Source organism: Paenibacillus chibensis (assembly GCF_004001045.1).
In the GTDB taxonomy this organism is placed as follows: Bacteria; Bacillota; Bacilli; order Paenibacillales; family Paenibacillaceae; genus Paenibacillus_AQ; species Paenibacillus_AQ chibensis.
On record NZ_BIMK01000008.1, the window covers coordinates 1 to 47,508 of the forward strand.

The following is a 47,508-nucleotide window of genomic DNA, read 5'->3' on the forward strand; positions in this document are numbered from 1 at the left end:
AAGTGGAGGCTCCGACACTTATACTTTCTGATCTATTAAAAAAACAGGCTCCCTTACCGGGCAGCCTGCTTCCTGTTATTTTTTGCACGCTATCTGCTAACGCATCGGATAAGGCGCTCCTTTTCCTTTCTGGTAACCGTTCCAAAGCGGAAAAGGAATTTTGCCTGAACGCTCCAATCGAGTAGCCTCCTTAACGGAGTCAAGGGGGACCAGCGGCAAGTTCTGTAAAGCAAAAGCGTGGGAGGATTGACGCATAAGATGACGGCTCCTTCGGGTACAGGCTGATGTCTATACGATCAGCATGCCCGTTCTCCCGATTTTCTATGCCGTCGTTTTGCTGTCGATGATCAGCGTGACCGGTCCCCAGTTGGTAAAGGTGACGTCCATCATTTCGCCAAACCGTCCGGTCGCCACCTCCAGGCCTTTGGCAGCCAGCTCGCTGTTGAAGCGTTCATAGAGCGCCAGCGCCATATCCGGCTTAGCCGCGGCCATAAAATTGGGACGTTTGCCCTTGCGGCAATCGCCGTACAAAGTAAACTGCGATACGGATAGCACGCCGCCGCCCACATCCGTGACGCTGAAATTCATTTTGCCTTCCGCATCTTCGAAAATGCGCAGGCCGGCCACCTTATCGGCCAAATACTGTGCATCCTTTTCCGTATCCTCATGGGTTACGCCAACAAGCACCATCAATCCTTGACTGATTTGGCCTGTAACTTCCCCGCTAACGGTCACTTTTGCTTCCTTGCAGCGTTGAACGACAACTCGCATGATGCTCTATGGACTCCTTTGTCATGAAAACTCGGCGATTACTGAATAATCCGGTGTACGGTATACACGTCCTTCACGCGTTTGATCCGTTCTACTACCGAATGCAGATGATCGGTATTGCGGATCAGAATCGTCATATGAATCAGCGCCATTTTATTTTTATCCGACCGCCCGGTAACAGCGGAAATATTCGTTTTGGTCTCGGAAACCGCTTGAAGCACCTCATTGAGCAGGCCATTGCGGTCATGCCCCGTGATCTCGATATCGACGCTGTAATTCGCTTCGATTTCGGTCTCCCATTCCACTTCGATCACGCGCGCCGCTTCCTCGCCGTCTCCCGAAGCCGGGATATTCGGACAGTCGGCCCGATGGACGGAGACGCCGCGTCCGCGGGTAACATAGCCGACGATATCATCGCCCGGCACGGGATTGCAGCAGCGTGCGAAGCGGACAAGCAGGTTGTCGATGCCTTTGACGCGAACGCCGTTGGTCGGACGCTTTCTGTCGGTTGCGACCTTGATTTCCTTTTTCTCCGAAGTCAGCTCGAGCAGGCTTGCTTCTTCCTGCTCCTTCCGGAGACGCTCGGTCAGACGGGTACAGATCTGTGCCGCCGTAATGCCGCCGAAGCCAATGCCTGAAAGCATGTCGTCCACGTCGTTAAACGCAAATTTCTTCGCGACCTCCAGCAGCTTGTCGTCCGTCGTCCACTCCGATGGATCCAGCCCCCGGCTTTTCAGCTCGCGCTCGATCATATCGCGGCCCTTTTCCACGTTTTCTTCGCGCTTTTCCTTCTTGAACCACTGCTTGATTTTGCTTCTTGCATGAGAAGACTGCGCGATTTTGAGCCAGTCTCCGCTTGGTCCGTACGAGTGCTTCGAGGTCAGGATCTCGACGATATCGCCGGTTTTCAGGCGATGATCCAGCGGTACGATCCGCCCGTTCACCTTGGCCCCGATCGTGCGATTCCCGACCTCGGTATGAATGCGGTAAGCAAAATCAAGCGGCACGGATCCGGAAGGAAGCTCGATAACCTCACCTTTCGGCGTAAACACAAATACAAGATCAGAGAAAAAGTCCATCTTCAGGGATTCCACAAACTCTGACGCATCCTTCGCTTCATGCTGAAGCTCCAGAATTTCGCGGAAGAAGGTCATTTTATTCTCGAAATTGCCTCCCGGGCTCGTGCCTTCCTTGTACGCCCAGTGTGCGGCGATACCGTATTCCGCCGTACGGTGCATTTCCGTGGTGCGGATCTGCACTTCGGTCGGTTCCCCGTTTGGTCCCACGACGGTCGTATGCAGGGACTGGTACATGTTCGCCTTCGGCATGGCAATATAGTCTTTAAAACGGCCGGGCATCGGCTTCCAAAGCGTATGGATAATGCCCAGCGTGGCATAGCAGTCCTTGATATTGTCCACAATAATGCGAATGGCAATCAAATCATAAATCTCGTTGAACTGCTTGTTCTTCGTCGTCATTTTATTAAAGACGCTGTATATATGCTTCGGTCTGCCGGACAGATCGCCCTCGATCCCCATCTCATCCAGCTTCTCGCGAATGCGGGATATGACGGTGTCGACGAACTGTTCGCGTTCCGCGCGTTTTTTATGAATCAAATTGGCGATCCGGTAATACTGCTGCGGATTCAAGTAACGAAGCGACAAATCCTCCATTTCGCTCTTGATGGCCGAAATACCGAGACGGTCCGCGATCGGGCAAAAAATTTCAAGTGTTTCATAGGCAATTCGCCGCTGGCTTTCCTCCGACTGATATTTCAGCGTTCGCATATTATGGAGCCTGTCGGCCAGCTTGATGACAATAACCCGGATGTCCTGCGCCATCGCGATGAACATTTTTCGGTAGTTTTCGTTCTGCTGCTCTTCCTTGGAACGGAATTGGATACGCTCCAGTTTGGTGAGCCCGTCAACCAGCAGCGCGCAGGCATTGCCGAACTTATCGCGGATTTCCTCCAGCGATACGGTCGTGTCTTCAACGACGTCATGCAGCAGCGCGGCCACGATGGAGGTCGTATCCATCATGAGGTTCACGACAATATCTGCAACCGCAAGCGGATGCAGAATATAAGGCTCGCCGGATTTGCGAACCTGGCCGTGATGGGCTTGATCCGCGAAATGATAGGCTTCCCGGATGCGTTCCAAATCTGGCCCTTTTATATAGGCTCCAGCCTTTTCAAGTAATCGCTCTATGCCCATTCTAGTCGTTTCCGTTTCCCTTCTATATGAAATAGAACCCGCTGACATTCATCTTTAGCAGGTTCCCTGGTCAAACAAGATTTTATATAATTATGACGCTTGAATGGCTCTACGTCAATATTTCTTGCCAGGAACAGGAAGGGCGGACGGCAACAAACTTCACTTTTTAGCAAATCCCGAACATTTATTAAAAAAATGATTGAAAAATGTCGGTTTCTTGGCTAATCTAGATTGAATGCAATTAACGATACGAAAAATATTCGATTTGGGAGTGAGCTCATTGCAACGCGAAATTCAAGTCAATGAAAGGCTGCCTTTAGGTCCGGGATTCCTGCTCAGCCTTCAGCATCTGTTCGCCATGTTTGGCAGCACGGTACTCGTGCCTAATCTGTTCGGCGTGGACCCCGGCATGATTTTGCTTATGAACGGAATCGGAACGCTGCTGTACATTTTGATTTGCCGCGGCAAAATCCCCGCCTACCTCGGTTCAAGCTTCGCCTTTATTTCTCCGGTACTGTCTGTACTCGCTGGAAGCACCGACAACTACCCGCTTGCTCTTGGAGCCTTCATCGTCACCGGTGTCATCTTCGTCGCTGTCGGACTGATCGTTCAATATGCCGGAACCAAATGGATCGACGTCGTTTTCCCGCCCGCAGCCATGGGTGCCATTGTCGCTACCATCGGACTTGAACTTGTACCTGTCGCAGCCGGGATGGCCGGCATTATTCCGAAAGCAGGCGCTGGAGAGGACTGGTTCAATTCGAATGCGGTCATTCTTTCCATGACAACGCTGGGCGTAACCGTCATCGGAGCGGTGCTGTTCCGCGGTTTCCCCAAAATCATTCACATTCTGATCGGTATCGTGACCGGATATGTCCTGGCTTACTTTATGCCGGGCATGATCGATAAAGGTGCCATTGCCGGTGCCCATTTGCTCACGGTACCTACGATTACGACACCTAAATTCGAGCTTTCGGCTATCCTTACGATCATTCCCGTATCCCTCGTCGTCATCGTCGAGCATATCGGACATCTGCTCGTCACGAGCAACATTGTCGGCAAGGATCTCTCCAAAGATCCCGGCCTGAATCGCTCCCTGCTGGGCAACGGCATATCTACCATTATTTCCGGATTCGTGGGATCTACCCCGAATACGACCTATGGCGAAAATATCGGAGTCATGGCGCTTACCAAGGTCTACTCGGTGTTCGTCATCGGCGGAGCCGCCGTGATCGCCATCGTGCTTTCCTTCTCCGGCACCTTCTCTTCCGTGATCGCCCACATTCCGGAGCCGGTCATGGGCGGCGTATCGCTGCTGCTGTTCGGTGTCATCGCCGCATCGGGCTTACGGATTTTCGTAGAGCAGAAGGTCGACTTCTCCAAACCGACCAACATGATCCTGGCCACGATCATCCTTGTCGTAGGCATCAGCGGCGCCCAGCTGAAATTCGGCAACGTAGAATTGAAGGGCATGGCGCTCGCCACGATCGTCGGGATCGTTCTCAGCCTGTTCTTCAAGCTGATCGAGGTTCTCGGACTGTCCAACGATAAAGACGATGAGCTCGTCGAAAAGATTCCTGACTAATATCCAAAAGGCAAAGAGCCGGACAAGCTCCTGAGATGGAGCTTCCGGCTCTTTGCCTTTTCAATGTATCAGAAAATAGCTACGACGGCCCGCCCGGATGATAGCGCACACGAAGACCCACTTCAAAGGTCCGGTTCCAAGGCATATAGCAATCGATGACCTCGACCCGCCCCCAGCCTCCGTTGATCCGTTTCTCCAGCTCGGCTCCGAGGCGCTCCTGTACGAGCCTGGAAACCTCTCCGCGCTGCCCGTCGAGCTCGAACTTGCTGAGCCCCATCGCTTCGACCTCTCCCTGATTCAGTGCCATCCTGACGACCGAGCAATAGCACAGATCCTCCGCGTAACGCAGCGATAAGAAATCCAGGTGCTGCGGCGTTCGGCCATATTGGAGATACAGCATGGATTGGGATATGACCGTTCCCAGCGTATTCGAGCTGGTGTTCCAGCCGGCATACCCGGCAAGCTCAAACAGCATGCCTTTCTGCTTCAACAGCTTCAACAGCTTGTGATCCGCGCCGTTCGCATATCCGACATCCGCAACCGCAACCGGTTTTCCTTTATGGCGGAGCATGTAATCCCCGTATTCCACCAGCTCGATAATGTTGCGGTACACATCGTAGCTGAAGAAGGGATGCTGCTGCGAATCGGCTTCCATCATCGTTTCTCCCGGCGTGTTGACCAGCAGGATCAGATCCGCTTCCTCCGCCGATGAGGCCACAAGCCCGCCTGCAGCCAAAATTTGATACTTCAGGCTTTCATAGAAAAAACGATCCTCGTATAACGGCGTCACGAACGGACCCTGTACCGCAGCCATCCGCGGATAGACGAGCGGCGTCTTGCGCATGCCTTCATTGACCATTCTCGCGAGCAGGGTGCACCCTACTTCATCTGCCCCCGGATACATGTAGGTTCGCAGCTCCAGATCCCGATCGGAGATCATCGCCCGCACCTTCTCCTGATCTTTGGCCGTATGTCCGAACGGCGCCGAGTCATCCTGCGGGAAGATCATAAAATCGATCAAGCCCTCCGCGATCAGCTCAAGCACGTCATGAATGACGGCGATATTGACGGACCTGCGGCGCATATAATCATCGATGATTTCCTCCGGCAGACGGCGCCCGATATCCGCGAGCTCCTCCAATTCGTCCATGGAGGCAATCCCCAGCTCCGCACGGTGGCTGATGTAGCCTTGGAGGAAAATCTCGCGCCCCCAGTCTCCGTAATAGTCCGGCTCCTCGTCAGCGATCGAATACTGCGGACAGCGCATCAGGAGCTGAAACGCGAAAATCCGGAGCTTCGGGTTGATTTGCTTCAGCCGCCGAAGCTTCTGCAAACGTTCCGCCACCTGCGGATGCTCCATCGCATGGAGTCTTGAAGGAATAATGCCGCCGTACAGCAGCGTATCGAGGGCTACAATGGCTCCGTCCGCATCCCCGCACTCTTGTTCCAGCCAGCTCCAGAGTCTGTCCGTATCCCCCGGTTTCTTTTTGAGTCCCATCATATCCTGGGGCGGACGTGCCAGCTGGATCCCGGTTCCCTGTGCAAGCAGATACGGGAATTCATAATTGCACGGCCGCTCATCCAGCGGAATAAAAGCGATTTTGCTCAGCTTTTCCATCCTTGTCGGCTCCCTTGTCAACATAAAGTGAGTTGCAGCTCCTTGTTCGTTTATGTGCTCCGCTCATCCTTTAACGGCACCCGCAATGCCTTCCATATAGTAGCGCTGCGTGAACAGGAACACGATAATGATCGGCAGCACGGAGATCATCGTTCCCGCGGCAATCCAGCCGAAATTATAGGAGAACTGCCCGTTAAGGAAAGTCAGCGCCGCGGCGAGCGGATATTTCTGCGGATCATCGAGCACGACGATCGGCCACAGGAAATTGTTCCAGAACGCCATCATTTCCAGGAGCGAAATGACCGCAATCGCAGGCTTCACGAGCGGCAGCACAAGCTGCCACCAGATCCGGAACTCGGAGGCGCCGTCCATTTTTCCCGAATCCCGAACATCCGGCGGAATGCCGAGGAAGGTCTGGCGCATGAGAAAAATGTTAAAGACCGATACGGATGAAGGCAGAACCACAGCCAGAAACGATCCTCCCAGATGCAGCCACTGAATGGTCAGGTAATGGACGATCATCGCCGTAGAGGACGGGATGATCATCGTCGCGATCAGGATCGTAAACACGAGATTCCGGCCCTTAAAACGGAACGTAGCGAGCGGATATGCTGTCAACGATGCCAGGAGCACGTTAAATATAACGCCCATGACCGTGATGACCACCGTATTGTAAATATATTTCGGGAAGTTCATGAACTGCCATACCTTCACGTAATTATCAAAATCGATAAACGTCGGCAGGATGGCCGGCGGATTGGCGAAGACGTTTTTGCCCGGCATGAGCGATACGCTGAGCAGCCACAAGAACGGTCCCATCATGAACACGGCCAGCGCCAGCAGCAGAATATAGACGATGGTCAACCGGATTCCGGCAAGCCATGCCCTTGAATGATTGGTTGCTGTTATCAATACGGATTGACACCGCCTTTCTGGTTGAACCGGAATACAAGCACGCTGAGCGCGCCGATCAGAATGCTGACGATCAGCCCGAGCGCGGAGGCATAGCCGAAGTTAAACTGCTCCAGCCCCTTTTGAAAAATGTACACGCTCGAGGTCAGCGTCGAGGTTCCCGGGCCGCCCTTGGTCAAAATGTATACTTCATCGAAGACCCGGATTGCGCCCATCAGCGAGATCAGCGTACAGAACAGGATATGCGGCCGCAGCAGGGGCACGGTGATGCTCCAGATGACCCGCCAGCGGCTCGCGCCGTCAACTCTGGCGGCTTCGAACAGATCCGATGGAATTCCCTGCAGACCGGCCAGATACAGCATCATGTAATAACCGAGGCCCTTCCACATCGTAATGAACATCAGCACGAAAAGGGCCGTGCTGCTCGTGGACAGCCAGGCGACCTGGTCACTGATTAATCCGAGCTGAAGCAGCAAGTAATTGACAACCCCATTGCTGCTGAGCAGCCAGCTCCAGATCAGGGCAACGGCTACCATGGACGTCACGACGGGGATATAATACGCCGTTCTGAATATTTTCACCCCGGGAATTTTGCCGTTGACCAGAATCGCCATCAGGATCGAAATGATTTGTATGATCGGCACGATGATGACATAAAGCAGCGAATTCCATAAAGATATCAAAAAGTTCTTATCATGAAATGCCTTCACGAAGTTATCAAAGCCAATGTAATGCGTTTCGGAAATGACGGAATAATCGGTAAAGGATAGCGGAATCCCGTAAATGATCGGCCAAAACACGAACACGGCAATGAGAATCAGACCCGGCGCCATAAACGCCCAAGCAGTATAGGATTCCGACCACGCCCATCTCTTCATGGTGCACTCTCACCGTCCCCTTGTCTTAAATCTGACGGCTCACAAGCCGGCACGTTACTTTTTCAGCACCTGGTTCACTTCCTGCTCCATGGCGTCCAGCGTAGACTGAATATCGGCGTCGTTCAGCATGATCTTCTGCAGGCCTCTGGCAATCGCGGAATTAATATCCGATGCGTTCGGCACGCCGACCATATAATCGACCGCTTTATCCAGGCTGTTGGCGGAAGCGATCTTCGCTTGGGATTCCAGGGTATTGTCCGAATCCGTAAAGAACGGGTCCTTGATAGACTCTTTCGTTGACGGGAGCGTATTCGCCGCCTTGGAGAAAGCCGTCTGGTTGGCCACATTCGTAATGAACGCCGCGAATTCCACCGCTTCCTTTTGATGCTTCGATTTGGCAGGAACGACCACGTCCATACTGTTGGACAAGCGCACATCGGCTTTACCCGTTGGCATCGGAACGGCGATCGTGTTCTTGTACACGTCCGGAGCTGAAGTTTTCAGGAAGTTGATGAACGTCGGGCCGGCGATTTCAAACGCGGTCTGCTCGCTGGAGTAGTACTGAATCTGTTTGGTAAAAGGCACGTCTTCTTTCATGATGACGCCGTCTTCGATTTTCTTTTTTGTATTTTCCAGCATCGTTTTCGTTTCCGGCGTATTGAAGACCGCCGCGGACTTGTCATCATTCAGAATTTTGATTCCCTCTTTCGGGAACAGGTTCGCGACCCACTGCGTGGAATATCCCGTTTTGCCCGTTTTCTCCTTCACCTGTTTGGCCCATGCGACCAGCTCATCCTGCGTTTTGGGCGGATTAGCCGGATCCAGTCCGGCTTCCTTGACGATTTTCGTGTTCATGAACAGCACTTCTGTGCCTGTGTACCACGGCAGGGCATAGGCTTTTCCGTCAATGACCGTAGAATTGAATATGCCGTCAAAATAAGATTGCTTCTGCTCGTCTGTCAGGAATTCGTTCAGATCCACAACCGCTCCCTTGGAACCCATCTGGCTGGCGAATTCCGTGTTCAGGTTGACCACGTCCGGACTGCTGCCGCTGGCGATGCTCGTGAGAAGCTTGTTGGTCACGGCGTCATAAGGATAGTCCTTCCAATCAATGGTCACGCCCTCATGAGACTTCTGATAATCGGCGATCAGATTGTTGAAATAATCCGTAAAGGTGGGCTGAAGCGAAATCGTCCAGAACTCCAGCTTGACCGGGCCGCTTTTGCCGCTTCCCTCCTTACCGCCTCCGCAAGCGCTTAACATGAAGGACAGCATCATAACCGATAATAAAGCGAATACCATTCCCTTTTTGCTCTTTTTCATAATCTCGGCTCCCTTGGCATGATAATGAAAAGATTTTATCCAATTCAAGCAATCATAAAAACGGATAAATCCGCTAATAAACCGCTTACAAGGGAAATTATAGCAAAGTTTCCGGAAATAAAAAAGATATTTTTCTATATTTTTGTATATCGTGGAGTTTTCCTCCATTTTAATGCTCTGCATAATAATTTTCATCATCAAGCAAGCTTGTACCAGGCAGATCGCCTATCGCAAACAAAAAAAATACCTTCAGATCGATAGACGATCCAAAGGTATTTATTTCCCGGGAAACAACCTCCGGGGACATAAACATTTGAAAGATTAATCTTCGTATGTCATTAAAGAGAACACTTCAACTCCAGGCAGTTTAGCGCGTCCGTTCAACGCTGACAGCTCGATCAGGAACGCCGCTCCGACCACATGGCCTCCAAGCTTCTGAACCAGATCGACCGATGTAGAGATCGTTCCGCCTGTGGCAAGAAGATCATCGGCAATCAGGACATTTTGTCCTTTGCGGATCGCATCGGTATGCATGGCAAGGCGATCCTTTCCGTATTCGAGATCATAACCAACCTCGATCGTTTCGTAAGGAAGCTTGCCGCTTTTGCGGATCGGTGCAAAGCCGACGCCAAGCGCATAGGCCAGAGGAGCTCCAACCACAAAACCACGTGCCTCGGGCCCGGCAATGACATCGATTTTCAGGGCGGCGACCATAGCTTTGAGCTCATTGATCGCTTTTTTATAGATTTCCCCGTCCTGAAGCAATGTCGTAATATCTTTAAAGCTGATACCCGGCTGCGGGAAGTCAGGTATCACCCGAATGTACTCTTTATAATCCAACATAATCTCCTCCTAAAAATTATACAAAACGGTCATGCGTTTAGCTGGCACCCTCCAAGCGGGATATCATCCAGCGGGTACACTGCGAAGTCCCTGCATAAACCAGATGCTGTTCCATTTCGGCCAGGCTGCCCAGCCTGGAAAAATGAATGGAGCTGCTAAGCTCGCGCTTCGGCGGCTTCGGAATCACCACGATCATTCCATCGCGGCGTTCAATAAACGACAGCTCTTCAAATACGTCCATCATCATTGTGATCATGCGCAGGCTTGCGGCAGACTGCTGACTGAGTCTGATTAACGCCTCCTGCTCCCGGATCGGCTCTGCAGCCATCCGCATCAACAAAACATACAACAGTTTAAATTGATCGCGATTCGGGATCGTCAACTGGTCCACTTCTTTTTGTCCCGAATGAAGAAGGAACAAATTGGAGAGGTTCGTGAACGAAGCGAGCAGCATGTCGAGCTGGTCCGCAGATTCCGGCACATGAACCATGAACAGTGTGGTGATCTGATCTGTACCATACGTATGAGCGGCATCGTTATATGCCAAAATTCCAGCCTTCTTATCATATACCCAAAGAGTACAATCATTCAATTGCAAATTAGGCGAAATCTCGAGACTCGGATTAAATACAGCTGCGATATGCCTAGGTTCCATCCTCATATGAGGCGCAACCTTATCGTATACTCGCTGTATTTCACCCCAGGGATCCTTGGCATCCCGTAAATCGAATACCTGCGGACCTGTAATTTTCATATCCTGCAGCATCAGCTGGGGCTTTCTCGATCCGTTCCACTCGTTCACGGAAACTTCCCCGAGGATATCCAGGGTCATGCCTTCTTCCAACAGATCCGCCAGATCGCCCCGGCCGAATGCAACGGCTTCGATCCTTTTACCACCCTGCCGGAGAACGAGCTTCAAATGCTTTCCGTCTTTTCCCATCTTGCGTATCTCCGCCAGCTGGGTTCCCCGGAATACAAGCTTGGGAACGGGATTGGACATGCCAAAAGGAGCCATCATCTCCAGCTCGTCAATGACGTTCAGCGGAACATCGGACAAACTCCACTCCCCGTCTGTAGGGGTAACGGGAATATAATCCTCCTCCGTCATCACCTGCTTGGCAAACGCGTTAAGCGCAGCCTCGAATGCAGGAACTTGATCACGGTGCAGACCCATGCCGGCTGCGGATGGATGGCCGCCGTAATGATCCATGAGCTCTTTGCAGGAAGTCAGTGCCTCATAGATGTCCAGCCCTGGTATGGATCTGGCCGATCCCTTGCACATCCCCGTTTCCGGATCGATGCCCAGAATAATCACCGGACGGTAAAAGCGTTCCAAAATTTTCGAGGCCACAATGCCGACGACCCCCACATTCCAGCCCTCGCCCGCAAGCACGATAATATCCGGTACCATTCCATTATTCATCTTAAGATCCATCTGAGAGAGAGCCTCCTCGACGATCGCTTCGACAACCAACTGTCGCTCTTTGTTCAACTCATCAAGTGCATGGGAAAGGCGCTGCGCCTCATCCATATCTTCCGTCGTCAACAGCGCTACCGCCGAGCCCGCATGATCCAATCTTCCGCTGGCATTGATTCTTGGTGCCATGCCGAACGCAACATTAATCGAGGTTACCGAGCTGATCGTAATTCCGCTCACTTCCATAAGCGCCTTGATGCCAGGAAAGGAGGTATGCCGCATGCTTTCTAGCCCGCGGCTGACCAGAATGCGGTTCTCCCCGGTTAGAGGCATCAAGTCCGCGATTGTGCCTATGGCTACAATTTCCGTCCATTCGATCGGAGGTTCCTTCAATACGGCCTGCGCCAATTTATAAGCGACACCGACGCCTGCCAGACCTTTAAAGGGATAAGGACATCCCGGCTGCTTGGGATTAATCAGCGCGTAAGCATCGGGCAAAATCTCCGGGGGCTCATGGTGATCCGTCACGATGACGTCCATCCCTAACGAGTTGGCGTAAGCGATCTGCTCAACGGCGCTAATGCCCGTATCAACGGTAACGACCAGGGTAACGCCTTGCTGATGCGCCCAATCCAGTGCATGGTTATGCAGTCCGTAGCCTTCATTGGACCGGTGCGGGATATAAATGTCATAGGATGCTCCCAAGTAACGCATGAAGTAGATCATCAGCGAAGTACTGGAAACCCCGTCCGCATCGTAATCCCCATAAATCAGAATATGTTCTTCATTCTCTATCGCCTGCTGAATGCGGGGAACCGCCTTCTCCATGCCCAAAAGCAAATAAGGATCATGAAGAGACTCCATGCTTCCATTCAGAAACATTCCCGCTTCTTCTGCGTTGCTAATGCCCCTGGAGGCGAGCAGCGACGCGGTCAGCGGCGAGACAGAAAGCGTCTCGGCCAGCCTCCGTGCCGTATCCTCGCTAACCGAGGGAGCCTGCCATGAATATTTCGATTCAAACAATCGTTTTCACCTTTCTTTCCCTGCCTGTCATGAATCGCATCGTTTACGGATGTCTACTGAAGCAGTGTCGGCATGTCATTATCCGTAAGCTGATGATTGGATTTATACGGATAACCGGGATCATAGGGAACGACTTGAATATTAACATCACTGATGTGCACAAAACGGTGCAGCAGCAGCTTTTTGGCCCGTTCGGCGATTTCATTTGCCTCCAGTACCGTAATCCTGGGGTTCACGCTGACCTTCAGGTCGACGGTAACATAATGTCCCTGCTCCCTGGCCTTCAGATCATCCACGGTTATAATTCCGTGCACCCGCTGAACCGTCTCGATAAAGCTGATCGCATCCTCCTGCTCGGTCTCTTGCACCAACGAACCGTAGACGGAATTCATGATCAGAAGATAACCTTTCCGGATTACCAGGCCGGCTACGACCAGAGCGGAAACCGGATCCATGTACATCATGGCCTTCACGTCGAAGGTTTCCCCTGCCAATGACATAAAGACCCCTGCGCAAACAGTCAGTGACGTGTACAAACTAAATCGATGTTCCTCGACGTATGCAGTATGAAGGCCATCACCCTGCTTTTTCGAAGACCGGTATTGAAATTGAAAAATAGCCTCTTTCACGGCCAACGAAACGAAAATAGCGATGATCGCAAACTTATCCGGTATATGAATTTTACCCGAGGCGATCTCCCGAATGGAAGCAACCGCAATTTGCAGTCCTCCCATCAGCACAAGCACCGCGAATAAAATCGCAAACACCGGTTCCGTTCTGCGGGCCCTCGCCTGGTTGTCTGTGCCCTGCCCCTTCAGAGGCGAAGTACGCGGAATAAGTCGGTTAAGTGCTGACACAGCATCGGAGGCGGAATACAAGGCATCGCCCAGCAACGCCTTGCTGCCCGAGAAATAACCGACTACACCTTTAAAAACAGCAAGCGACAAGTCACCGATCATCCCCGTCCAGGTGACGGTATCGGAAGAATGTGATCGTTGCATGCTCATGTTTGCCTCCTCTCCGGCAGTCCCAACGTGCCGATTCTATTCTTTGAAAGGGATGTTTATTCATGCAAGCATCCGTTTCTTCGAGTGGAATGAGCCATGGATGAGTTTACACACGGAAGGCTCCCCTTACCAGCTTGAAAGCCGCGTCGCATCAGACGCGGCTTTCACCTGTACAGCTTATGTTACGCTTTGGAAGGCTTGACCGCTTTCCCTTTTGGTTTCTGCTTGTACTTAAAGTACAGCCACAGCGGGCTGGCAATGAAGATCGAAGAGTAGGCTCCGAAGATCAGGCCGATCACCATCGCAAGCGAGAACATCTTGATCGATTCCCCACCGAACAGGAAGAGGAAGAATGCGGCGATAAATACCGTGAATGCGGTATATAGGGAACGCATCAGCATTTGATTGACGCTGTGGTTCAACAGGTTCGCCAGATCCTCGCGGGTTTTCTGCTTGCCGAACCGCAGGTTCTCCCGAATGCGGTCAAAAATAACAATCGTATCGTTGATCGAATAACCGATGATGGTCAGCACCGCAACGATGAAGGTCAGGCTGACTTCCAACCGGAAGATGGAGAAGATCGCCACGACCATGAATGCATCGTGCAGGAGCGCGATGATCGCCGCTAGGGCGAAGCGCCATTCAAACCGGATACTTACGTATATGATGATCCCGATACAGGAGATGAGCACGGAGTATATTGCATTCCGTCCGAGCTCCTTCGCCATCCCGGGATCGACGGTGTTGATTTCAAAGGAAGCCGTATCGTCCAGCTGTTGGATCGCTTTCTTAAGCTGCGAATCCTGGTCTTCGGATAGCTCCTTCGTGAAACGGATGTTCACGCGCTTGTCACCCGGAGAGATGGTCGCATCCTTGCCGATGCCGATTTCGTCCAGCAGCGGCTGTACTTCGGCTTTCGTTACGTTTTTGGCAAGCTTCACGTCCACGTTCGAGCCCGCCCGGAAATCAACGCTGTAGTTCAAACCGAAAGCGGCAAGCGCGATAATTCCCGCAATCGTCAATACGATGGAGAATATGAAGGCGGCCTTGCTCATCTTCACGAAGTTAAATTCCTTCTTAAAGTGCATTGATTTCACTCTCCTTTACCCCGAACTGCTTCGGCTTTTTAAGCAGCCCAGCCTTGACCAGCAGGCTAAGCAGGTAGTGGGTGAAATACACGTTGGTCAGGATACTCAGCACGATTTCAACAATCAGTACGAGCGCGAAGCCTTTGACGGCGCCTGTACCGAATGCGAACATGACCGCACCGACGATAATCGTCGTAATATTCGAATCGAGAATCGTGCGCAGGGAAGATTTGTTCCCCGCCTTCACGGAAGACATCACGCTTCTGCCGTTGCGGATTTCTTCCCGAATCCGTTCATTCGTAATAATGTTGGCGTCGACCGCCATACCGATACCGAGGATAAATGCGGCTATGCCTGGCAGTGTCAGCGTAAAGTCCGCCCACACGAAGACCAGAATCAGCAGCCAGGTATGCACAATGAGTCCAAAGCTGGCGATAATGCCCGGCAAACGGTACATGGCAATCATGAAAATCAAGATGACGATGGAACCGATAATTCCGGATTCAATGGTCTTGTCCAGCGATTGTTTACCCAAGGTGGCGCCTACGCTTTGAGAGTATTTCTCCGTCAGCTTGAGCGGCAATGCACCCAGGTTGATCGTATCGCTGATTTTCTTGGCTTCATCCAGGGAATAGTTACCGGAGATCTGAGCCTTTCCGTCAGTCAGCTCCGCATTGACGGTTGGATCCGACAGCATGGTTTCATCCAGGAAAATAGCGAGCGGCTGGCCAAGAAGCCGTTTCGTGATTTCTGCGAATTTCTTTTTGTCTTTTACCTTGATATCGATAACAGGTGCATTCAAGTTGCTGTAACCGACGGAAGCCCCGTTCTCGACAAAATCACTGCCGACGAGCTCCACCTTACAATATTTATCTTTATCCGCCGTATTGGCGTCAGGCGCCTTACAGCCTTCCGCACTGCGGAAAGTCAGCGAAGCAGGTTCCTTCATTTTCTTTCTGACTTCGGCTTCGTCGGTCACGCCTGCGATTTTGAGGCGGATCCGGTTCGTGCCTTCTGTCGTCACCTCAGGTTCGCTGGTACCGAGTAGATTCGCCCGTTTTTCCAGGCTCTCCGCCGTACGCGTGAGGGACTGTTTCGTAACTTTTTGCCCCTGTTCCAGCGGCGCAGCTTCATATAGTATTTCGAAGCCTCCCTTTAGATCAAGGCCTAACCGGACGCGATCAAGCAGTCCCGGCGTGGACCAAGCCATGATCCCTACCGCAACGAGCACGACGATAATGAAAGTAGCAAGTCTTTTCATGCCGTTCCTAGTTCCCCTTTCGTTCTCAATATTCCTATTATAGCCATGCGTCAAAATGCAGTCAATTTATCAATATTTGTCGGTTCTATATTTTGGCGAGCTTTTCCCCCTTCAAAGGCTGACCAGAAAAGGTTCCTCTCCATTAATCGAAAGAGGAACCTTTATATGCAGATATTGTCATAAAGTTCATAAACGTCAACACTTTGAGAGAGAGAATATCATTGACCAGCTTATACAGCGGAGGAATTCCTTCCTTCTCGTATTTGCTGCTGACGCAGATCCAAACATCCTTGCTGGTGACATGTTCATATCCGACGAGTCTGAATTCCTCCGCCTTGCTGCGGCACAAAGCTTCAATGGTCGCATCCATTTCGCTTTCGCTCATATTCTCCGGGCTCACATGTGTAGCCTCCCCTCTATCTACCTGATGTCTTCTTACCCAAATTAGCGTCCTTTCTACATTCGACCCTTGCCGCCCGCATTCCTTCTTTTCGCTGAAGGTTGTTATGTAAAAGAACGTGGTCTGAATGGACGAGTACAGCATATCCATATTAACAAAAGGTCTGTCACAATGATAGAGCATCAGAGCTTCGACATGGAAGAGGGAGTGGACATTTGAACAAGCTAACGCCCAAAAAAGTGACATCCAAGAAACAAACGTTTATTCAAGGCACGATGATATTGCTTGCGGCGGGAATTATTAACCGGATATTAGGCTTTATCCCGCGGATCGCCCTGCCCCGGATTATCGGAGCCGAGGGAGTCGGAATCTATCAGCTGGGATATCCTTTTTTCCTCGTTCTCGTTACCCTCATCACCGGAGGAATTCCGCTTGCCGTCGCCAAGCTTGTCTCGGAAGCCGAAACAGAGAACAAGCCGCAAAATTCCCGCTACGTCCTGCGCGTCAGCCTGATGCTGACCGTCGGCCTCGGCATCGTGTTCATGGCCCTCTCCCTGTGGTTCGCTCCTTGGGTGACGCGCCGCATCCTCACGGACTCCAGGGTATATTACACCTTTGTCAGCATGGCCCCGATGCTTGTCATCGTAGCCATTTCATCCGTGTATAGAGGTTACTTTCAAGGGAAGCAGAATATGATTCCTTCCGCCACCTCCTCCATCATTGAGACCATTGCCAGAATCGTATTCACGTTGTGGTTCTCCTACCTGCTGCTTCCAAAAGGGATCGCGTATGCAGCCGCAGGAGCGATGCTTGGGGTGATGGCTGGAGAGTTTTTCGGTCTGTTGTCGCTATTCTGGCAATTCCGCAAAGAACGGCAGCACACAGACTCACCATTCAATGCTTCCCGGCAAGAGAGACCGACCCGGGGATTATTCCCGCGTCTGATGGGCATTACCGTACCGGTTACCGCCGGCAGGCTTGTCGGTTCCTTCTCGTATCTGTTCGAATCGATTATTACCGCGCAAAGCCTGGCGATTGCAGGGATCGTCACTTCCGTAGCCACGGCCCAGTACGGCGCTTTGCAGGGCATGATCATTCCTGTGCTGCTGCTGCCCGGCGCCCTGACATCTTCACTCGCCGTTTCCCTCGTGCCTTCATTGTCCGAGGCTGCCGCACGCAAAGACAGGCCTACGATCCATAAGCGGCTCAATCAGACGGTCCGCCTGGCCTTGGTTACAGGAGCTCCATTCGCTGTGATTATGTATGTTCTGGCCGAACCTTTATGCCGGCTGCTGTATAATAACGCGGACATTTCCGGCATGCTGCGCATGCTGGCACCCTTTGCGCTCTTTCTTTATGTACAGGCTCCGCTCCAAGCCACGCTTCAGGCTCTGGATCGCCCAGGCAGAGCCTTGTTCAACACCCTCGTCGGCGCAGTTATCAAGCTTTTCCTGATCTGGTATCTGTCGTCCCAGCCTCAATACGGGATCTATGGAGCCATTATCGCGATTATCATCAACAGCATTGTGGTCACATTCCTGCATGGTTACAGTGTCAGCAGGCTTCTTGCCTACCGTTTCAAGCTGCTCGATATGCTGAAGCTCGTTGCCGCCATGGTCATTATGGCTGCGATTACGACGTATTCCTATCGCCATCTTCCTTTTAAAAGCACATATGTGGTGCAGTTCTTGGCTGCCTTGTTGATTGGATTGGCAGGCTTCCTGTTCGCGGTTTTTTCCGCAAAGCTGGTTTCCGGACGCGATCTGAAAAGAATGCCCGTCATCGGCAAATGGTTCGGTTCATCGCAAGAGCCTAAAAATCCGGCTGCCTGAGCCTATTTTCGGTCCACATATATTTTGCCCTTGTGATCGATGGAGCATAAAAATACATCCTTGAAATCCTTGACCCCCTGCTCCTGGATCTGATTTTTCAACCAAAACCGGTTTTTATGGAGCCGCTGCAGGTTGTCATCCTGCACTTTACCATCCATGATCAGCGGGACGGGTAGCACGCCGTAGCTGAATTTGCCCGCAGGGACCAGAATCTTCTTCTTATTTAATCTCGATTTGGCCGCCTGGTAAGGCCCTGTTAGCTCTTGTTCTTTGCTTTGCTTCGAGCCCTGCATCTGCCCACGGCTTTCCGCAGACTTGATATTGCCCTTGGCCTTCATTCCAAGCAGGGTGACCGGCTGACGCTGTGCAGGTGAATTCTGCTGCGCAGCCCCCTGTTCAGCCTTGGAATGGGATGAGGACGGATTCGAAGCCTGCTGCCCTCCGGGGGAGTCCGTGGACTCCGACTTGGGGATGACCGTCAATTGTCCGGAGTTTTCCAGTATCGCGAATTCTACGTCAGCAATGTTCTCAATATTTTGTCCGCGCAGCTGCAGCAGGAGATCATCCAAATTATAACGCTGCTTTTTCATTTCATCCCGGTGAAGCTTGCCTCCCGATACCAGAATGCTTGGCTTCCCTTCAAAAAGAAGGCGGGCTTTCCTGCTTTTTAAGCTGATAAATGCAATGGTGATCTGGATGATGACCAGCGTGGCCATTGGAAAAATGCCGTCATAAATCGGACGCTTGATATCTTCCAGCACAAATACGCCGATTTCAGCGATCATAATGGAAATAACCAAATCGAAAATGGACAGCTTCCCGATTTCACGCTTTCCCATAATTCTTAAGGTTAAATAGATGACGAAATACATGAGTACGGTACGAAAAACGGGGATCAGGATATGAGATGCCATATGCCATGCACTCCTTTTTTACGCATTTTCACAGAAAGCCTGATGGATGGTATTGTAGCCTTCCCCTAATTGCACCATGCACTGCCGCCGTAATTAATTATTGGAAAACTTGTACTACCTCTAACAGCTTGTACATAGATTTACAATAACTTATGGATAATGAAGGAGGTTTCTTGTTATGCACATGATCCGGCGCGCGCTTTCTTTCCGGATTTCGAATCCGATCCTGTCCGGGCTGTATTACTCGTTCTTCTGGATGATGCTCGGCGCGCTTCTTCTCTCGCTGCTGCTATGGTCCAGCGGAATGAAAGAACAAAGCCTTTCCCGTCTTATTTATGTCGTTCATGCCATTGCAGCTATATTTGGCGGTCTTGTCGCAGGCAAACGATCCGGGAAAAAGGGCTGGTATCACGGCGGTGTCACCGGCATCCTGTATGGCGTTCTGATCATGCTGATCGGATTCCTCGCGCTGGACACCTCTCTGCGCTTAGGAGACTTGGCGCTGCTGGGTACCGTATTCTCGTCTGCGGCTCTCGGGGGCATGTTCGGCGTTAATCTCCGGAATAATTTATAGGGTCTCTTCTCTTGAAATGTGGTACACTGATTTCACGTGATTCTTACAAGAGGAGGCTTTTTCTGCTTTGCTATATCATTCCATGCAGGGCATATCCATCGCATCGGCAATTACTGTGGTGTTGTTGATTTGGTTGGGTACGCTCCGCAATCCGTTTAAGGCAGCTTATCTGTTCATCAAGGAGCTGCTCACCTCTCGCAAATTTTTGCTGTTGTTTTTCATTATGGTATGTATTCTTCTAGCCAATAAATACGAGCTGAAAATAGAAGACAGCATGAATTATCATAAGGATTTTACACCTTGGGTGTTCAGTATGGAGGGGCATTTCGTAAAACATCTGCAGGACTTTTTCCACAGCAGCTATATTACTCCCATCTCTGTTTTCTTCTATGTCGTCGTGTTTCAGTCACTGCTCATCGCCTCGGTCGGGGTATACATTTCCGATCAAAATAAAGTATTCGTGATCGCAACCTGCTTCGCCATCATTATGAACTATGCGGTTGCCATTCCATTTTATCTGTTTTTTCCGGTCAACGAGGTTTGGTCCTATCCGCCTTCCGGCGTTTCCTTCCTGATGCTGGATGTCTTTCCGAGTTTCGAGCAGGAGTACAGGCCATTATCCGGCCTCAACAATTGTTTTCCTAGCTTGCATACCTCTATCTCCGTTACGATGATGGTTTTGGGCCTGCGTTCAGGCAACCGGCGCTTCGGCATCATGACTACGGTCAGTGCCGTGGTCATTATCTTCTCCATCTTCTATCTCGGCATCCACTGGCTGACGGACATGATTGCAGGCACCATCCTGGGGCTTCTCGCTTCCAATCTCGGTATCCTGTTTGCCAAGATGTCCCTTAAGGGCAAAGATGGCGCTAAACTTCAGCCGCGGAGCAACATGTTAAATAATCTCTAATGCATTGCCGTTGCGGTTGCGATATCAGGAAGAAACATACATCGAATTGAATACTTTCTGATATCATAAAAAAGAGGCGGTCCCCAATGGGACCGCCTCTTCTTAATATAAGTATGTTTAACAAAGTGATGGTCTATGATATCCAGCTCTGCTTATGCTTGGCTATCAGATGCCGTGCTTGTCGCATGGCTGATGGAACTGCGATCAAATGTAAGCTTGGTTACATCATTGACGCGCAGGACGACGATATCGTCCGTAATTTCCATGATGGTCCCGTGGAGACCACCAATCGTCACAACCTTATCTCCCTTTTTCAATGCGCCGAGCATCGAATTGCGGGTCTTCTGTTTCTTTTGCTGTGGACGGATAAGCAGGAAATAGAAGATAGCGAACATCAATACCAGAGGTAAAATCATCGTAGCTATATTGCCGCCGCCTCCAGCAGATCCTCCGCTTGCCAAAGTTAATGATTGGAACATTTTCTTTCCCCCCTTTCATGGACTAACCCCGTTAATGCGGTGTTAAGGATTGCATAAATCCCTTTTTAGAAGCCTTTATCATTGTCATGAAGCCCATACTGTTCAAAAAACTCATCGCGAAAATCAAGCAGCCTGTCTTCCATGATGCTTTGCCGCACTTGTTTCATCAAATTGATGAGGAAATGCAGGTTGTGGTACGTTGTCAGCCTCAGACCGAAAGTCTCATCGGCTTTGATCAGATGCCGCAGATAGGCTCTTGAATAGTTCCGGCAAGTATAGCAATCGCATGCGGGGTCAAGGGGGCCAAAATCTCTGGCGTATTGGGCGTTTCGGACCACAAGCCGTCCCTGGCTTGTCATTGTCGTTCCGTTACGTGCAATCCGCGTCGGAAGAACGCAGTCAAACATGTCCACCCCGCGGATCGAGCCTTCGATCAGCGCATCGGGTGAACCGACGCCCATCAAGTAACGAGGCTTGTTGTCCGGAAGCAGAGGAACGGTATAATCCAGCACTTCATACATGAGCTGCTTGGACTCTCCAACGCTGAGTCCACCAATAGCATACCCCGGGAAATCCATGGAAGTCAAATCACGTGCACTCTGTTTGCGCAAATCTTCGTACATCCCGCCCTGAACGATGGCGAACAGTCCTTGGTCATGCGGACGGGCATGGCTGTTCAGGCAGCGCTCAGCCCACCGGGTCGTGCGCTCAAGCGATTTTTTGACGTAATCATACTCTGCCGGATAAGGAGGGCATTCGTCAAAGGCCATCATAATATCCGAGCCCAGCGAATTCTGGATTTCCATCGCAACCTCCGGGGACAAGAACAGCTTGTCTCCGTTCAGGTGAGAGCGGAAATGCACGCCTTCTTCCGTAATTTTGCGCATTTCGCTCAAGCTGAACACCTGAAAACCGCCGCTGTCCGTCAGAATCGGACGGTCCCAGTTCATGAACTTGTGAAGCCCGCCCGCTTCCCGGACGATGTCGTGTCCCGGACGAAGGAACAAATGATACGTGTTGCTCAAGATGATCTGCGCATTCATCGCTTTGAGCTCTTCCGGGCTCATCGTTTTTACCGTCGCCTGCGTCCCGACCGGCATGAAGGTTGGCGTTTCGATCACGCCATGCGGGGTGTGCACGCGTCCAAGGCGTGCGCCGGATTGCTTACAGGTTTTAATATGTTCATAGTAAACTGCTGCTGTCATTTCTATACCATCCTCTTATATCCCGTTGAACCGGACTTAATAAATAAACATCGCGTCGCCGAAGCTGAAGAAACGGTATTTTTCCTTAATCGCTTCTTCATACGCATGTAAAATATGTTCTCTGCCCGCCAATGCGCTGACCAGCATCACCAGCGTAGATTTCGGCAGATGAAAGTTGGTAATAAGGGCATCCACAACCGTGAACTCATAGCCCGGGTAGATAAAAATATCCGTCCACCCGCTGCATGTTTCAAGTTGACCGCCCTTGAACCGGTTGCCGATCGTTTCGAGCGTGCGGCAGGAAGTGGTTCCGACCGCGATGATGCGCCCGCCGCGGCTGCGCGCTTCATTCAAAATATCTGCCGTTTCCTGCGACACGGAGTAAAACTCCGCATGCATCACATGGTCCTCGACCTTGTCGACGGACATGGGGCGGAACGTGCCGAGTCCGACATGAAGCGTCAAATACGCAATCGTAACGCCTTTGTCGCGGATTTGCTCCAGAAGCTCCTTCGTAAAATGGAGTCCCGCCGTCGGCGCTGCCGCAGAGCCTTCATGCCGCGAGTATACGGTCTGATAGCGCTCTTTGTCATCAAGCTTCTCCTTAATATAAGGCGGCAAAGGCATCTGTCCCAGCCGGTCGAGTATTTCCTGAAAGATTCCCTTGTAGGAGAATTTTAGAACCCGTCCGCCCATATCGCTTTCCTCTTCAATGACGGCCTTCAATTCGTCGCTGAATACGATAACGCTGCCCGTCTTCAGTTTCTTGCCCGGTTTGACCAGAGCTTCCCAGCGATCTTCGCCAAGATTCTTCAGGAGCAGCACTTCGGCCTTCGCGCCCGTATCCTCTTTGGTTCCGAATAATCGGGCAGGGATAACGCGGGTATCATTGAGAACGAGTGTATCCCCGGGCTGAAGTTGTTCCACAATATCCTTGAAGGTATGATGGGCAATCGCCCCATCCTGTTTGTTCAGCGTAAGCAATCGTGATGCCGTCCGCTCCAAAAGCGGCGTTTGGGCAATCAGTTCCTCTGGTAAATGAAAATCATACAAGTCTACATTCATGTTCTGTCATTCCTTAATAATAGTAACGTTCTGATAATAGTGTTTCAAAATATCCTGGTAACCATACCCTGCATCCGCCATCCCTTTGGCTCCCCACTGGGAGAGACCGAGCCCGTGGCCGTTGCCGCGGCCCATAAACATAAAGCCTTCACCTTTATCAATACTGCGGGCGTTCTGGTCTCCGTTCATGATGACCGTTCCGCTGCCCTGAACCGTACTCTGGCCGGAGGCCGAAAGCACAGTGGTGCTTGAAGCTCCCGTCATTTTGGATGTCGTTCCGTTGGCACTCAGTACAGTATAGCTTCCCGTTTGCACAATATCAAACAAAGTGCTCGGAAGCCCGTTGAAGGCCGAACGGAACAGATCCGGATATTTCACATCGAGAATTTGTCCATTTGCTTTGACTTCCGTCGCGCGGCCTGATGGCCCCCGCTGGGTCACCTGCAGCGTCAGAATCGGAGACGGTACCGCAGTCGCCGTTTTGCCTTGAAGGCTCTTCAGCAGCTCTGCCGAAGTATACGGCCCTCGCACCCAGGAGTACGTGCCGGACTCCTCCACTTTCTCCAGAACGACTGCCGTCTCGCCCGGATTCAGCTTTGCAACCGGATTCGCATCGGACTGAATCTGAGGCAGCGGGCGCACGTTCGTATCCTTGGCGGTCACGGTGATTTTGGCCAATCCTCCGCCGGTAAACGTTCCGGTTTCCTTGACGTTATCCTCCCGGACATAACCGTTTGCACCGCTCGGCAAAAGCACATGATACCACATTTTCTGTCCCTTGACTGCCGCTGCATCGCCTTCGCTTGATACGCTTGCGAAAGCATCGCCGCCGCTGTTCCAGACTTCCGTCGGATCCGCGGATACCCCGCCGGCGTTGGAAGAGAACACCGCCTCAACGACCTTGCCGTTGCTCATCAGGACCTCGCCCTGCGTTGCGTCGACCGCCTGGATCACGCTCGGGGACTCGGAAGAGATGCCATTGTAGGCCTGGCTCAGCGTCGTATCCACCACATCGGCGATTTTAAACCTGCTGCTTTGGCTCCCCGCTTGAAATTCCGCATAGCTCCGCGCCGCTACCGCTTGGGCTTTCAGAGCCTCCGCAGACCATGAAGACGGGACCTCGCCGCCGACTACCGCATACAGATACTGTTCGAACGGAAGCACGTTCACGAGTGCCAGCTGTCCGTTCAGCGAGCTGATCTCCATCGCTCCCCGGTACGATCGGGCCGATCGTTCCTGCACCTTGATATCGGAGCCGCCATCAATCCACCCTTTGGCATCATTGCCGCTAAGCTGATAATGCTTGACCGCCTGTCCGAGACTCACATCCTGGCGCACAATAAAGGCGGGCAGATTCGCGTCTACATCCGATAAGGTCAGCTGCGGCAGCTTCGAGCTTACCGAGGCGCGAAGCGCCGCTAAGTCGCTGTCGTTTGCCGCTTCACCGATCCATACACCGTAACGGCTGCTGCCGTCCGGCGCTTGCTGCAGGGCGACCATCGCATCGAACCCCGCTGCCTTGATGCTGATAGCAGCAGACACCGCCTCCGCCTCAGATGCGTACATCCCCGCGGATATATGCTTGGCTCCTTTGACTGCCGGCGTCTGTCCGTTCAGGTAGGCAGAAGCTGCCGCACTCACCCGGCCAACAGCCGCAGCCGCGGTCTGCTCGCTGGCATAATAACCCGCATACAACTGGTAAACCTGCCCGGCTGAGGTCGCGGCCGCAAACAGAATAGGCTTGTCCGCAGTAGCGGCCAATTTTTTGTATGCTGCCGTAGCGGCGGACAGATCCGCCGTTTCCAGCACCTTCACGCGGAAGCCGTCCACGCTGAATCTTGCCGTCTCGCCCGCTCCCAGGCTTACCAGTGAGGAATGTCCCGCCGAAGTGTTGAAACCAACCGTCAGTGCCTGACTGGATGAGAGCGTGACTGCTGCCGTTGTGGATTTATAAGTGCTGCCCAGATCCATAAACATGCCGACTCGAATTTGATCAACCGGTTGAGCCAAAGCTTTGCCTGACAACGGAAAGCATCCCGCAGCCAGAAGAACGGAGATAAGCCCTTTACCGCACCATGACACAACCTTTGGTACCTTCATATTTCCCACTCGCTATTTTCCTCCTTGCATCCCATGAAGTCTATAGAAATCGTTTCATTGAAAAAGCAGATGATCCACGAACCTTCCGTTAACGGATTTCCGGCATCGGCAGGCCCAAATGCTGATACGCTGCGGCCGTCACCATTCTTCCCCGCGGCGTCCGCTGCAGAAAACCGATCTGGAGCAAATAGGGCTCGTACACATCCTCGATCGTCTGGCTTTCTTCCCCGATGGTCGCCGCAATCGTATCCAATCCGACCGGACCGCCCCGAAAGCTGTTAATCATCGCCGTCAGCATTTTGTAATCGATTTGATCGAGGCCGCGCGGATCGACCTGAAGCATCTTCAGCGATTCCTCCGCAATGGTCGGCGTGATCATGCCGTCTCCCCGCACCTGCGCGTAATCCCGGACCCTGCGCAGCAGCCGGTTGGCAATACGCGGCGTCCCTCTGGAACGCAGAGCGATCTCCTCGGCGGCATCCCCCACGATTTCAATACCGAAAATATCCGCTCCGCGCGAAACGATGTAGCTGAGCTCATCGACCGTATAAAACTCCAGGCGGCTCACGACGCCGAAGCGGTCCCGAAGCGGTGCCGACAGCAGGCCTGCGCGCGTTGTCGCTCCGATCAGCGTGAACGGCGGCAGGTCAAGACGCACGGAACGTGCGCTCGGGCCTTTGCCGATCATAATATCCAGCGCGAAATCCTCCATGGCCGGATACAGCACTTCCTCTACCGTCCGGTGCAGTCGATGGATCTCGTCGATAAACAGTACATCGCCTTCCTGCAGATTGGTGAGCAAAGCGGCCAAATCTCCCGGACGCTCGATCGCGGGACCCGATGTGGTGCGCAGATTCACGCCGAGCTCATTGGCAATAATGTTCGCCAAGGTGGTTTTACCGAGGCCCGGTGGACCGTACAAAAGCACATGATCCAGCGCTTCATTGCGCATTTTCGCCGCCTCGATGTAGATTTTCAAATTCTCCTTGACCTGGTTCTGTCCGATATATTCATTCAAATACCGGGGGCGAAGGCTGAGCTCCACCGCCTGGTCTTCCATCATTAAATTGGCCGATATGATCCGGTCATCCATTCGTGTCGCCCCTCTTTCAGCCGCTGCGCGTCTCTATTAACCTGCATAGAGCAGCTTCAGCGCTTTTTTCATCAAAATATCCACGGAATCACCAAACGCGGTGTCATCCTTGATTTTGAGCCATACACGGTCAAGCTCCGTATCGGTATAACCCAATGCCTTAAGACCCTCACGCGCCTCGGACCAGGCCGAGCCGTCTCCCTCCTGCGGTTCCGGTACGGCGAACAGGCCGGTAGCCAGTGAAGCCGTACCAAAGCCGTCCAGCTTGTCCTTCAGGTCGAGAATCATCCGCTGCGCGGTCTTCTTTCCGATGCCCGGAAGCTTCGTCAGGAACGTAATGTTCTCCTGATAAATGGCCGTAACCACATGGTCCGGCGTGCCGCCGCCAAGAATGCCGAGCGCAACCTTCGGTCCGATGCCCGACACCTCGATCAGCTTGCGAAACAGCCTCTGCTCCTCCCGGCTTGGAAAGCCGAACAGGAGCATCGCGTCCTCACGGACATGGTGATGCGTGTATACCGTCACGGGACCTTCCGTTTTGGCGAATACAAATGGATTAGGGCAGAATACGCGGTATCCTACCCCTTGAACGTCAAGCACAATATACTCATTCTCCAGATGAACGACAGGTCCTCTTAAAAAATCGATCATTTTCGCAATACCTCGTTTATTTTGGAATTTAGCGTATACGAATGGGCGTGGCAGATAGCCACCGCCAGGGCATCCGCGACGTCATCGGGCTTCGGCACAGCCTGCAGTTTCAAATACATCCGTACCATTTCCTGAACCTGCTTCTTCTCGGCCTTGCCGTAACCGACAACGGCTTGCTTAACCTGCATCGGCGTATACTCGGCGATTGGCAGCCCGCGCTGGGTCGCTGCCAGAATTAATACGCCGCGCGCCTGGCTGACCGACATCGCAGTCGTGACGTTCCGGTTAAAAAACAGCTTTTCAAAAGCGACGCTGTCCGGTTTATATTTATCGATCAGCTGCAGCATGGCTTCATACACATGCAGCAGCCGCTCTTCATCGGGGGTATGGGCTTCCGTCTGAATACAGCCGTATTGCACCGGAGTAACCTTGCTGCCCGCCTTGTCAATGAATCCGAAGCCGACGATCGCAATCCCCGGGTCAATTCCTAAAATTCGCAAATCCACTCTCTCCCTTGCCATAAAGCGAACATATGTATTCGTTCTCTTCATTATAATGTAAAACTTCCTGTCAAGTCTATGACTGGGCATAAAAGAGTAGAAGCCCCGGTTGCTAGATTCCGATCCATGCCTTATCTACGCCTTATTTTCCGGCAGGCTCAGCCGAGTTGAAGGTTTGGGTAAGTTCGCGGATAAAAGCGGTCATAAGGGCATTCATAAACTTCTGTTTGCGGTAGACAACGCCGACCTTTTTCTGAGGAACGGGATTCACGATGGGAATGATTCGAATGTCGGAATGAAGCATCATGCTCAAATAGGATTTGGGGAGAATCGTGGAGCCCACATGCAGCTTGACCAGCTGCAGCATGGAATCCATGGTGGAGAGCTCCATGATCGGCTGAAGACGGATTCCCGCCTGCCGGCTGTAAACATCGATCATCTGACGCACCAGAAACTTTTCCGGAAACAGAACCAATGGCTCCTCCGTAAGCTCCTCCAGCATGACCGACTCATGGCGGGCGAGCGGATGCGTACGGGCCACAGCCAGGCTCAGCTCCTCCGTATACAGCTCCATGCTGACCAGATGCTCATCATCCAGCGGCAAAAATACGACACCGAGATCCAGCTTGTTGTCCAGCAGACCGTTCTTGGTTTCTTCCGTAGCGAGCTCATGGACAGAAATTGAAATGCCCGGTATTTTTTGGTGAAAAGAAATCAAGGTTTCGGTCAGCAGATGGTTTCCTGAGCAGCCGATTCTCAATTTGCCGCGCGTCAGTCCTTTGAGCTCGTTGATCTCCGTCTGCGCCTGCTCCAGCTCATGAAAAATGTTTTGCGTATGATCCTTTAACGTCTGGCCGGCTTCCGTCAGATAATTGCGCTTGCCGATGCGGCGAAACAGCGGCGTTCCGACTCTTTCTTCTAACAACCGTATTTGCTGGCTAAGTGTAGGCTGACTGATGCCGAGCTTCTCAGCAGCCTTCGTAAAATGAAGTTCCTCACAGACAGCCAGGAAATATTCAAGCAGGCGAAAGTCCATGGTCCGTTCCTCCATCATAGTTGATAACTATTATTTTAATTGATAACATTGAATTGACCAATCATTTTTTGTTCACTATAGTAAACGTATTATATAAGTACGATGGGAGCGCGTGATCATGAGCGAGGAGATCAAAGTTCAGTTAACCACACAGCCGGGCGAGAAGCCTGACAGCACAAACCTGAGCTTCGGCAAGTTTTTTACAGACCATATGTTCATTATGGATTATCACAAGGATAAAGGCTGGTATGACCCAAGAATCGTTCCTTACGCACCGATCGCCATGGACCCTGCCGCGATGGTATTCCACTATGGCCAGGCAGTCTTTGAAGGCATGAAAGCCTATTTGACGGAATCCGGAAAGGTGCTGCTGTTCAGACCTGACCAGAATATGAAGCGGCTTAACCGTTCCAACGAACGTCTCGGCATGCCGGAAATCGACGGGGAATTCGTCATCCATGCCATCAAGACATTGATCGAGGTGGACAAAAGCTGGATTCCGACGGAAAAAGGCACTTCCCTCTATGTCCGTCCGTTCATCATTGCCACGGAGCCATGCCTTGGCGTGCGTTCTTCCTACACCTACCAGCTGATCGTGATTTTGTCCCCGGTCGGCGCCTATTACTCCAGCGGTCTTGAGCCCGTCAAAATCAATGTGGAAAGCTCCTATACCCGCGCGGTTCGCGGCGGCATTGGTTTCGCCAAGGCGGCCGGCAACTATGCAGCGAGCATTAAGGCCCAGGAAAACGCCAAAAAAGAAGGTTATTCCCAAGTTCTGTGGCTCGACGCGATCGAAAAAAAATATATCGAAGAAGTCGGAAGCATGAATATTTTCTTCAAAATCGGCGGTACGGTCATCACCCCTGCCATTAACGGCAGCATCCTGGAAGGTGTAACCCGCAGTTCTGTCATCACCCTGCTTCAGGAATGGGGAGTCCCTGTTGAGGAGCGCAAGCTTTCCATCGAGGAAATCTATGAAGCCTATACGAACGGCAAGCTGGAAGAAGTATTTGGTACCGGTACGGCGGCGGTCATCTCTCCGGTAGGCGAGCTCCATTGGAACGAACACACGATGAAAATCAATGACGGCAAGATCGGCGAAGTGTCGCAAAAGCTCTACGATACCATCACAGGACTGCAATCCGGACATCTTCCGGATACCCGCAACTGGACGCTTACGTTTTAATAATCTAATCGATTGATCCTGCATGCAAAAAAGAGGCTGTCCCGTCTGAAACACAGGGAACAGCCTCTTTTCTTGTTATAGCAAGCCCAATTTTACATGGACACGTGCTACCTGCGTAACGCTTCCGGTAATGTTCTAATTTTGGGGCACGTACATATCGAAGTCTTTCACGACTTCGCCGGTACGCGCAGACTTGAATATATGTTCGATCAGGTTCAGCACGCGGCGCACCTCGCTGTTCTTAACGATCGGCTCCGCGCCCTTCTCCACTACATCGGCAAAATTGTCGTAAAAGCTGCTGGCATGCTCGAACGCCTTCGGCAGCGCTTCGGTCAGAGTCGCTTCTTCCGACGGCGGGGCCATCGTCTTGGTTAATCCGACACCGGCTTGAATCGGCTTCGGCTCGACTTTCCCAACCTCGCGGTTTTGCATGACACAGCGTCCGGTCAGCGACCAGTCCTCGATCACGGCTGTACCTTCCGTTCCCTTGGCATACCAGCGCGGAAGAGTGATGAAATTGGTAGTCCCCACTTCGATCATCGCAGTCACGCCGTTTTCGAATTCAAGGACCGCGTCAAATCCGTCATCCACCTCGTCTCCCAAAATAAAGCTCAGGCGACTCGTAACGCTCGTGATTTTGCTGTCAATCATAAATACGAATTGATCCAGCAAATGTACGCCCCAGTCCAGCAGCATGCCGCCGCCGAACGCCTCAAGATGACGCCAGTCCCCCGGGATGCCGTTGGCGCCATGAACCCGGGATTCGATGCGGAATAAGTCTCCGATCGTTCGCTTATCGTACATTTCCTTGATGATGCGGAAGTCCTCGTCCCAGCGGCGGTTTTGGTGAACCATCAGAACAAGGCCTGTCTCTTCCGCCACCGCCGTCATCGCATCAAAGTCCTCAACATTCATCGTAACCGGCTTTTCGCAGATGACATGCTTGCCATGCTTCATCGCCGAAATCGCCAGTTCTTTATGGACATCATTCGGCGTGGCGATCAGTACAACGTCTACTTCGGAATCGTTCAGTACGGCTTCATAGCTGTCGTACGCGGAATATCCGTCTTCTTGGGATGCTGCCCGGCGCGCTTCCAGCACATCATAGGTTCCTGTGACTTTCAGGCGTGAATTGTCCTTGATTAGCTTGGCATGGTAGCTTCCCATACCGCCATACCCTACGATGACTACCGAGTGTGTTTTTGTGCTCATGTGATTCTCTACTCCCTCTCGCTAAGCGGCACCTGTTCCATCCGGCGCGAAATTCCTTCTTCTGCGAAGGACGGGCGCCGTCCCCAGATGTTGACTCCCTATGCAACCGGCCGCGCTTGTTATTTTCATACGGCTCTATCGTATATGAAAATCACGGTGTTGAAAATGAAGAATATGCCGAAAACATGAACAATCCGGTTATTTTTTCAAGCGAGTCATTCCTAGGCCATGCATATCCGGCAGTATACCGATTCCCGGCCGCAGCCCTTCTTCAATCCATAAAAAAACGGCCTGCCCCGGTTCAATCCCGGGATCAGGCCGCAGCGCGCTTTCCTTCTATCCTTTGCGAGCATAGTCGCTGAATGTAGATAGCACGCTATTATACTCATCGATATCCTGGATCCGGATGCCGTCATACAAATGTCTCAGCGCATCATCGGGCAGGGTAGACTCCATGGAGCTGATGTCCAGCTGAAAAAACGTCTTAATGACTTTGTCCTGTTCCGGCGGGCCGTCAAACAATGACAGGTTCCCGTCCTTGTCCATACTCATGTAAGCCCGCTGCTTACAGGTAGGGGATAGATCCAGAATCGTTTCGTTCAGCACTACTTTCCCTTGCCCTTCGAATTGTCCTTTCCAAGTCGGATGCTCGTTAAGCAGATTATAAATCTCATCGGTATTTAACCGGCCGAGCGCACGTTCCTCTTCCCCGCAGACGTAGCTGTGCCGCACGATGACCTCATTCACCTGCTTGATCTTGTTCAATTCCTTCCAGAAATTCGCGTCCTCTTTGGCATCCTCTTTGGCTTCTTCTACCTGCTGGTAATATTGAAGCGTCTCGACCGCAACCGGTGGCTTCGCGCTTAGCAGATGCTGGACCTTATCCGGCAAATACATGCTGACCCATACCACTGCGATGACCAGCGAAGACAACCCCAGGGTCAATGACCGCCGTTTCCACCGCCGCCACTGCTTTTGCAGCTTCTTTTTAATCCGAGTTGCATTCACAATAATCCCCTTCTATTCCCTGTCTTTTCTTTTATTGTGACCTCGGGATTACATATTTATACAGCAAAAAGTCCGCCGAAAAAATTCGGCGGACTTTGGATCGGGATGACACGATTCGAACATGCGACCCCCTGGTCCCAAACCAGGTGCTCTACCAAGCTGAGCTACATCCCGTTATGTATTGATGTTGTTTTGGCAAGACATCATGTACGCTTGCTTATGAATTATCGTCTCAACATTCCCTATTATATAAGAGTCATATATCCTGGTCAAATGTAAAATTTGACAATTAAAAAGCCCGCTTGAGCGCCAAAAATCAAAGCCGGCCGTATTCCCCGCCGGCCCCGTATTCATCTTTATGCCTCAAAACGAAACCATCCGAAATTAAAGCATGAGCCTGGTAAAAAGATAAAGGTCACCTTTTGCGTCCCCATGACCCGTGTCAGTGGAAACACCCGTCCTTCATATCCATCCGAACGCATGAATTCGATGAGCTGCTGGCTCTCCTCACCATCCTGATTTTCCAGCCGGATATGAATCGTATTCTTATCTAATGGAGAATGACCGTAAATCGATAGCTTCGAGGCTCCTTCTTCCCCAAAATCCATCAGGTCAAATTCCAGCGATACGTTGTTGCCGATTCCTTCGACGCTATGATCCGTGATCGAAAATGCATCGCCGTAGATCCGGTCGGCGCCCGCCGCCAGGTTTCGCTCGAAGGCCCGGCTTTGGCGCTCGAATGAAAATCCCTTGATGTGCACCTTTTGATGTGCAACAAAGCAAATAGACGTGACCCCCTGAAGCCGCTTCGACAAGCGATAGGTTTCTTCCTGATACGTATTCCAGACGGAAGGCTTCTGATACGTAACGTCGGCCAGCAATTGGCTTTGCGCTTCGCCGGGCATCCCTTCCCAAATTTGCAGCGCATACACTTCGCTTGACAAGGCAAAGATCGGGATGGTGATCGTATCGGATCCGTAAGGATCAAAATCGATTTGATGGAATCCGACCTGCGTCTCACCATCTCTGCTGGTGGCCACTCCCCTCTCATTGCCGTTGCCCACCTCGCCTTTACTATAATCGTACAGGCCCGCCGATATAAAACCGTAAGGATTGAGATATGCCGTCCCGATACCCGACACCTTGAATTCCAGCTGAGAGAGGATCTTCGTCCGGTCGGTGCCGTTTCTGCTGGAGCAGCGAAGCCGGAATTCCCCATCCCCGAGCGCCGTCACTTTGGCTTCCTGGCCGTCCGGGTCAACGATGGCAATATTCGATTCAATGCCGGCGCTATCCACGACACTCCACTCGACGTCGGGATAAGAAGTATTGGCCGGATGCAATTGCACTCGGACCCGCATCTCCCTTCTTGTCTCATGGAAATGCTGCCCGCCATCACTGATAATTTCCATCTTGCGAACCGGGATTTCGTCATGGGTTCCCATGATGCACGGCAGTGGCTGATTGCCTTCGGAAGCGGATACCCCTTCAATGCAGGCAGGGTCGACCGGCAAAGCCTCAAATTCCACCGTTTGCACCTCCATGCCCGGGGAGGAAATGCGTACCCGAATTTTCCCGGTCTCTAAGGTCGAGCCAATAATCGCCATCGCCTTACCGCTGAACAATCTTCGGCTTACCCCCTTATAGGAATCGTAATCGGTACTGTCACCGTTATCCAAGCCCAACAGCCTTCCAGCCCCAGTGACCTCCACATGCACACGGTTATTGGCGTTCTCCACCGGTCGCCCTGCTTCGTCATCCATCCCGATTTCCAAAAAAATAAGATCCCGGCCGTCCGCTGCCAGCTGCTCCTTATCCGGAGTCAGCCGGATTCGCCGGGCATCGCCGAAGGATTCACGGCTGTCGGTAGCGATGACTTGGCCGTCTTCGTTATAAGCAATCGCCGTCAGCATTCCTTCCCTGTAAGGAATTTTCCACCAGCCTACCAGCTGCTTTCCCTGCGAGTGATCGATTTCGTGGACCCCAACCCGCTCCCCGTTCAGCTGCAGCTCGATCCGTGGCGCATTCGAGCAGACCCTCACATCGATCATCTGACCGCCGTTGAAGTCCCAATACGGAAACACATGCACCATCGGCCGGCTTTTGTAATCCGTCCATTCCGCTTGATAGATGTAGTAGGAGTCTTTCTGGAATGTCGCCGTATCGATTTGTCCGAAGTAGGAATTTTTCGTATGGTAAGGCGTTGGCTCGCCGATATAATCAAACCCTGTCCAAATAAATTGCCCGAGGGAAAATGACGCGTCCCTTTCCGATATCAAACAGGCTTCGGTCGATTTCGCCCCCCAGCTGGTCGGACTGTTGCCAAGGGCCGAGCACTGTTCGTCATCATCCGCAAGGATGGATTGTTCGAAAGGGAAATGATATACTCCCCGGCTCTGCACGATCGAAGAAGTCTCGCTGCCGTAAATGACCCAGTCCGGATGCTCCTCATGATGCTTGCGGTAATATTTTTCGGCGTAATTATATCCGGCCACCTTGACGATATCGGCGCATTTCTGGGCGTTCTCCCACGGCATGTAATTGGAGCCGATCGTAATCCGGGCATTTCCCTTCGGATCATACCTCTGCACATATTCCATGAGCATCCTTGTTGTATCCTGCCCCCGCTCGTCAGCATGGGTGTCATAGATCTCGTTCCCGATCGACCATAGCAGCAGGCTTGGATGATTCCGGTCACGCATGACCCAGCTTCTCACATCGAACGCAGCCCAGTCTTTGAAGAATCTGGCGTAATCGAAGCTCGTTTTCGGGCGCTCCCACATATCAAAAGCCTCCGATACGATAAGAAAGCCCATCTCGTCAGCCAAGTCCATGAATTCCGATGAAGGCATGTTATGCGCCGTTCGAATCGCATTGACGCCCATTTCCTTCAGCATGTGAAATCGTCTTCGTAACGCCGCCAAGTTGAAGGCTGCTCCAAGCGCCCCCAGATCATGATGCTCACAGACGCCGTTCAGCTTCATCTTGTTCCCGTTTATAAGCAAACCTTGCTCAGGATCAAGTTCAATATGCCGGAAGCCGACATGATGGCTGACGGTTTCGATCTCTTCGCCTGTCGCCGCCAGAAGGATCGTTGTGATCAGGCAGTAAAGATGCGGATGCTCCGTGCTCCACAGCATGGGGTGCTCCACTCTCAGCATTTGCCTGTTCACGCTGTGAGATTCACTTCCGGAATCAGCCTGACAGCAAACGGCAGCAATCACTTCATTTTCGTACAGGAGCCTATGCGAAATGACCAATTCTTCATCCGAGCACAGCTCAGTATCGACTTCGACCTGCCAGCCGTCGGTCGTTTGACGGGTTGAAATATACACACCGTCCGTAACGATATATTGCCTTCCCCTCGTTTTCAGCCAGACATTGCGGAAAATCCCCGCTCCGGAGTACCATCGGCTGTTCGGGCTCTGATACACAACCTTGACGGTGATTTCATTGTCCCCTTCTTGGAGTGCAGGGGTGATATCATGTTCAAACGAAGAGTAGCCATACTTGTGTTCGCCGATCGGCTGTCCGTTGATGTACACGGTTGAATCCATGTATACGCCGTCAAAGCTCAGGAGCATCTTTTTCTCTTCTTTGTCTTTCCGGGTGCAGCTGACATGCTTTCGGTACCATCCGATACTGTTCTCGTAGAGATGGAGCGCGTCGGCAATCAGCCAATCATGAGGTATATCGACCGGAGCGAAAGCCAGATGAGTCCAATCCGTCTCGTTTAAGCTGCTTTTCGCAAATTCCCATCCGTCGTTAAAGAGTACTCTTCGATTCATATCCTGCAGTCCCTCCTCTTAAATCGTCTGAAACAGCGGACTTTCCTTGATGTAGTGAACGGGAATATCCGGGAACAGGGCCGCCAGTCGGATCGCCAGTGCTTTCATGCCCGGTTCTTCGCTCTCTGCATGCCCCAGCACCATCAGCGCCTTTCGTTTTCCCTGACGAATAGCCTCTCTGACATACTCCGGCGTCTCCCACTCGGGCCCTTCGCCATAGATCACCAGCTCTGCATGCTCCTGTTCGAATAAAGGAATCGCCAGCGGTCCGCCGCCTCGATATCCTGCCAACAAGCCGATGCGGGTACAGTTCATATCCAGGTCCCCAATGATCCGGATATGAGGAATATCCAGCCTCTCTTTGACATGGGCCGCAACGTCCCTGAGTGATGTAGGAGGGATGTCGAGAAGCGAAGCAGCAGGTTGATGGGCGCTGACATAAGGCTCCCAGGCCAACTCCCGGATCAAGCCCGCCGTGATGCCATCCGGCATGTAACGATGCCAGTAGTCATGAAAGCGGAAAACCGCGACGTTCGACGCTTCGATCCACCGCTGCTTCGCCTGAGCGATCCGATTCTCGCCGCCCTCCGTTTCGGCATCCTGATGCGAAAAAAACAAGCCTTCATGCGCTATGACCAGGTTTGCCTTCTTCGCCAGCGCTTGCTCGATCACCCGCCGGGTTGGCATGAAGGCCGTGACAATGCCGGTAACCTCCATTGACGGATGACCATACTTCAAGGTGTCGACCGTCTGCCCGAGTGTGCCGACAGGTTCAATCAGCTCATCCATGATCATTTGTACTGTCGTTGTCATGACTTCCCCCTCTTCCCCATCATGGATACTCAGCTCCCAATAGCAAGCAAAAAGGTCCTGAACATCCAAGGATGTCCAGGTCCCTCTTCATGCCAGTACCGCAATGGTTAGTAGCCCAGCAGATTTTTCGTCTTGCCGAAAATGTCGTTGGACATTTGTACGTAACGGTCTGCACCGTTCGCTTTCACCTGCGCCACATAACTGTCCCAGGAGGAATCGATGTTTTCCTGCCCTGTAATGAATTTGAGCGTCATGGTGCTGACATAGTCCATAAGCGGTTTGACGATCAGGTTCATCTCTTCGGACTCGTCGTGGTTGCCCATGATCGGCGGTGCAACCTTGCGCGGCTCGCGGAATTGGTTAATCCGGGAGATATAATCCTTCTCGCCATCCGTCATCTTCGACATTCTCAGCTTGTTCGAACCGCCGTAAGCGATGTTTCCGTTGGCGAATCCGAGATCGACGTTGAGCTGCTTCGTTCCGGTATCCGCGTTCACACCGTTATAGGTAATGTCCTTGTTCAGGACGATATTGCCGTCGCCATCCTTCGTATAGTTCTCTCCCTCATTGCCCCAAAGCGCGAAGGTTTGACCTTCGTCCGAGTACCAGAGCCAGTCGATAAAACGCAGCATTTTGATGAATCCGTCCTTACCCAGCTCTTTCAGCGCGTTTTCGCTGATCATCACGCCGTTTTCCAGACGGGAGTTTTCCACCTGAAGTTTGCCTTTCGGACCGCCTGGCTGCACGATCATATACAGATCGCTGTCCTTGACCTGCATTTTCGTTTTCGCTTCGGCCAGGAACTGATAGTTACCGTTGATGACGTAAGAATCGCCTTTATAAAACTTGGCTCGTGCTGTCTCATCGTTCTGTGTAAAAGATTCCGGATCGAGCAGACCATCCTTGATCAGCTTGTTGAAATAACTCACATAGGCTTTGTAATCCTCCGTACTATCCGCAAAATAGAACTCCTTTTTGTCTTCGTCGAATTTGATGCCGTTCGCTTGCCCCCAACCGCCGGTCACTCCGAATTCCGCCGCGGCAATGTTGAGCGTCGATTTGCCTTCGTACTGGTCGGACCAGACGTATTTCGCTCCCGTATACGCTTTCACTTTTTTCAGCGCTTCGTAGAAGTCGTCGTAAGTCCAGTTCCCTTCGTTATCCACGTCAACGCCGGCCGCCTTGAATACGTCCTTGCGGATGACGTAGGAATATCCGCCGGCTGCGCCTTCCCACATGCCCGGGAGCACATAATACTTGCCGTCTGCCTGCATTTTTTGTTTCAGATCATCTTCCATATTCCATTTTTTCACGACATCCATATAATTCGGCATGTACTGCACCCAATCGCTGATCGGCACGATCTGGCCGCCGGCGACGAACGGACTTTCGTCATACGTTTTCGGGATGATGTAAGGAGCGTCACCGGAATTGATGACCAGCGCTTTCTGATTGTCGTACTCCGTGCGTGCCGTAATCGAAAGCTTGAATTTCACGTTTGTTTTTTCCTCGAGCGCGCTCCATAAGCGCCAATCGGCTTTGTACGGATAGGCTTCGTTGTCGCTGTACATCATCGAATACGTCACCGGTGTTTCCGAATGGAACGTTTTATCGACCCCGTAAGTGTAATCTTCTTTTGCCGGCGTATCAGTGCCTGAAGACGATGGATCCGGCGCGCTGCTGCTGTCTTTATCGGAATTCGAGCACGCGGTCACGGCAGCCACCAGCATCAACGCCAGCATCCCCCGAAACATTTTATTGATCGTTTTCATAATGACCTCCCACGCTTTATTAAGATGGCAAAGCTTCTATATAGAACGGACAGCCCCGTCGCTATCGTCCCTCTCTGTCGAAAGGGAGCGGGAACATCCGGCTATACCCACTTGTACTAGCCTTTGACCGAACCGATCATCATCCCCTGCACGAAGTATTTTTGCACAAACGGATAGATGCAGATGATCGGCAGAGAAGTCAGAACCATGGCCGTCGATTTGATCGTTGCCGCGATTTGGCTGGACGCTTCCGAACTGGCTCCGACCTCAGTCGGGCTCACCGCATTATCGATGATCTGCCGCAGGTACAGTGCGATCGGCCATTTTTCCTTGGATTGCAGGAACAAGGACGGGCCGAACCAGTTGTTCCAAATGCCCACGATACAAAATAACACCATCGTCGCCATGATCGGTTTGGACAAAGGCAGGACGATTCGGGTAAAAATGCCGTAAACGCCCAGCCCGTCAACCTTGGCTGCCTCCTCAATCTCACACGGAATGTTCGCAAAAAACGTTTTTACCAAAATGACGTTAAACGCACTGATCGCTCCGGGAATAATAATCGCCCACATGGTGTCGCGCATATGCAGCGTTTTGGCCACGAGCACATAGTTAGGAATCAGACCGCCGCCGAAGTACATCGTAAACAGCACGAACGGGATGAAAAATTTGTTCAGACGGAGCTTTTCCTTGGAGAGCGGGTAGGCCAGCACCGCCGTGCCGAGCACGGAAATGAACGTCCCGAGCACCGAATATAGAACCGTGTTGCCGTAATAGCGGAAGAAATCCGGCTTACTCAACAGAAGCTTGTAAGTCTGAGCCGTAAAATCAATCGGGAATATCGTGACCTTACCGGCATAAATGGCAGCCTCGGAACTGAAAGACTGGGAGACCAGGTAGAGAAACGGATACAGCGTGATGGCTACCACTAGCAGCATGACGAATCCGTTCAGTACCTGGAATACCCGGTAGGAAGCTTGAGTTTTCACGGGTATCTTCTCCTTTCTACCATAGACTGGATTTGGTGGTTTTGCGGGATACGTAGTTGGCAATCGTCACCAGAATGAGGCCGATGATGCCTTCGAATAATCCTACGGCAGTGGCATAGCTGAAGCTGCCTCCGTTGATCCCGATTCGGTACACATAGGTGGAAATGACATCTCCCGTCTCATAAGTCAAAGGATTATAGAGCAAGAGAATTTTCTCGAAGTTCGACCCCAGAATGCTTCCGATGTCGAGAATGAGCAGGGTCATGATGGTCGGCAGGATGCCCGGTATCGTTACATGCCAAGCCAGTCGCAAGCGGCTCGCGCCGTCGATTTTGGCCGCTTCGTACAGTTCTGTATTGATGCCGGTCATGGCCGCCAGATACAGGATCGTTCCCCAGCCAAGCGCCTGCCAGATGCCAGACGAAATGTAGATGGTCGGAAACCATTGCGGCAGGGATATGAAAGCGAGCTTCGTAAGTCCCAGATGCTGCAGCAGCGTGTTGACCGGTCCGTTTAGGGAGAGGATCTCTTTCACCATTCCCGCGACGATGACCGTGGAGATGAAGTGGGGCAGATAAGAAACGGTCTGCACGAACTTTTTGATCCCTATATTTTTCAGCTCGTTAAGCAGCAGTGCAAAAATCAGGGTCAGCGGAAAACGGAAGAGCAGATAGAATATGCTGAGAGAAAGGTTGTTCCGAAAAGCTCTCCAAAAGGTCGGATCCTTCATGAACATTTGAAAATATTTGAATCCGACCCACTCCGTCCCCAGGAAATTGGGGCCTCCGACATATTTGCGAAATGCAATGATGTTTCCAAGCATGGGGGCATATTTAAAGATCAGAAAATAGGCGACCGGGATGATCAAAAAAGAATACAGTACCCACTCCTTCCTCACATGCTGCAGGAGCGTGTCGTTCTCTCTTGCTTTCGTACGTTTTCGGACCATGCCAAGCATGATCCATCACCTCCTTGTCTATCGTTTGCGTCCGCTGCCATAGATCCGGCTCAACTTTGACCTATCCTGTTTATCCGTTTAGGCACGGCCCATTTACGCGTGGCTCACGGTATCCGCGACCAATTTGAACACTGCAGGCTCTTTACCGGATAATTCCACGCTTCGGCGGTCCGGTTGGGAAGTGCCGATATACAAGGTATACTCGCCCGTTTCCACCTTGGACACCCCGTTTTCATCGCACAAGGCGAAAGCTTCCTTCGGAAGGACAAGCTCCACTTGAGCTGCCTCTTGCGGTTTAAGATGCACCTTACGGAAGGCCTTCAGCTGCGGATGAGGCGTCCCTTCACGGTTCGCTTTGACATAAACCTGGAGCACCTCGCCGCCGGCCCATTCGCCCTTGTTCTCAATGCGTGCCGTCACCCGAATGCCGTTCTCCGTAATCTTGTCGCTGCTCAGGCGGATGGAATCCACCGTGAAATCGGAATAGCTAAGCCCGAAACCAAATGGATAAAGAGCTTCATTGTCCATATAGCGGTAGGTCCGGTTCTTCATTGAATAATCGGTGAAATCAGGCAGCTCCTCCGTCGTGCGGTAGAAGGTTACCGGCAATTTCCCCTCCGGCGAGAACTCCCCGAAAACGGCTTCGGCGATCGCTCGGCCGCCTTGGGCGCCAGGGTACCATCCTTGAAGAATGGCGGAGACGTTCCGGTCCGCGTATTCAACGGCCAATGCGCTCCCGGACAACAGCACGAGCACGACCGGCTTGCCGCTCTCTTGAACGACCTGGAGCAGCTCTTCCTGCAAGCCCGGTAGACGCAGGTCCTCTTTGTCGCCGCTCACGAACGGATTGCCGGTGTCCCCCTCCTCGCCTTCCAGCCCGGCATCCAGCCCAAGGCATAGAATGACGACATCGCTTTCCGCGCATACCGCTTTCGCTTCCGAGATCCGATCATTCGCTTGGGCGAGCGGGCTCACTCTGTCTTTGAACAAATGACAGCCTTCGGAATAAAGCACCCGCACATCGTCACCCAGATAATCCTGGATGCCTTCAACGACCGTAACATAACGGGATGCCGTGCCTTCATAATTGCCTACCAGTGCCCGCCGGTTGTTAGCATTGGGACCGATGACGCCCACCGTTTTCAGCTTGTTCGGATCAAGAGGCAGCAGCCCGTCGTTTTTCAGTAAAACGAGGCATTCCCGCGCAGCCTTCAGATTCAACTCGCGCACCCGCGCAGAATCTGTCTCGAGGTAGCTGATAGCGGAATACGGAACCTTTTCCGGCTCATCGAACAATCCCAGCTTCATACGGGTGGTGAACAGCCGGATGACCGCCTGATCAATCTTCGCTTCCGTGACCAGCCCCTGCTCTACAGCCTCCAGAAGGAAAACAAACAGGCTGCCGCAGTTCAGGTCACAACCCCGGTTTACGGCCAGCGCTACCGATTCGACCTCGTTTGCCGTTACCTTGTGCTGCTCATGAAAATCCCGGATCGCCCAGCAGTCGGACACCACATGTCCGTCAAATCCCCATTCGCCGCGAAGAATTTGTTCGAGAAGCAGTTCGCTCCCGCAGCAGGGCTCGTCGTTGGTCCGGTTATAGGCTCCCATGACGGCCTCCACATCGGCTTCCTGAACGCATGCCCGGAATGCCGGCAGGTACGTCTCATGGAGATCCTGATTTGACACAACGGCGTTGAAGCGGTGACGCTGATCCTCCGGACCCGAGTGGACCGCAAAATGCTTGGCGCAGGCTGCGACCTTCAGATAGTCCTCATCGTCGCCTTGAAGCCCTTTGATGAACCTGACGGCAAGACGGGAGGTTAGAAAAGGATCCTCACCATAGGTTTCATGCCCCCGGCCCCAGCGCGGATCGCGAAAAATGTTCACATTGGGCGCCCACATGGTCAATCCTTTATAAATATCTGTATCTCCAAATTGCTGCTGCATATTGAATTTGGCTCGGGCTTCCGTTGAAACCGCATCGGCTACCTCTTCAAGCAGTTCTTCGTCAAACGTCGCCGCCAGGCCGATTGCCTGGGGAAATATCGTTGCCGTTCCGGCCCTTGCCACACCATGAAGCCCTTCATTCCACCAGTTGTACGCTTGAATGTTCAGTCGTTCGATCGCCGGTGCCGCATGAAGCATCTGATATACCTTTTCCTTCAACGTCATTTTCCCGACCAATTGTTGGGCTCTTTCTTTGTAATGCTTGATTTTGTCGGAGTTTTTCGTCATATGAGGCATGATTTACATCCACTCTCACTTTCTGCTTATGTTTTTCTACTGAGGATGCTTATACTTCATTTTTTGGTGCTTATGGAATTTTCTTTGTACATTGTCACGCTTTAAAACAGCAACATATGGTATAATCCATTTACCGATTCCAAGCGGAGTCAGACGGAGATCCATCAGAAACCCCAGAATGAATACGGTTACAATTTGTATTTCCTTGCGTAATCGCTTTCATTTATACATTAATTATAATGATTTTGAATTTTCTTACTGCTTGATTTTTGCGTTCCACTGATCAATTATTGCTATTTCTGAATTCTAAGAAAGGCGGTTACCGATATGATTGAGATTCTCGAAGGCACACGTGAAACCGTGTCATACAGTCCGCATTTTCGCGTTCGGCTTTACTTGAACCAGGAAACGGAGAACTACCCGATCCACTGGCATCCGGCCGCGGAAGTCATCATGCCTCTGGAAAATATTTATACGGCCGTCGTCATTGGCGAACGGCATGTCCTGAACCCCGGCGACATTATCGTCATCCCTCCCGGCGAGCTGCATGAGCTGTTCGCACCCGATTCCGGCAAACGCATTATTCTGCAGTTTGACAGCGCGATGCTCTACCAGCTGGAAGGTTTTTCTTCCAGCTTGTCCCTGCTTGGCTCCAGCATTGTAATCAGGTCCGGGGAAAATAACGATTTGCACGCCAGCTTGAAAGCCCTTCTTCTGCGGATCATGAATGAGTACTTTAGTGATCAGCCGCTCAAGGAAGCGGCAGCCTTTTCCCTTCTGATTCAGTTTTTTGTCCAACTCGGCCGCAACTACGTGCTTGGAGAGAATCGTTTTCCCAATACCCGCAGCCGGAAGCAGCATGCTTATGTCGAAATGTTCCTGGAGATTTGCGCCTACATTAACGATCATTGCACGGAAGACATCACCATCGATCATGTCGCTGAGAGGGCGGGCTTCAGCAAATTTCATTTCATCCGGTTGTTCAAGCAGTTTACCGGCTCCTCGTATTACACCTATCTCAACAAGAGAAAAATCATGCACGCAGAAAAGCTGCTGATGGATCCGAATATCACCATTACCGAGGTCGCCATGAAATCGGGCTTCGTCAGTCTCGCCACCTTTAACCGAGTCTTCAAATCCTACAAAAAATGTACCCCGAGCCAGTTTAAAAACCTGGAAGGGATACACCGGACGAATCCCTGAAAAACAAAAAAAGACTGCAGTCCAGGCAAGAGTCGAAACTCTACCTAACAGCAGTCCTTTTTTGTATTATAAGCCTGAGTTTGCACCCCGTGTGCTCCCAGTGTAGAGGTGTCTCGTTGCCTCGCAGAGGTTCAGCTAGTTCATGCTCTGATTAGCCGCGTGCGTTTATCCACATGCCATCCTCCCTCTCCAACCAGCATGGACAACGCCGAGCACTCTCCTATGGTGGATACATCAATAAATAAAGCGGCCCTGTGCATCCGGTATGCCCGATTTGCGGTAAAAATACGTGTTGATGACATCACGCCACTGCTTCGCATTGTTCAATTGCCAGCCCAGCCGTTCCGCGATTTGTTCAAAGCGCTCGGAATCCACCTCGCTGATCAGCTCCTGCCAGCGGCGTATCCATGCCTCCACTCTCTCCACGCCTTCGAAATGGGTATCATAGATATGCTGGATGACCGTTTTTCCTGAATGGAGCACATGCGTGTAGGGAACGTGGTGAAAAAACAGCAACAATTCATCGGGGCAGCTCGCCAGCGACTCATACCGTTCCCGGTTCGCAGATGCGTATTGCGAGGTGTACCCGGTCCCTGTGGAAATCGTTCGGTCCACGCCGATTCCATTACGGTCGGCAAAGTGATACGTGCCCCACTTGGAATACTCATACCCGTCCACATCAACGGCATAATGGTAGTGAGGCTGCACCATCCAGCCAACGCCGAGCGGGGCTGTATAGCTCTCGTAGATCCTCCAGGATTCCAGCAGTATCTCCCTTACCGTCGCAGCAACCTTTCCCTCGTTTCCGAACGTGAGGCGGCTCCATTCCTGCGCGATCTCCTCGGCGCTTAAATCCGGGTCCCAAGCGAGCCGTCCGAACCCGAACAGATTGGCCTGGGCCAGATGATGACCGGTCCAGTTCTCGTCATCCCCAATATTCGATACGCCGGTGACCCCGCTGTGCAGGTAAGGATGAAGCTCGCCAGAAGCGATTCGTTTCACGGTGCTTCCCGGTCCCTTCAAACCTGTATCGAAATCAAGCGCCTGTTTCCACTGCGGCACGAGGAAGCATACATCGCGCTGTTGTCCGGTATATTCCTGGGCTATCTGGAACTCCATCATCTGATTGGTATGCTCCATGGCTCCGAACAGGGGGGACACGGGCTCTCTCACCTGAAAATCCATTGGTCCGTTTTTAATTTGTAAAATGACATTGTCCCGGAATCGGCCATCCAGCGGACGAAAATGATCATAGGCCGCTCTCGCCCGGTCCGTCGAACGGTCTCTCCAGTCCTGATGGCAGTCATAGACGAAGCATCTCCACAGCACCAAGCCGCCATAGGGGGCTAGCGCATCCGCCAGCATATTGGCGCCGTCGGCATGATCTCGGCCGTAGGTGAACGGGCCAGGACGGTTCTCCGAATCCGCCTTGACCAGAAAGCCTCCGAAATCGGGAATGCTGCGGTAAATCTCACCCGCTTTGTCACGCCACCATTTTTGGACTTCTTCATCGAGCGGATCTGCAGTTGAAAGATCCCCGAGTTCCATCGGGGCTGCATAATTCACGCTGAGGAACAGGCGGATACCATATTGTCCAAAAACATCCGCAAGTCTGGCCACATCCGGCAGCAGTGCTTCGGTAATCAGCTTCGTTTCCTCACGGTGCACATTAACGTTATTGATCGAGATCGCGTTGATGCCCACCGAAGCCAACAACCTGGCATAATCTCGAATCCGGCCTGATTCAAGAAGCACGCGGTTCTCACGGTAAAAGATAGATCCTCCGGAATACCCTCGCTCCACGCTCCCGTCCATATTGTCCCATTGATTGATCATGCGCAGCCGGTTCCGGGGCGATTGAGACACATTGAGGTCGGCCAGCTCTGCTGAAGTACCGAGCAAACGCAATAAATGGAACACAGCGTACAGCAGCCCTTTTTCGCCGCCGCCGTAAAGCACCGCATACGGATGACCGTCCTCGGTACTCGAGCAGATATTATATCCTTCTTCGCTTAACGGATGCGCTTTCAATTTGTCGGCTACGGACGACGCTGTATCGGCCGAACCCAGGACAATCCGTGCTGGTCCCGTTCTGACCGACAATTCCGGACGAATGCCGGTGAATGCGCTGATGGCTGTCGTCAGCTCTTCGATCGCCGTTCTTCCCGGACCTCGATCGGAATTTATCGTTGCCGTGATCTGCCCCAGCAATGGCCGCAGCGCTTCAATCCGTTCCGTGTCATGCCACTTTTCTTCTGCCAACCAAGCTTGATATCCGAGTGATTTCACCCGATTCCTCTCCCCTCGTAGATATCATGAAACCTATGCGACTGCCTCATGCCGTCATCTTGTATACAAGAATGATTTAATCATAATCATCATCATAGGATGTGTCAATTGCTCTTTTTCATACTCAACCATGTATTCCAGCAATCCATGATTCCTCCCATGCCTTCCTCATTCCCTTCCTCCGCCCTTTGTTGTATACTAGGAGGAACTCTTGTTGACGGAAGCAGGTAGATTATGGCCAATCCAAAATCCGAAATCTTACAGCAATTAAAAAGAGACATCCTGACGCTGGTCCTGAAGCCGGGAAGCATTCTCAGTGAAACCGCGTTGTCGGAGCGCTTTGAAATTTCCCGCACGCCGCTGAGGGACGTGCTGAAACAGCTGGAGCTGGAAAATTATATCGACGTCTATCCCAAAAAAGGAAACCTGGTGTCCTACATCGATCTGGACTCCGTTGAGCAGATCATTTACCTGCGGAGCACGCTTGAGAAAGAGTTGATCAAGGACTTGGCGCTGCAGATGCCCTTAAAAGGAACCTTAGAGTTGAACCGGATTGTGGCGCTGCAGGAACAGGTCATGGACCGGGATGACGCGCATGAGGCCTTTCTCGAGCTGGACGATGCTTTTCATCATACCTTGTTTACGCTGACGGGAAGGGAATTTTTGTGGAACCTGATTCAGCAGTGCAATGTGCATTACATCCGCTACCGCCGATTGCACTTATTAAAGCGGGACAAGCTGGAGGCGCTGCTGCAGGAGCATCGGCGACTGCTTGACTGTATCGAACACCGCGACCTGGACAGCGTCGATCGCTTGGTCATGCAGCATTTGCGAGGAGATATCCATGCGAAGTACCTTCAGGAGAATTTCGCTGAATATATTCAATCATAGGCTTCATGCGCACAAACCGTTCAAGCATGGTTATGAGCAGCGCGACCCTCTATTATGTCCCAAAAGATGGCCGGACTTACAGCCATTCTCTCAGCTTGTCATAAATGGCGGTAAAACGTAGCCCGGCTCATATGAAAAGCATCCGCAAGCTGATTCTTATTAAACGTTGTTAGGAGTCTGTTATGAGCTTGCAAGTGTGCTCAGATGAGCGCAGCCATGCAAAACATGAAGAAGATCGCAGCACCAATCAAAAAGAAAGCCGCACCTTTAAAAAAGGAACGGCTTTCTCAATACTCTGAGCGCATTAGATACAATATCCAATGCCCTGTTTACTATATGCCGGTGAAGGGACTCGAACCCCCACGGTTTCCCTCACGATTTTGAGTCGCGCGCGTCTGCCAATTCCGCCACACCGGCTTAAATAAAACGCGCCCTAAGAGATTCGAACTCCTGA

General features: G+C 51.9%; 37 protein-coding genes and 2 tRNA genes. 7 read left to right on the forward strand and 32 right to left on the reverse strand.

The features are described 5' to 3' along the window. Positions 1–321: 321 nt before the first annotated feature. Together dtd and PCH05_RS08480 are read right to left on the reverse strand one after the other, a co-directional pair. Positions 322–771 carry a D-aminoacyl-tRNA deacylase gene (dtd, locus tag PCH05_RS08475; RefSeq protein WP_127601950.1) on the reverse strand — a complete coding sequence of 150 codons (450 nt, stop codon included), beginning with the start codon at positions 769–771 and terminating at the stop codon, positions 322–324. 38 nt (positions 772–809) lie between these two features. Beyond that, positions 810–2,984, reverse strand: a complete 2,175-nt coding sequence (locus tag PCH05_RS08480) for a RelA/SpoT family protein (RefSeq protein ID WP_127601951.1) — start codon at positions 2,982–2,984, stop codon at positions 810–812. Between the two features lie 280 nt (positions 2,985–3,264). On the opposite strand from PCH05_RS08480, the gene uraA reads away from it, so the two are divergent. After that, positions 3,265–4,569 (forward strand): uracil permease, encoded by a 1,305-nt coding sequence (gene uraA / locus PCH05_RS08485; protein ID WP_127601979.1) that lies wholly within the window; start codon positions 3,265–3,267, stop codon positions 4,567–4,569. A 79-nt stretch (positions 4,570–4,648) separates the two neighbouring features. Here the strand turns inward: uraA and PCH05_RS08490 are convergent, their stop codons facing one another. From PCH05_RS08490 to PCH05_RS08535, 10 genes are all read right to left on the reverse strand, one after another. Beyond that, positions 4,649–6,187 (reverse strand): DUF4127 family protein, encoded by a 1,539-nt coding sequence (locus PCH05_RS08490; protein WP_127601952.1) that lies wholly within the window; start codon positions 6,185–6,187, stop codon positions 4,649–4,651. Between the two features lie 63 nt (positions 6,188–6,250). Further along, the gene (locus tag PCH05_RS08495; RefSeq protein ID WP_246049416.1) at positions 6,251–7,099 is read right to left on the reverse strand and encodes a carbohydrate ABC transporter permease; all 849 of its coding nucleotides are present in this window, start codon (positions 7,097–7,099) and stop codon (positions 6,251–6,253) included. Next, the gene (locus PCH05_RS08500) at positions 7,096–7,977 is read right to left on the reverse strand and encodes a carbohydrate ABC transporter permease (protein ID WP_127601953.1); all 882 of its coding nucleotides are present in this window, start codon (positions 7,975–7,977) and stop codon (positions 7,096–7,098) included. The genes PCH05_RS08495 and PCH05_RS08500 overlap by 4 nt, the downstream gene beginning before the upstream one ends. Before the next feature lie 54 nt (positions 7,978–8,031). Then, positions 8,032–9,300, reverse strand: a complete 1,269-nt coding sequence (locus PCH05_RS08505) for an ABC transporter substrate-binding protein (RefSeq protein WP_127601954.1) — start codon at positions 9,298–9,300, stop codon at positions 8,032–8,034. Between the two features lie 321 nt (positions 9,301–9,621). Then, on the reverse strand, positions 9,622–10,140 hold the full coding sequence (locus PCH05_RS08510) for an adenine phosphoribosyltransferase (protein WP_127601981.1): 519 nt from the start codon (positions 10,138–10,140) through the stop codon (positions 9,622–9,624). Positions 10,141–10,180: 40 nt separating this feature from the next. Next, the gene (gene recJ, locus PCH05_RS08515; RefSeq protein ID WP_127601955.1) at positions 10,181–12,583 is read right to left on the reverse strand and encodes a single-stranded-DNA-specific exonuclease RecJ; all 2,403 of its coding nucleotides are present in this window, start codon (positions 12,581–12,583) and stop codon (positions 10,181–10,183) included. 53 nt (positions 12,584–12,636) lie between these two features. After that, positions 12,637–13,584: a cation diffusion facilitator family transporter gene (locus PCH05_RS08520; protein ID WP_246049417.1), complete on the reverse strand. Its 948-nt coding sequence runs from the start codon at positions 13,582–13,584 to the stop codon at positions 12,637–12,639. 188 nt (positions 13,585–13,772) lie between these two features. Further along, positions 13,773–14,678 carry a protein translocase subunit SecF gene (gene secF / locus PCH05_RS08525; protein ID WP_127601957.1) on the reverse strand — a complete coding sequence of 302 codons (906 nt, stop codon included), beginning with the start codon at positions 14,676–14,678 and terminating at the stop codon, positions 13,773–13,775. Next, positions 14,668–15,939 carry a protein translocase subunit SecD gene (secD, locus tag PCH05_RS08530; RefSeq protein WP_127601958.1) on the reverse strand — a complete coding sequence of 424 codons (1,272 nt, stop codon included), beginning with the start codon at positions 15,937–15,939 and terminating at the stop codon, positions 14,668–14,670. Before secD ends, secF begins: the two co-directional genes overlap by 11 nt. A gap of 142 nt (positions 15,940–16,081) precedes the next feature. After that, positions 16,082–16,324: a post-transcriptional regulator gene (locus tag PCH05_RS08535; protein WP_127601982.1), complete on the reverse strand. Its 243-nt coding sequence runs from the start codon at positions 16,322–16,324 to the stop codon at positions 16,082–16,084. Positions 16,325–16,614: 290 nt separating this feature from the next. Here PCH05_RS08535 and spoVB point away from each other — a divergent pair, with 290 nt between their 5' ends. Further along, on the forward strand, positions 16,615–18,171 hold the full coding sequence (gene spoVB / locus PCH05_RS08540; protein WP_127601983.1) for a stage V sporulation protein B: 1,557 nt from the start codon (positions 16,615–16,617) through the stop codon (positions 18,169–18,171). A 2-nt stretch (positions 18,172–18,173) separates the two neighbouring features. Here the strand turns inward: spoVB and PCH05_RS08545 are convergent, their stop codons facing one another. Further along, positions 18,174–19,085, reverse strand: a complete 912-nt coding sequence (locus PCH05_RS08545; protein WP_127601959.1) for a YetF domain-containing protein — start codon at positions 19,083–19,085, stop codon at positions 18,174–18,176. A gap of 178 nt (positions 19,086–19,263) precedes the next feature. Here PCH05_RS08545 and PCH05_RS08550 point away from each other — a divergent pair, with 178 nt between their 5' ends. Both PCH05_RS08550 and PCH05_RS08555 read left to right on the forward strand, forming a co-directional pair. Beyond that, positions 19,264–19,659 (forward strand): TIGR04086 family membrane protein, encoded by a 396-nt coding sequence (locus PCH05_RS08550; RefSeq protein ID WP_127601960.1) that lies wholly within the window; start codon positions 19,264–19,266, stop codon positions 19,657–19,659. Positions 19,660–19,726: 67 nt separating this feature from the next. After that, entirely contained in the window at positions 19,727–20,569 is an 843-nt protein-coding gene (locus PCH05_RS08555) for a phosphatase PAP2 family protein (protein ID WP_246049418.1), read from the forward strand. Positions 20,570–20,721: 152 nt separating this feature from the next. Here PCH05_RS08555 and yajC read toward each other — a convergent pair whose 3' ends face one another. The 8 genes from yajC to PCH05_RS08595 form a co-directional block, all read right to left on the reverse strand. Continuing rightward, the gene (gene yajC, locus PCH05_RS08560) at positions 20,722–21,048 is read right to left on the reverse strand and encodes a preprotein translocase subunit YajC (RefSeq protein ID WP_127601961.1); all 327 of its coding nucleotides are present in this window, start codon (positions 21,046–21,048) and stop codon (positions 20,722–20,724) included. A gap of 65 nt (positions 21,049–21,113) precedes the next feature. Next, positions 21,114–22,253, reverse strand: a complete 1,140-nt coding sequence (tgt, locus tag PCH05_RS08565; RefSeq protein ID WP_127601962.1) for a tRNA guanosine(34) transglycosylase Tgt — start codon at positions 22,251–22,253, stop codon at positions 21,114–21,116. A 36-nt stretch (positions 22,254–22,289) separates the two neighbouring features. Beyond that, positions 22,290–23,318 (reverse strand): tRNA preQ1(34) S-adenosylmethionine ribosyltransferase-isomerase QueA, encoded by a 1,029-nt coding sequence (queA, locus tag PCH05_RS08570; protein ID WP_127601963.1) that lies wholly within the window; start codon positions 23,316–23,318, stop codon positions 22,290–22,292. Positions 23,319–23,324: 6 nt separating this feature from the next. Then, positions 23,325–25,418 carry a SpoIID/LytB domain-containing protein gene (locus tag PCH05_RS08575; protein WP_127601985.1) on the reverse strand — a complete coding sequence of 698 codons (2,094 nt, stop codon included), beginning with the start codon at positions 25,416–25,418 and terminating at the stop codon, positions 23,325–23,327. Between the two features lie 88 nt (positions 25,419–25,506). Further along, positions 25,507–26,511, reverse strand: a complete 1,005-nt coding sequence (gene ruvB, locus PCH05_RS08580; protein ID WP_127601964.1) for a Holliday junction branch migration DNA helicase RuvB — start codon at positions 26,509–26,511, stop codon at positions 25,507–25,509. Between the two features lie 36 nt (positions 26,512–26,547). Next, positions 26,548–27,162: a Holliday junction branch migration protein RuvA gene (ruvA, locus tag PCH05_RS08585; protein WP_127601965.1), complete on the reverse strand. Its 615-nt coding sequence runs from the start codon at positions 27,160–27,162 to the stop codon at positions 26,548–26,550. After that, a complete protein-coding gene (ruvC, locus tag PCH05_RS08590) occupies positions 27,159–27,662 on the reverse strand; it encodes a crossover junction endodeoxyribonuclease RuvC (protein WP_127601966.1) in 504 nt (167 codons plus the stop codon). The genes ruvA and ruvC overlap by 4 nt, the downstream gene beginning before the upstream one ends. 142 nt (positions 27,663–27,804) lie before the next feature. Next, complete coding sequence (locus PCH05_RS08595) at positions 27,805–28,698, reverse strand: LysR family transcriptional regulator (protein ID WP_127601967.1); 894 nt, start codon at positions 28,696–28,698, stop codon at positions 27,805–27,807. A 118-nt stretch (positions 28,699–28,816) separates the two neighbouring features. Here PCH05_RS08595 and PCH05_RS08600 point away from each other — a divergent pair, with 118 nt between their 5' ends. After that, positions 28,817–29,884 (forward strand): branched-chain amino acid aminotransferase, encoded by a 1,068-nt coding sequence (locus PCH05_RS08600; protein ID WP_127601968.1) that lies wholly within the window; start codon positions 28,817–28,819, stop codon positions 29,882–29,884. A gap of 135 nt (positions 29,885–30,019) precedes the next feature. Here the strand turns inward: PCH05_RS08600 and PCH05_RS08605 are convergent, their stop codons facing one another. The 9 genes from PCH05_RS08605 to PCH05_RS08645 all read right to left on the reverse strand — a co-directional run bounded on the left by PCH05_RS08605 (position 30,020) and on the right by PCH05_RS08645 (position 42,671). After that, positions 30,020–31,096 carry a Gfo/Idh/MocA family protein gene (locus tag PCH05_RS08605; protein ID WP_127601969.1) on the reverse strand — a complete coding sequence of 359 codons (1,077 nt, stop codon included), beginning with the start codon at positions 31,094–31,096 and terminating at the stop codon, positions 30,020–30,022. Positions 31,097–31,432: 336 nt separating this feature from the next. Then, entirely contained in the window at positions 31,433–32,104 is a 672-nt protein-coding gene (locus PCH05_RS08610) for a BofC C-terminal domain-containing protein (RefSeq protein WP_246049419.1), read from the reverse strand. 100 nt (positions 32,105–32,204) lie between these two features. Continuing rightward, positions 32,205–32,278 (reverse strand) — tRNA-Pro (locus PCH05_RS08615). 182 nt (positions 32,279–32,460) lie between these two features. Then, positions 32,461–35,892 (reverse strand): glycoside hydrolase family 2 TIM barrel-domain containing protein, encoded by a 3,432-nt coding sequence (locus PCH05_RS08620; RefSeq protein WP_127601970.1) that lies wholly within the window; start codon positions 35,890–35,892, stop codon positions 32,461–32,463. A gap of 18 nt (positions 35,893–35,910) precedes the next feature. Continuing rightward, on the reverse strand, positions 35,911–36,705 hold the full coding sequence (locus PCH05_RS08625) for a Nif3-like dinuclear metal center hexameric protein (RefSeq protein WP_127601971.1): 795 nt from the start codon (positions 36,703–36,705) through the stop codon (positions 35,911–35,913). Positions 36,706–36,812: 107 nt separating this feature from the next. Continuing rightward, a complete protein-coding gene (locus PCH05_RS08630; RefSeq protein ID WP_127601972.1) occupies positions 36,813–38,477 on the reverse strand; it encodes an ABC transporter substrate-binding protein in 1,665 nt (554 codons plus the stop codon). 116 nt (positions 38,478–38,593) lie between these two features. Then, the gene (locus PCH05_RS08635) at positions 38,594–39,466 is read right to left on the reverse strand and encodes a carbohydrate ABC transporter permease (RefSeq protein ID WP_127601973.1); all 873 of its coding nucleotides are present in this window, start codon (positions 39,464–39,466) and stop codon (positions 38,594–38,596) included. A 16-nt stretch (positions 39,467–39,482) separates the two neighbouring features. Further along, a complete protein-coding gene (locus PCH05_RS08640) occupies positions 39,483–40,424 on the reverse strand; it encodes an ABC transporter permease (RefSeq protein ID WP_127601974.1) in 942 nt (313 codons plus the stop codon). A gap of 93 nt (positions 40,425–40,517) precedes the next feature. Further along, positions 40,518–42,671 carry a glycoside hydrolase family 3 C-terminal domain-containing protein gene (locus PCH05_RS08645; protein WP_246049420.1) on the reverse strand — a complete coding sequence of 718 codons (2,154 nt, stop codon included), beginning with the start codon at positions 42,669–42,671 and terminating at the stop codon, positions 40,518–40,520. Between the two features lie 327 nt (positions 42,672–42,998). On the opposite strand from PCH05_RS08645, the gene PCH05_RS08650 reads away from it, so the two are divergent. Then, complete coding sequence (locus PCH05_RS08650) at positions 42,999–43,874, forward strand: helix-turn-helix transcriptional regulator (RefSeq protein WP_127601976.1); 876 nt, start codon at positions 42,999–43,001, stop codon at positions 43,872–43,874. 234 nt (positions 43,875–44,108) lie between these two features. On the opposite strand, the gene PCH05_RS08655 is transcribed toward PCH05_RS08650, so the two are convergent. Continuing rightward, the gene (locus tag PCH05_RS08655; protein WP_127601977.1) at positions 44,109–46,163 is read right to left on the reverse strand and encodes an alpha-glucuronidase family glycosyl hydrolase; all 2,055 of its coding nucleotides are present in this window, start codon (positions 46,161–46,163) and stop codon (positions 44,109–44,111) included. Positions 46,164–46,397: 234 nt separating this feature from the next. Here PCH05_RS08655 and PCH05_RS08660 point away from each other — a divergent pair, with 234 nt between their 5' ends. Further along, complete coding sequence (locus tag PCH05_RS08660; RefSeq protein ID WP_127601978.1) at positions 46,398–47,054, forward strand: GntR family transcriptional regulator; 657 nt, start codon at positions 46,398–46,400, stop codon at positions 47,052–47,054. Between the two features lie 337 nt (positions 47,055–47,391). On the opposite strand, the gene PCH05_RS08665 is transcribed toward PCH05_RS08660, so the two are convergent. Beyond that, positions 47,392–47,471 (reverse strand) — tRNA-Leu (locus PCH05_RS08665). Between the last annotated feature and the right edge of the window lie 37 nt (positions 47,472–47,508).

Excerpts from the sequence above, each read along its gene's own strand:
- PCH05_RS08535 (WP_127601982.1), bottom strand. The coding sequence starts at position 16,324 with ATGAGCGAAAGCGAAATGGATGCGACCATTGAAGCTTTGTGCCGCAGC.
- spoVB (WP_127601983.1), top strand. The coding sequence starts at position 16,615 with ATGATATTGCTTGCGGCGGGAATTATTAACCGGATATTAGGCTTTATC.
- tgt (WP_127601962.1), bottom strand. The coding sequence starts at position 22,253 with ATGACAGCAGCAGTTTACTATGAACATATTAAAACCTGTAAGCAATCC.
- queA (WP_127601963.1), bottom strand. The coding sequence starts at position 23,318 with ATGAATGTAGACTTGTATGATTTTCATTTACCAGAGGAACTGATTGCC.
- PCH05_RS08625 (WP_127601971.1), bottom strand. The coding sequence starts at position 36,705 with ATGACAACGACAGTACAAATGATCATGGATGAGCTGATTGAACCTGTC.
- PCH05_RS08480 (WP_127601951.1), bottom strand. The coding sequence starts at position 2,984 with ATGGGCATAGAGCGATTACTTGAAAAGGCTGGAGCCTATATAAAAGGG.
- PCH05_RS08545 (WP_127601959.1), bottom strand. The coding sequence starts at position 19,085 with ATGGCATCTCATATCCTGATCCCCGTTTTTCGTACCGTACTCATGTAT.
- PCH05_RS08660 (WP_127601978.1), top strand. The coding sequence starts at position 46,398 with ATGGCCAATCCAAAATCCGAAATCTTACAGCAATTAAAAAGAGACATC.
- PCH05_RS08650 (WP_127601976.1), top strand. The coding sequence starts at position 42,999 with ATGATTGAGATTCTCGAAGGCACACGTGAAACCGTGTCATACAGTCCG.
- secD (WP_127601958.1), bottom strand. The coding sequence starts at position 15,939 with ATGAAAAGACTTGCTACTTTCATTATCGTCGTGCTCGTTGCGGTAGGG.
- PCH05_RS08605 (WP_127601969.1), bottom strand. The coding sequence starts at position 31,096 with ATGAGCACAAAAACACACTCGGTAGTCATCGTAGGGTATGGCGGTATG.
- PCH05_RS08575 (WP_127601985.1), bottom strand. The coding sequence starts at position 25,418 with ATGAAGGTACCAAAGGTTGTGTCATGGTGCGGTAAAGGGCTTATCTCC.
- PCH05_RS08595 (WP_127601967.1), bottom strand. The coding sequence starts at position 28,698 with ATGGACTTTCGCCTGCTTGAATATTTCCTGGCTGTCTGTGAGGAACTT.
- PCH05_RS08600 (WP_127601968.1), top strand. The coding sequence starts at position 28,817 with ATGAGCGAGGAGATCAAAGTTCAGTTAACCACACAGCCGGGCGAGAAG.
- dtd (WP_127601950.1), bottom strand. The coding sequence starts at position 771 with ATGCGAGTTGTCGTTCAACGCTGCAAGGAAGCAAAAGTGACCGTTAGC.
- ruvA (WP_127601965.1), bottom strand. The coding sequence starts at position 27,162 with ATGATCGATTTTTTAAGAGGACCTGTCGTTCATCTGGAGAATGAGTAT.
- PCH05_RS08500 (WP_127601953.1), bottom strand. The coding sequence starts at position 7,977 with ATGAAGAGATGGGCGTGGTCGGAATCCTATACTGCTTGGGCGTTTATG.
- PCH05_RS08505 (WP_127601954.1), bottom strand. The coding sequence starts at position 9,300 with ATGAAAAAGAGCAAAAAGGGAATGGTATTCGCTTTATTATCGGTTATG.
- yajC (WP_127601961.1), bottom strand. The coding sequence starts at position 21,048 with ATGTTCCAATCATTAACTTTGGCAAGCGGAGGATCTGCTGGAGGCGGC.
- PCH05_RS08645 (WP_246049420.1), bottom strand. The coding sequence starts at position 42,671 with ATGCCTCATATGACGAAAAACTCCGACAAAATCAAGCATTACAAAGAA.
- ruvB (WP_127601964.1), bottom strand. The coding sequence starts at position 26,511 with ATGGATGACCGGATCATATCGGCCAATTTAATGATGGAAGACCAGGCG.
- PCH05_RS08490 (WP_127601952.1), bottom strand. The coding sequence starts at position 6,187 with ATGGAAAAGCTGAGCAAAATCGCTTTTATTCCGCTGGATGAGCGGCCG.
- secF (WP_127601957.1), bottom strand. The coding sequence starts at position 14,678 with ATGCACTTTAAGAAGGAATTTAACTTCGTGAAGATGAGCAAGGCCGCC.
- PCH05_RS08630 (WP_127601972.1), bottom strand. The coding sequence starts at position 38,477 with ATGAAAACGATCAATAAAATGTTTCGGGGGATGCTGGCGTTGATGCTG.
- PCH05_RS08550 (WP_127601960.1), top strand. The coding sequence starts at position 19,264 with ATGCACATGATCCGGCGCGCGCTTTCTTTCCGGATTTCGAATCCGATC.
- PCH05_RS08640 (WP_127601974.1), bottom strand. The coding sequence starts at position 40,424 with ATGCTTGGCATGGTCCGAAAACGTACGAAAGCAAGAGAGAACGACACG.
- PCH05_RS08620 (WP_127601970.1), bottom strand. The coding sequence starts at position 35,892 with ATGAATCGAAGAGTACTCTTTAACGACGGATGGGAATTTGCGAAAAGC.
- PCH05_RS08520 (WP_246049417.1), bottom strand. The coding sequence starts at position 13,584 with ATGCAACGATCACATTCTTCCGATACCGTCACCTGGACGGGGATGATC.